The sequence below is a fragment of the Thalassiella azotivora genome (assembly GCF_054781695.1).
On record NZ_BAAGTX010000003.1, the window covers coordinates 1 to 57671 of the forward strand.

A 57671-nucleotide genomic window follows, 5' to 3' on the forward strand; every position below is an offset into this window, starting at 1 on the left:
CGGACACCGTGCGGCGCGAGCTCGACCCGGAGGCTGTCGCTGAGTCCCTCCACGGCGAACTTGGTGGCGTGGTACCAGGCGCCCAGCGGCTCGTAGTCGACCGGCCCGGCCAGCGGGCAGCCCGGCGCGCCGGGCACCGAGCAGACACGCCGGGCCCACCGCCAGCCACCCCCGCGCCGGTCCCTGCGGGCGCAGCGTCAGGGCGGCCCGTCGACGGGGTCGGTCCCCGTCGTCCGCAACGCCGACTCACCCGACCCGCTGACCCCGGAGCGGCTGCTGCGGCCGCGCCGCGACGTCCCGGAGTCCGGGTGGCGCCGCTGGGTCCACCTCCTGACCGGCGGTGCGGTCTCCCCCCGCGAGTCCGAGGCCACGGTGCTGCGCCGGGCGCTGGAGGGTCGCGCGTCGCGTCGGCTGTCCGGCGAGGCGCAGTTCGTCCCCGTGCTGACCCGCAAGGGCGGGACCGGCAAGACGACGGTCACCACCCTGCTCGGGATGACCCTGGCGACGCTGCGGGACGACCGGGTCGTCGCCCTCGACGCCAACCCCGACCGCGGCACCCTGGCGGAGCGGGTCCCCGACCGGACGCCGCACACCGTGCGGGACGTCGTCCACCACGCCCACCAGATCCGCACGTTCAACGACATGTCACGCCTGGTGACGCGCGACGCCAGCCGCCTGGACGTGCTGGCCTCGGACACCGACCCGGCGGTGGCCGAGGCGTTCGGCGAGGACGACTACAAGGCGGTCGCGGACGTCGTCGCCCGCCACTACTCCATCGTGCTCACCGACTGCGGGACGGGCATGGTGCACTCCGTCATGCGCGGGACGCTCGACCTCGCCGACTCGATCGTCCTGGTCTCGGGCACCAGCGTGGACGAGGCCCGGCTCGCGTCGGAGACGCTGACCTGGCTGGAGGCCCGCGGGTACGAGCACCTCGCCCGCGCGGCCGTCGTGGTGGTCAACTCGGCGAAGCCCCAGGCGCAGGTGCTGGACGAGGAGGAGCTGCTCGGGCACTTCCGCAACCGGTGCCGCGCGGTGGTCCGCATCCCCTACGACCCGCACCTCGCGGAGGGCGCGGCGGTGGACCTCAACCAGCTCAAGAACGAGACCCGCCTGGCAGCGCTGCACCTCGCGGCCAGCGTCGTCGACGGCCTGGGGGCGCCACGGCGCTGAGGAGACGAGCCGAGGTCCCGCAGGCGCCTCAGCCCACCGGCCCGGCAGCCACGACGGGCAGGCCGCGGGGCGGTCCCTGCTCGAGCAGACGCAGCAGAGCGCCCGTGTCCAGGTGCTCCTCGACCGCGTCCGCCACCGCGTCCAGCGCCTGCTCCCGGCGGTCGGCGAAGCCCGGCGCGCCGGGTCGCGGCCGCCACGCCGACCCCGCCTGCTGCGCGACCTCGACCAGCCAGGCGCGGCGGAAGGCGTCGCACTCGAGCGCCCCGTGCCAGGTCGTCCCCCACACCGGGCCCACCCGCACCCCGTCGAGGAACCGCTCCGTGGCCGCGTCCGTGCCGACCCTCTCCTCGGACGAAGGGTCCCCGACCGCGGGCACCTCGACGTCCGCCACGCCGTGGTGGATCTCGTACGCCCGCACGGGGTGACCGCGCCACCGCCCCTCGGGTCGGCCGAGCACCTTGTCGGCCCCGAACACCACCCGGGTGGGCAGCAGCCCGAGACCCGGGACCGTGCCGCGGCGGCTCTCGACGTCGTCGACCAGCTCGCGGGCCAGCGCCTGGTAGCCGCCGCAGATCCCGAGCACCGGCCGACCGGCCCCGGCGCGCTCGACCACCGCCGCGGCCACCCCCGTGCGTCGCGCCCAGTCCAGGTCGTCGACGGTCGCCCGCGACCCCGGCAGCACGACCAGGTCGGCCGCGGCGACCACGGCCGGGTCGGCGGTCAGCACCACCTCGACACCCGGCTCGGCCGCCAGCGCGTCGACGTCCGTGGCGTTGGACACCCGGGGGAAGCGGACGACGGCGACCCGCAGGCTGCCGGGGCCGGTGCCGTGCCGCCGCCCGGCCGACCAGCCACCGGCCGCGAGGGAGTCCTCGGAGTCGAGCCACACCCCGTCGAGCCACGGCAGCACGCCCAACACCGGCCGACCGGTCAGCGCCTCCAGGGTGCGCAGCCCCGGCCGCAGCAGGTCGACGTCACCGCGGAACTTGTTCACCACCCACCCGGCGAGCAGCGCCTGGTCGTCCGGCTCGAGGAGCGCCAGCGTCCCGTACATGGCGGCGAGCACGCCGCCGCGGTCGACGTCCCCGACGACCACGACCGGCAGCCCGGCCTGCCGGGCCAGGCCCATGTTCACGTAGTCGCCGGCGCGCAGGTTCGTCTCCGCGGGGCTGCCCGCCCCCTCGGCGACCACCACGTCGAAGCGCGACCGCAGGTCGGCGAGCGCCTCGTACGCGGCGGTGGCGAGCTCGCGCCGCGCGGTCGCCCACTCCCCCGCACGCAGCCGGCCGCTCGGCCGGCCGCGCAGGACGACGTGGCTGGTGCGGTCACCGCCCGGCTTGAGCAGCACGGGGTTCATCGCCGTCTCGGGCTCGACCCCGGCCGCGACGGCCTGCAGCCACTGCGCCCGGCCGATCTCCCCGTCGGCGCAGACCATCGAGTTGTTCGACATGTTCTGCGCCTTGAACGGGGCGACGCGGACGCCCGTCCGCGCCAGCCAGCGGCACAGCCCCGCCGTGACCAGGCTCTTGCCCGCGTCGGAGGTCGTGCCGGCGACGAGAAGGGCCCGGGCCCCGGCGCCGTCCGCTGCGCGCGCGGTGCGGGCGGGCGAGGCGTCCGGCACACCGACGGAGATGGTCGAGATCACGTCGTGGGGCTCCCGTACGGCTTTGACGCGGTCACGGGCCCGTGAGACCGTTCGACCGTCGACTCTGTGGTCAGGGGAAGCCGGTCGGAACCCGGCGCTGACCCGCAACCGTAGGCCGTCCCCGTCCCCCGCTCGCACGGGGTACCGGACCGGGCGGCGAGCCGGAGCACCTGCCCGTGAGTTGGCTCCACACGTCCGTCGAGGAACGCGGACCGGAGCCGGGCGGCTGACGTGCCTCCTCGCCCTGGTCCACCGCAGGAGGTCCCACCGTGAGTGCCCCGTCCCACCCCCGCCGCCGCGTGGTCCGCGGGCGCCGGCTCGTCCCCGCCCTCCTCGCAGCCGCCCTCGGCGGGGCCGCGCTCGCCGGCGGCGCCGCCCCGGCGGTCGCCGCCCCCGCCGGCGAGGGCTACCGCTTCTGGGGCTACTTCCAGCAGGACGGCGGCGAGTGGCAGTTCGCCCAGACCGGGCCCGACGCCTCCGTGCCCGCCGACGGCGCGGTCGAGGGGTGGCGGTTCGCCACCGCCGGTCTGGACGACACCCGGTACCCGCGGGCGACGCCCGGCTTCGAGGAGGTCTGCGGGGGCGTCGAGGCCGAGGACGGGTCGAAGCGCGTCGCCGTGGTGCTCGACTACGGCCGGGTCGCCGACGCCGACGGCGACGACGAGCCGCCCGCCGCCCGCGCGGACTGCGCGGTCGTGCCCGGTGACGCCACGGGCGCGGAGGTCGTCGCCACGGTCGCGCAGGTGCGCGCCGAGGGCGGCATGGTCTGCGGTGTCGACGGGTGGCCCGCCTCGGGGTGCGGTGAGCCGGTGAGCCCGCTGCCGGCCGCGGCGACGGAGCCCGACGAGCCGGTCGAGCTCGCCCTGCCCGGTGACGCCGCGACCGGTGACGCCACGGACGAGGAGACGACGTCCACGGACGACGCCGGCGACGCCGCGGGCGCCGACGCCGAGGAGGGCGGCGACGAGGCGTCGGACGGCTCGGGGTCGACGGTCACCTGGGTCGTCCTGGGGGTCGTGGCGCTGGTGGCCGTCGCGGTCGCCGTCGCGGTCGCCCGCCGCCGCGGCGCCGAGGACTGACGGACCCGACGTGCTCCGCCCGGTGGACCGGCCCGACCTGCCCCGCCTGCTGCACCCGGTGGCGTGGTGGCTGTGGGCCGTCTGCCTCGCGGCCGCCGCCAGCCGGACCACCAACCCCTTCCTCCTGCTGCTCGTCGTGGCCGTCGCCTTCGGTGTCGTGGTGGCGCGGCGCGAGGTCGGGGTCCCCTCCGTGCTCGGCGCGTTCCTCGCCGTCGGCGTGGTCGTCATCGGGCTGCGCGTCGTCGCCGAGTGCGTGCTCGGCAGCGGGATCGCCGGTCGCACCACCCTGCTGACCCTGCCCGAGCTGCGGCTGCCGGCCCCGCTCGAACGGGTCAGCGTCGGCGGCCGCGTGACGCTGGAGGCGGTGCTGGCCGCCGCGTACGAGGGCGCGCGCCTGGCCGCCGTCCTCGTCTGCGTCGGGGCGGCGAACACCCTGGCCAGCCCGCGGCGGCTGCTGCGGCACGTGCCGGCGACCCTGTACGAGATCGGGACGGCGGTCGTGGTGGCGCTCACCTACGCCCCCCAGCTCGTGCACGACGCGCGCCGCGTGCGCGCCGCCCGCCGGCTGCGCGGTCACACCGGCCGCAGCCCGCGCGAGCTCGGCCGGGTCGCCGTCCCCGTCCTGGAGGGCGCCCTGGAGCGGTCCCTGGAGCTGGCCGCGTCGATGGAGTCCCGGGGCTACGGGCGCAGCGTGTCGCGGTCGGGGAGCCGGCGCGCGACGGCCCTGACGCTGGTCGGTGTCGGCGGCGTGGTCGCCGGCGTCTACGGCCTGCTCGACGGCGGCTCGGCCCCGCTGCTCGGCCTGCCGCTCGTCCTGCTCGGGTCCGCGGCCGCCGCCGTGGCCCTGTGGACCGGGGCACGCCGCGACCCGCGCATCCGCTACCGGCCCGACCCGTGGGCGCTGCCCGAGTGGCTGGTCGTCGGCAGCGGCGCCACCGCCGTGGTGGCGATGGTCCTGCTCGCCCAGGCCGGGACGGCGGGCATCGTGCCCGTCACCTCCCCCGCCACGGTGCCGCACCCGCCGTGGCAGGCGGCCGCTGCGCTGCTGGTGCCTCTGCTCGCGGCCGTCGTCAGCCCCGAGCCGCCACGCCGCGCCGCGACCCGCCGTCCCTCCCGCACCGTCGGTCGCGACCCCGAGCCGGGACGTGCCGCCGTCCCCGGCCACCGCGCCGCCGGCGGTCCGGTCACGGACGGCGACCGCACCCCGCCCACCGCGCCGACCACCGGAGCCGCCGCGTGATCCGCTTCGAGGACGTCTCCGTCCGGTACGACGGCGCACCCCGGCCGACGCTGGCCGGCGTCGACCTGCACGTCGAGGAGGGTGAGCTCGCGCTGCTCGTCGGTCGCACCGGGTCGGGCAAGACCACCCTGCTCGGCTGCGTCAACGGCCTCGTCCCGCACTTCACCGGCGGCCGGCTCGCCGGCCGCGTCCTGGTCGACGGCCGCGACACCCGCACGCACCGGCCACGGGACCTCGCCGACGTCGTCGGCGTGGTGCGCCAGGACCCGGTCGCCGGGTTCGTCACCGACACCGTCGAGGAGGAGCTCGCCTACTCCCTGGAGGTGCTCGGCGTGGACGGCGGCGCCATGCGCCGCCGGGTCGAGGAGACCCTCGACGTCCTCGGCCTGGCCGACCAGCGCCACCGGACGCTGGCCTCGCTGTCCGGGGGCCAGCAGCAGCGGGTGGCCATCGGCTCGGTGCTGGTCGCCCACCCGCGGGTGCTGGTCCTGGACGAGCCGACGTCCGCCCTCGACCCGGTCGCGGCCGAGGACGTGCTGGGCACCCTGACCCGGCTGGTGCACGACCTCGGGCTGACCGTGCTGGTGGCCGAGCACCGGCTCGAGCGGGTCGTCCAGTACGTCGACCGGGTGGTGACCATCGAGGCCGGGACGGTGACCGCCGACGACCCCGCCCGGGCGATGCGGACCAGCCCGGTCACCCCGCCGGTCGTCGACCTCGGTCTCGCCGTGGGCTGGGACCCCCTCCCCCTGTCGGTGCGGGACGCCCGCCGCGCCGCGCGCGACCTGCGCGCCAGGCTCGAGGGCGTCGCGCCCCGCCCCGTGCACCCGGCCCGGGCGCGCGCCGCCACGGTGCTCGCCACCACCCAGGGCCTGGTGGTCCGCCGCGGCACGACGACCGCGCTGGGTGGCGTCGACACCTCCGTGCACGCCGGTGAGGTGGTGGCGCTGATGGGCCGCAACGGCGCCGGCAAGTCGACGCTCCTGGCCGCCCTCGCCGGGCAGCAGCGGCCCACCGGTGGCCGCGTCCTGCTCGACGGGTCCACCGTCCCCCACCGCACCCGCCCCGCGCGCCTGGTCCGGCAGGTCGGTCTGGTGCCGCAGGACCCGCGCCTGCTGCTGTACGCGGAGTCGGTGGCGCAGGAGTGCCGCGACGCCGACCGCGACCTGGGTGCCGCGCCGGGCACGGCCCGCGCGCTGCTCGCCGACCTCGCCCCGGACGTCGAGGACGGCACGCACCCCCGCGACCTGTCCGAGGGCCAGCGGCTGGCGCTCGCGGTGGCCGTGGTGATGGCGGGGGCGCCGCCGCTGCTGCTGCTCGACGAGCCGACCCGCGGCCTGGACTACGGCGCCAAGCGGCGGCTGGTCGGGCACCTTCGCCGGCTCGCCGACGCCGGGCACGGGGTCGTCCTGGCCACGCACGACGTCGAGCTCGCCGCCGAGGTCGCCGACCGCGCCGTCGTCCTGGCCGACGGGCAGGTCGTCGCCGACGGGGACGCCGCCACGGTCCTCGCCTCCTCCCCGGCGTTCGCACCGCAGGTGGCCAAGGTCATGCACCCCGCACCCTGGCTGACCGTCGCCCAGGTCAGCACCGCCCTCGGGACCGCGTCGTGAACGGCGTCGTGGGCCGCGTCGTGGGCCGCGTCGTGGGAAGGGCCGGGCCCGACCCCACGGCCCGCACCCCGGTCCTGAGGATGCGCGGTGCGTCGGCGGCCACCCTGGTGCTCGTCTCGGCCGTCGGGGTCGCCGCGTTCGGCTGGCCCTTCCTGCTCGGTCCGGGCTCCTCGCTGGAGCACCAGTCCGACGCGCCGTGGCTGTTCGTCGTCCTGGTCGCCCTGCTGGGCGCGGTCGTGACGGCCGAGCTGTCCTCCGGCGGGCTGGACGCGAAGACGGTCGCGCTGCTCGGGGTGCTCGCGTCCGTGGGCGGTGCCCTGCGGGTGCTGGGCGCCGGGACGGCGGGGATCGAGCCGATGTTCTTCCTGCTCGTCCTCGCCGGCCGCGTCCTCGGGCCGGCGGCCGGCTTCCTGCTCGGGGGGCTGACCCTGCTCGTGGGGGCGTTCCTCACCGGCGGCGTCGGGCCGTGGACGCCGTTCCAGATGCTCGCGGCCGGGTGGTTCACGCTCGGGGCCGCGCTGCTCCCGCGGGCCCGGGGACGGGTCGAGCTCGCGCTGCTCGCCGCCTACGGCTTCGTCGCCGGCCTGCTGTACGGCGGCGTGATGAACCTGTGGTTCTGGCCGTTCCTGGCGTCCGGCGCCGAGGGCACGCTGTTCGTCCCGGGCGACCCGGTGGGTGACAACCTCACCCGGTACGCCGCCTTCTACGTGGTGACCAGCCTGGCCTGGGACCTGCCGCGCGGCGTCAGCACCGCGCTGTTCTGCCTGCTCGCCGGGCGGCCCGTGCTGGCGACGCTGCGCCGCGGCCTGCGGCGGGCGAGCTTCGGTCCGGCCGAGGACGCCGGGCCCAGCGCCTCCTCGGCGGCGGCTGGGGCCGGCGGGACGACGACCGCCGCGGGAACGGCGGGGACGGCGCCGTGACCGAGGTCGTGCTCGTGGGCACCAGTGCCGCGGACGGCTGGCCGAACCCGTTCTGCCGGTGCGCGTCCTGCTGCGCCCACGACGCCCCCGGCCTGCGCCGGACCCCGACGGCGGCGCTCCTGGACGACGTCCTGCTGCTGGACTGCGGCACCGGGGTGCCCGCCGCCGCCCTCGCCGCGGGGCGGCCGCTGGACCGGCTGCGCGCGCTGCTCCTCACCCACGACCACCCCGACCACAGCGCCCCCATGGCGCTCCTGGCCCGTTCGTGGGTCCGCAGCGAACCGCTGCGGCTGGTCGGACCCGACGCCGTCCTGGACACGTGGCGGCCGTGGTGCGGGCCCGACGACCCGGTGCGCTTCACCCCGGTGAGCGCGGGCGACGTCCTGGACGTCGAGGGCTACCGGGTGCAGGTGCTGGAGGCCGACCACGACCAGCCCGCGGTCCTCTACGCGGTGGAGGCACCCGACGGCGCCCGGGTGCTGTACGCCACGGACACCGGGCCGCTGCCGGCGTCGGCGGTCGACGCGCTCGCCGCCTCCCCCGTCGACCTGGTGCTGCTCGAGGAGACCTTCGGCGACCGCACCGACCACGGGACGCGGCACCTCGACCTGGGCACGTTCCCTAGGGAGCTGGCGCGGCTGCGGCGGGCCGGGGCCCTGCGCGCGGGGGCAGGTGTCGTGGCCGTCCACCTGAGCCACCACAACCCGCCCGAGCCGCGGCTGACGCAGCGCCTGGCCGTCTGGGGGGCACGCCCCGGCCGCGACGGCGAGGTCCTCACCGTCCGCGCACCCGCAGGCGCCACGGAGCCCGTCCGCGGTGGGCGGCAGCCCGCGCGAGCGTCGCGACCGTCGCGACCGGCAGGGACGGGCGGGGACACGGCCGGGCTGCCGCGCCGGACCCTGGTGCTCGGTGGCGCCCGGTCCGGCAAGTCGACCGCGGCGGAGCGCCTGCTGGCCGCGTACGGGACCGTCACGTACGTGGCCACCGGCCACGTGCCGGGAGCCGACGGCACCGACGTCGACGCCGGCTGGGCGCAGCGCGTCGACCGGCACCGGGCACAGCGCCCCAGCGGCTGGCTCACCGTCGAGACGGCGGACGCGGCAGCGGCCCTGCGCGACGCCGACGGCCCCGTGCTGCTGGACTGCCTCGGCACGTGGCTGACGCGCGTGCTCGACGAGGCGGGCGCCTGGGACGACGCCCCGGGGTGGGCCCGGGCCGCGGACGACCGCGTCGCCGACCTGCTGGACGCCTGGCGGGCCGTCACCGGCCCGGTGGTCGCGGTGACGAACGAGGTGGGGTCGGGCGTGGTGCCGGCGACCGCCGCGGGCTCGCGGTTCCGCGACCACCTCGGCAGGCTCAACCAGCGCGTCGCCGACGCCTCGGAGCAGGTCCTGCTCGTCGTGGCCGGCCGGGCGCTCGACCTCGGCCGGCTGTCGGGCCCGACGGCACCCGGCGGCGGCCACCCGACGGCCACGCGGCAGGCCCCGTGAACGGCCCCCTGAACGGCCCGGTGGACGGCCCGGTGGACGGCCCGGTGAACGGCCCGGTGGACGCTCCGGCGGGCGGCGCCACGGGCCGCCCCGGGACCCGGCCGGCCCCCCTCCCTCGCACGGGACGGGGCGACGGGCTGCGGATGGCCTTCGGCACGCTCACGACGGTGCCCGTCCCGCCGCCGCGTCACGTCGACCGCCGCACCGCGGCCACCGCCATGCTGCTGGCGCCGCTCGCGGGCGCCGTCCTGGCCGTCGCCGCCGGTGCGGTCACCCTGGCCGGTGCGCTGCTGCCCGTCCCGCCGCTCGTCGTGGGGGTCGCGGTGGTCGCCGTGGTGGCCGTCACCTCCCGCGGCCTGCACCTGGACGGGCTCGCCGACACCGTCGACGGCCTGGGCGCGCTCGGGCCCGCCACCGACCGCGCACGCGCCCTGGAGGTGATGCGCCGAGGTGACGTCGGACCGTTCGGCGTCGTCGCGCTCGTCCTCGTCCTGCTCACCCAGGTCGCGTGCGTGAGCGCGCTGGTCCACGGACCGGACGCCGTCCGGGCCGCGACGGTGACGACCGCCGTGGTGGTGCTCGGCCGCGCGGTGCTCCCCCTCGTCTGCGCGGTCCCCTGGCGTCCCGCCCGCAGCAGCGGGCTGGGCGCGGTCGTCGCCGCGTCCGTGCCCCTGCCTGCGGCGCTGGCGGTCCTCGCGGTCACCGGCGCCGCGGTGGAGGGTCTGGGTCGGGTGGGCGGTGTCCAGTGGGCACTGCCTGCCGCGGCTCTGGCAGGCTGGACGGTGGCCGTCGCCCTCACCCACCGGGTGGTGCGGCGTCTCGGCGGGACCACCGGCGACGTCCTGGGGGCCGCCGTCGAGGCGGCCACGACGGTCGGCCTCGTCGTCGCGGTCGCGGTCGCCGGCTGAGGTTGGTGCAACAGGCGTCCGGTACGGACGCCGGGTGAGGAGGGCGGACGGTGAGGACGGAGGCGCTGGTGGCCCGCGCGGTCGCCCTGTGCGGTGAGCGACCGCGCACGCTGCTGGGGGTGTGCGGCGAGCCCGGGTCCGGCAAGAGCACGCTCGCCGAGCAGATCGTGCGACGGGCCGACGAGCTCACCGGTGAGCCCGGGTTCGCCGTCCTGGTCCCGATGGACGGGTTCCACCTCGCCGACGCGGAGCTGCGCCGGCTGGGGCTGCTCGGGCGCAAGGGGGCGCCGTCCACCTTCGACGCCGCCGGGTACGTCGCCCTCCTGCGGCGCCTCGCCGACCCGGTGGACGACGTCGTGTACGCGCCGGGGTTCGAGCGCACGCTGGAGCAGCCGCTGGCCGGCGCCCTGCCGGTGCCGCGCAGCACCCGTCTCGTCGTCACCGAGGGCAGCTACCTCCTGCTGGACGAGCCCGCGTGGCGACCCGTCGCGGCGCTGCTGGCCGAGGTGTGGTGCTGCGTGCTGCCCGCCGCCGAGCGCAGGGAGCGCCTCGTCGGCCGGCACGTCCGGTTCGGCCGGACACCCCAGGAGGCGCGCCGCTGGGTCGACGACGTCGACGAGCCCAACGCCGCGCTGGTCCGCGCGACGCTGGACCGCTGCCACCACGTGGTCGACGGCACCACCCTCTGAGTCGTCGTCCCGACCGGTCGAGTCGGCCGGTCGCGTCGGTGGCTCGACTCGACCGGGGGCGACGACGTCAGAAGTTGATCATGTGGCCGGCGAGGCCGTGCACGGCCTCCTTCACGGCCTCGCTCAGCGTCGGGTGGGCGTGCACGTTGCGGGCGACCTCGTGGACGGTCAGGTCCCACTGCTGCGCCAGCGTGAGCTCGGGGAGCAGCTCGGTGACGTCCGGGCCGATCATGTGCGCCCCGAGGATCTCGCCGTGCTCCGCGTCGCTGAGGACCTTCACGAAGCCGGTGGCGTCACCCAGCCCGTGGGCCTTGCCGTTGGCCGTGAACGGGAACTTCGCGACCTGGACGTCGAAGCCCTTCTCCCGGGCCTGCGCCTCGGTCCAGCCGAAGCTGGCGACCTGCGGCTGGCAGTACGTGGCCCGCGGGATCATCACGTAGTCGAGCTCCATCGTCTCGGCGCCGGCGATCGTCTCGGCCGCGACGATCCCCATCGACTCGGCGGTGTGCGCGAGCATGAGCTTGGCGGTGACGTCGCCGATGGCGAAGACGTGCGGGACGTTCGTCCGGCCCCGGCCGTCGATCGCGATGGCTCCCCGGTCGGTGAGCTCCACGCCCAGCTTCTCCAGGCCGTAACCCTCCGTGCGCGGCTGGAAGCCGATCGCCTGCATCACCTTGTCGACCTCGAGGACCTGCTGCTGGTCGTCCTTGGTGACGGTGACCTTGACCTTGTCGCCGCTGTCGTCGATGCCGTCGACGCGGGTCCCGAGCAGCGTCTTCACGCCGAGCTTCTTGTAGTGCTTGGCGAGCTCCTTGGAGACGTCCTCGTCCTCCAGGGGCAGCAGCCGGTCGAGGAACTCGACGATGGTGACGTCCACGCCGTAGTTCGCCATCACGTACGCGAACTCCACGCCGATCGCCCCCGCACCGGCGATGACGATGCTGCCGGGCAGCTGGTCGGTGAGGATCTGCTCCTCGTAGGTGACGACGCGCTCGCTCAGCGACGTCCCGGGGATGAGCCGCGTCGTCGCCCCGGGAGCCAGGATCGCGTGGTCGAAGGTGACCGTCTCGCTGCCGCCGTCCGACAGCGCCACCTCGATGGTGTGGTCGTCGGTGAACGTGCCCCAGCCGTTCAGCTCGGTGATGCCGTTCTTCTTCATCAGGTAGTGCACGCCCTTGACCCGGCCGTCGGCCACGGAGCGGCTGCGCTTGTGGGCCGCGCCGAAGTCGAAGCTCACCGAGCCGTCGACCTGGATCCCGAAGGTGCGGGCCTCCTTGGTCACGACGTGCGCGAGCTCGGCGTTGCGCAGCAGCGCCTTCGACGGGATGCACCCGACGTTGAGGCAGACACCCCCCCAGTACTTCTCCTCCACCACCGCGGCCTTGAGGCCGAGCTGGCTGGCGCGGATGGCGGCGACGTACCCACCGGGGCCGGCACCGAGGACGACGACGTCGAAGTGCGTGCTCACCCGGTGATCGTACGAGCGGGCGACCGGGGCGGCGAGACCGGCCGGTCCGCTCGGTGGGCGGCCACCGTCCCCGCACCCACCCGGACGGTCGTCACGGACCCGTTCGGCAGCTCGACCCACTCGACGTCGCGCGGTCCGCGACCGCCCAGCCACGCCAGGGCCACCCGCAGCGTGTCCCCGTGGCTGACGAGGACGACGTCGTGTCCCGGCGGGTCGGCGACGAGCTCGGCGAGCAGCCCGCCCACCCTGGAGTGGACGTCCGCCACGGACTCGCCGCCGCCCCAGCGGACCTCGCACACGTGGGCCCCGGGCGGCGTCGGCTCGGCGACCAGCTCGTCGGTGCACCGTCCCTGCAACGCGCCCAGGTGCTGCTCGCGCAGCCGCACGTCCTCGGCCACCGGCACACCGGTCGCGGCCGCGAGCACGTCCGCCGTCTGCCGGGCGCGCACGAGGTCGCTGCTCACCAGCACGTCGCAGCCGAGCCGGGCCACCTGCCCGGCCGCCCACCGCGCCTGCTCGACCCCGCGCTCGGTCAGCGGGACGTGCGGGGTCTGCCCCTGGAGCCGGCGCTCGGCGTTCCAGGTGCTCTCGCCGTGCCTCACCAGGTGCAGGCGCACCTCGCGCACGCCCGCAGCCCGCCTGACTGCCCCGACCGCCCTCAGTCCTCGCGGACCTGGACCTGCACGAACGGCGGCCTGACCACCCGGCAGCGCAGCGCGCGGCCGCGCACGTCCACGGTCACCTCGTCACCCTCGGCCACCGAGCGGTCCAGCAGCGCCAGGGCGACGCCCTGCCGCAGGGTCGGCGAGAACGTCCCCGACGTCGTCCGGCCGACGTCGGTGCCGTCGGAGCCACGCACGGTCAGGCCCTCGCGCGGCACGCCCCGGTCCAGCGCCAGCAGCCCCCAGGCCAGACGGTGCGCACCACGCTCGCGCTCGGCGGCCAGGACCTCGCGGCCCCAGAAGGCGGGCTTGCGCCAGCCCACCGCCCACCCCACCCGTGCCTGCACCGGGGTGATGTCGGGTCCGAGCTCGTGGCCGTGCAGCGCGTAGCCCATCTCGGTGCGCAGCGTGTCCCGCGCCCCGAGGCCGCACGGCAGCCCGCCGAGGTCGGTCACGGCGGCCAGCGCCGCGTCCCACAGCTCCCCCGTGTCGTCCCAGCGGGGCAGCAGCTCGTAGCCGCGCTCGCCCGTGTACCCGGTGCGGCAGACCACCAGGGGCGTGCCGCGCCACGTGGTCTCGACGAAGCTCATGTAGTCGTGCCCGGCCGGCAGGCCCAGGGCGTCCATCACCTCGTCGGCCAGGGGCCCCTGCACGGCCAGCACCCCGTACGCGGTGTGCTCGTCGGTCACCTCGACGCCCTGCGGCGCGGCGGCCGCCAGCCGACGCACCACCTCGGCGGTGTTCGCGGCGTTGGGCACCAGCAGGAGCTCGCTGTCCGAGCGCAGGTAGACGATCAGGTCGTCGACGACGCCGCCGGTCCCGTCGTCGCAGCACAGGGTGTACTGCGCCTTGCCGGGGGCGATCCGACCCAGGTCGTTGGTGAGCGTGGCACCCACCAGGTCGGCGGCGCCTGGCCCGCGGACCAGGGCCTTGCCCAGGTGGCTGACGTCGAACAGGCCGACGCGCTCGCGCACCGCGGCGTGCTCCGCCAGCACGCCACCACCGGGGTACTCCACCGGCATCGTCCAGCCGCCGAAGTCGGCGGTCCGGGCACCGGCCCGCTCGTGCCGGTCGTGCAGGGGGCCGCGCCGCGGCGCGTCGTCCCCCCGGGTCCCCCCGCTGCCCTCGCCGCCGTCGGTGCCGTCGGCGGCGGTGCGGTCGGTGTCGTCACGTCCCAGGTCGTCAGCCACGGGCCGAACCTACCGGCCCACCGGCACCCCACCCCACCCGTGCCGGGCACCCGGTGCAACCAGTGCGACCCGGCCCCGCACCGCGGGCGCCGGGCACCAGCGCGACCGGCGCGACCGGGACCCCGCACCGCGCGGCTAGCATGCTGCGGCGGCAGCCGGCGACCGCCGGCGCCCCGCACCCGACGACGACGTCAGACGACGAGGAGACCCCTTGGCCACGCTGAACCTGACCGGCAAGGACGTGAAGGGCCTGAAGGCCGACGCGGTGGTGGTCGCCGTGGCCGCCGCCGAGGGCCGCTCCGGCGCCCCGCGCCTGGTCGGTGCCGAGGGCCTGCCCGGCGCCCTGCGCACCTCGCTGTCCTCCGCGCTGACCGCCCTCGGGGTGACGGGCCGGGCCGACGAGGTGCGGCGCGTGCCCTCCGCGAGCCAGGTCGCCGCCCCGGTCGTGGTCCTCACCGGGCTGGGCCGCACGGGACGGTCGGGTCCCACGCCTGAGGCGCTGCGCCGGGCCGCGGGCGCCGCCGTCCGCGAGCTCGCCGGGACCCGGTCGGTGGCCCTGGCCCTGCCGGCCGGGGACGTCGAGCAGGCGACGGCCGTGGCGGAGGGCGCGCTGCTCGGCGCCTACTCCTACACCGCGTACAAGAAGCGCTCCGGCACGGAGCGCTCCGCCCCCGTGGATCAGCTGCACCTCGTCACCGACAAGGCGCGGGACAAGGCCCTGAAGGCCGCCGTGGCCCGGGCCCACGTGCTGGCCGAGGCCGTCGCCGGCGCGCGCGACCTGGTGAACTGCCCGCCGGCGGACCTGTACCCGGCCACCTTCGCGACCGCGGCGGTCGAGCAGGCCAAGCCGCTGCCGGTCAAGGTCAGCGTCCTGGACGAGAAGGCGCTGGCGAAGGGCGGGTACGGCGGGCTGGTCGGGGTGGGCCAGGGCTCCTCGCGGCCCCCGCGGCTCGTGAAGCTCGTGTACGCCCCCCGCGGCGCCCGACGCCACGTCGCGCTGGTGGGCAAGGGCATCACGTTCGACTCCGGCGGCATCTCGATCAAGCCGGCCGCGGGCATGGAGACGATGAAGTCCGACATGGCCGGCGCCGCCGCCGTGCTGCAGACCGTCCTGGCCGCCGCCCGCCTGGAGCTGCCGGTCCGGCTGACCGCCTACCTGTGCCTGGCCGAGAACATGCCGTCCGGGACGGCGCAGCGCCCCTCCGACGTCATCACCATCTACGGCGGGCGCACGGTGGAGGTGCTCAACACCGACGCCGAGGGCCGGCTCGTCATGGCCGACGGGATCGTCGCGGCGAGCGAGGAGGACCCCGACGTCATCATCGACGTCGCCACCCTGACCGGCGCGCAGGTGGTCGCCCTCGGCAACCGGGTCTCCGCCGTCATGGGCGAGGACGCCCTGCGCGACCGCGTCCGCGACGCCGCGGACGCGGCCGGCGAGCAGTTCTGGCCGATGCCGCTGCCCGACGAGCTGCGCGGGCCGCTGGACTCCGCCGTGGCCGACATCGCCAACATCGGCGACCGGATGGGCGGCATGCTCTCGGCCGGGATCTTCCTGCGCGAGTTCGTCGGCCGCCGCGGTGGCGCCGACGCGCCCGAGGACGCCGAGCGCATCCCGTGGGCGCACCTGGACATCGCCGGGCCGGCGTTCAACGACGGCTCCCCGCACGGCTACACCGGCAAGGGCGGCACCGGCGTCGCGGTCCGCACGCTGGTGCGGCTGCTGGAGGACCTGGACTGAGGGCCGTCGGACGGGGCGGCGTCCGGCTCAGCCGGTCGTCGTCCCGTCCCCGGACCCGCCACGCGCCCGCTCGGCCTTCCGCTCCGCCTTGAGGCGGGCGTTGTACTCGCGCATCGACGACGGGTAGCCGCTGAGGTTCACGTCGTACACGGGGACGCCCTCCTTGCGCGCGAAGGCGCGCGCACGGTCGGGGTCCGGCACCGGCCGGCGGGTCCACTCGCCGTCCTTGGCGACCAGCAGCAGCGTCGTCGGCGTGACGGTGGTGGCCGGCTCGATGAACGCCTCGACCTCGACGCGGGTGCGGGCGAACTCCTCCAGGTGGGCGCGGTGCCGGCCGCCCTGCGCGCCGGCGTCCGGGCTCGTCGGGGCGACCGACGCGCTCCCGGACCGCTTGCGGAACCTGTCGAACAGCCCCATCGCACCGCCTCTCGTCTCGTCCCCGCGCCCGCGGCCCGTCAGGGCGCTCGACGGGCGCACCCGTCGCAACGCCCGCGCGGGCCCGACGGTTCCCGTCCGCCCTGCACCGTCCCCGCCCGGCTCGCACGACGTCGTCGACTCCGGTGACGGGCCACGGAACCGTACCCCGCGCCCGCCGGGCGGGCCCCGCGCCCGGCGCGCCGTCCGGTGCCTCGGTGTGAGCACGCGCGTGCTTAGTGCCAGGATGGGCGCTCGTAGGTCACCCCTCGCGCGAAGGAGCGTCATCCGTGGCAGACACCGCCGACGGACAGGTCCACGACATCGTCATCCTCGGTGGCGGCAGCGGCGGGTACGCCTGCGCCTTCCGCGCCGCCCAGCTGGGCCTGTCGGTGCTCCTGGTGGAGAAGGACAAGCTCGGCGGGACCTGCCTGCACCGCGGCTGCATCCCCACCAAGGCCCTCCTGCACGCCGCGGAGGTGGCCGACTCCACGCGCGAGAGCCAGACCTTCGGGGTCAAGGCGTCCTTCGACGGCATCGACATGAGCGGCGTGAACTCCTACAAGGACGGCGTCGTCTCCCGCCTGCACAAGGGTCTGCAGGGCCTGGCGAAGGCCCACAAGGTGACGCTCGTCGAGGGCGAGGGCCGGCTCGTGGCGAAGGACGCCGTCGAGGTGGACGGCACCACCTACCGGGGTCGCCACGTCGTCCTGGCCACCGGGTCGTACGCTCGGTCGCTGCCGGGCCTGGACGTCGGCGGGCGCGTCATGACCAGCGACCAGGCGCTGCAGCTGGACTGGGTGCCCGAGAAGGTCGTCGTGCTGGGCGGTGGCGTCATCGGCGTCGAGTTCGCCAGCGTCTACCGCTCGTTCGGATCCGAGGTCACCGTCGTCGAGGCGCTCCCCCGGCTCGTCCCCGCCGAGGACGAGGCGTGCAGCAAGGCCCTCGAGCGGGCCTTCCGCAAGCGCAAGATCGCCGTCAAGACCGGGGCCCGCTTCTCCGGCGTCGAGCAGACGGAGGGCGGTGTCCGCGTCTCGCTGGAGTCCGGCGAGACGCTGGACGCCGACGTCCTGCTCGTGGCCGTCGGCCGCGGTCCCGTCACCGCCGGCCTGGGCTACGAGGAGAACGGCATCACCCTCGACCGCGGCTTCGTCACCACGGACGAGCGGTTGCGGACGGGCGTGGACGGCGTCTACGCGGTCGGCGACATCGTGCCGGGCCTGCAGCTGGCCCACCGCGGCTTCGCCCAGGGGGTCTTCGTGGCCGAGGAGATCGCCGGGTTGGACCCCGCACCCGTCGTCGAGTCGGGCATCCCCCGGGTCACCTACTGCGACCCGGAGGTCGCCTCCGTCGGCCTCACCGAGGCCCAGGCCAAGGAGACGTACGGCGACGACGCCGTGGAGTCCTACGAGTACAACCTCGGCGGCAACGGCAAGAGCCAGATCCTGACCACCGCCGGCTTCGTCAAGCTCGTCCGGCAGAAGGACGGCCCCGTCGTCGGCGTGCACGCCGTCGGCTCGCGGATGGGGGAGCAGATCGGGGAGGCCCAGCTCATCGTCAACTGGGAGGCCTACCCCGAGGAGGTCGCCCAGCTCGTCCACGCCCACCCCACCCAGAACGAGGCACTCGGCGAGGCCCACCTGGCCCTGGCCGGCAAGCCGCTGCACGCGCACGGCTGAACCCACCGCAACGCCGGCCGACAGGCCGCACGACCGTCCGCACCGTCGGACACGGAACGGAGAGCACATGGCCGACGTGGAGATGCCCGCCCTGGGCGAGAGCGTCACCGAGGGCACCGTCACCCGGTGGCTCAAGCAGGTGGGTGACACCGTCGAGGTCGACGAGCCGCTGCTGGAGGTGTCCACCGACAAGGTCGACACCGAGATCCCCTCCCCCGTCGCGGGGACGCTGCAGGAGATCCTCGTCGAGGAGGACGAGACCGTCGAGGTCGGCGCGAAGCTGGCGGTCGTGGGCGACGGCGCGCCGTCCGAGGGCTCCGGTGGTGGTGGCCAGGACGCGTCCCAGGAGGGCGGCGACGCGTCCGGTGGTGACGAGTCCGCCGGCGAGGAGCGGTCGACCGAGGACGCGGCGCAGCAGGCCGACGAGCCGCAGCAGGCCCAGCAGCCGCAGGAGACCGAGTCCGGCGGCTCCTCCGACGAGGGGCGCGAGGCGTCCGGCGGGTCGCAGGAGCAGTCCTCCGGCGGCTCCGGCGGTCAGGGTGGCTCCGGCGGTGACGGTGGCTCGGGCGCCGGGACGCCCGTGACGATGCCGGCGCTCGGCGAGAGCGTCACCGAGGGCACCGTCACGCGCTGGCTCAAGCAGGAGGGCGACACCGTCGAGGTCGACGAGCCGCTGCTCGAGGTGTCCACCGACAAGGTCGACACCGAGATCCCCTCCCCCGTCGCCGGCACGATCCAGAAGATCCTCGTCTCCGAGGACGAGACCGTCGAGGTCGGCGCCGAGCTGGCCGTCGTGGGCAGCGGGTCCGGCGGAGGCGGCGAGCCGAAGCAGGAGGCGCCGAAGGAGGCCCCGAAGCAGGAGGCCGCCGAGCAGGACGAGCCCCGGCAGGAGGAGCCGAAGCAGGAGGAGCCCGAGCAGGAGGAGCCCAAGCAGGAGGCCCCCAAGCAGGAGGCCCCCAAGCAGGACGCCCCCAAGCAGGACGCCCCCAAGCAGGACGCCCCCAAGCAGGACGCCCCCAAGCAGGACGCCCCCAAGCAGGAGTCGGCCAAGCCGTCGGGCGACTCGCCGAGCTACGTCACCCCGCTCGTCCGCAAGCTCGCCGCCGAGCACGACGTCGACCTGTCGACGCTGTCGGGCACCGGGGTCGGTGGGCGGATCCGCAAGCAGGACGTCCTCGAGGCGGCAGCCCGGAAGAAGGAGGAGGCCGCGGCACCGGCTGAGCAGCCGGCGGCGCAGGCCCCCGCGGCACGCCCCTCGGCTGCCCCCGACGTCGCGGCCAAGCGCGGCACGACGGAGAAGATGTCCCGGCTGCGCAAGGTCATCGCGAGCCGCATGGTGGAGTCGCTGCAGGTCTCCGCGCAGCTCACCACCGTCGTCGAGGTCGACGTCACGAAGATCGCCCGGCTCCGCGCCCGGGCCAAGGCCGACTTCGAGGCACGCGAGGGCGTCAGGCTGTCGTTCCTGCCCTTCTTCGCGCTGGCGACGGTGGAGGCGCTGAAGGCCTTCCCGGTGGTGAACGCCAGCATCGACGGTGACGAGGTCGTCTACCACGGCCAGGAGAACCTCGGTGTGGCGGTCGACACGGATCGTGGCCTGCTGGTTCCGGTGATCAAGGACGCCGGCGACCTCAACATCGCCGGTCTCGCCCGCAAGATCGCCGACCTGGCGGCCCGGACGCGCGACAACAAGGTGACCCCGGACGAGCTCGGCGGGGGGACCTTCACCCTCACCAACACGGGCAGCCGCGGTGCGCTGTTCGACACCCCGATCATCAACCAGCCGCAGGTCGGCATCCTGGGCACCGGGGCCGTGGTCAAGCGCCCGGTCGTGGTGACGGACGCCGACGGCGGGGAGACGATCGCGATCCGCTCGATGGCCTACCTGGCGCTGTCCTACGACCACCGCCTCGTCGACGGTGCGGACGCCGCCCGCTTCCTCACCGCCGTCAAGGAGCGGCTCGAGGAGGGCGCGTTCGACGTCTGAGGACGTCTCGTCCGCGACGGCCGCACCCTCGGGGGTGCGGCCGTCGTGCCGTCCGGCTCGTGTCGTGGTGAGGTGTGCGGATGAGGATCGTGGTCAGCGGCGCGTCCGGGTTCGTCGGTGGACCGCTGGTGGAGGCCCTGCGCCGCGACGGGCACGACGTCGTCCGGCTGGTGCGCCGCCCGGAGCGTGCCGACGACGAGGTCCGCTGGGACCCCGCGAAGGGCCTGCTCGACCCGTCCCGCCTGGCCGGCGTCGACGCGGCCGTCAACCTGTCCGGCGCGGGCGTCGGGGACCGTCGGTGGACGCCCGCGTACCGGGCGGTGATCCGCGACTCCCGGGTGGACAGCACGCGCACGCTCGCCACCGCCCTGGCGTCTCTCGACGACCCACCGCGGGTGCTGGTGAACGCGTCGGCGATCGGCTTCTACGGTGACCGCGGCGAGGAGGTGCTGACCGAGCGCTCGGCACCCGGCGACGGGTTCCTGGCGGACGTGGTGCGCGACTGGGAGCAGGCCAGCGGTCCCGCACGCGACGCCGGCATCCGCGTCCCGCTGCTGCGGATCGGGCTCGTCATGGGCCCGGGGGGCGGGGCGTTCGCGCCGCTGCTGCGGGCGATCCGTCTCGGCGGTGGCGGCCCGCTGGCCGGTGGGCGGATGTGGTGGAGCTGGGTGACGCTGGAGGACGTCCTGGGCGCCGTCCGGTTCGTGCTGCGTGAGCCGGTGGACGGTCCCGTGAACGTCACCGGCCCCGAGCCGGCCCGCAACGCCGAGGTCATCCGCGCGCTCGCGGCCGCCATGCACCGGCCCGCCGTGCTGCCGGTCCCCCGCGTCGCCCTGCGGACCGTCCTCGGCGGTTTCGCCGACGACGTCGTCTCCAGCCAGCGGGTCGTCCCCCAGGTGCTCCTCGACGCGGGCTTCTCGTTCCGGCACCGCACCCTCGCCGACGCGGTGCGCTGGCTCGTCGAGGACGCGCCCGACCGCTGACGCCGACGGGGCCTACCCGACGGAGCGGACCACCCACCGCCCGTCGAGGCGGACCAGCGTCAGGCGCGAGGTGACGACGGTGCCCTCGGCGACCTCCTGGACGACGGCCCCGTCGGCCCGCACCTGCCGGTGCGGCCCGGTCACCACGTCCGCCGTCACGACGGCCACGGCCCCCTCGTCCGGCGACTGCTCGGCACCGACCGGTTCGACGACCTCCGCTCGCCGCACCTCGAACACGAGGTCCTGCAGGACGAGGCCGTCCGCGGTCAGCCCTGCGAGCAGCGCCGCGTCCTGCTCCGCCGCCGGCGCACCGGGCTCGTTGGCCGCCCGCAGCGGGACGTCACTGCCCGTGGACAGCGCCAGGGCCCGCAGGTCCGCGAGGACCTGGACCGCCCCGGCCGGGTCGGCCTGGGAGAGTCCCTCGGCCAGGGCCGCCGTCCGGGCTGCCACGTCCTCGCCGGCCGCCTGCTCGAGGGCCGCGTCCTGCCCGTCCCCGTGCTCGGGAGCGCCGCTCGTCGCGCCCGGTGCCGCGACCGCCGGCCCGTCGCCGCCGGGCCCACGGCCGACCCCCAGCAGCACCGCGGCCGCCAGCACCGCCGCCGTCACCGCCGCGGCGGCGAGGCCCACCAGCAGCGGCCGCAGCCACCGACGTCGCCGGGGTACCGCAGGGACCTCCTCCTGGGCCTGCGCGGCGTCCAGGCGCAGCCGGTGGGTGACGACGTCCGCGGCAGCCGCCAGGGGGTCGGTCGGCACCAGCCGCACGGGGGCCGCGGGGGCCGCGTCGTACACCGCGACCGACAGCTCCGCCGCCGTCGGGCGCCGAGAGCGCCGGACGTCGAGGCCGCTCTCGACGACGGCTGCGAGCTCGGCAGGGGTGCCTGGGGCCACCGGGCCGAGCGGGGTGCGGGCACCGGCCGGCTGGGGCGCGCGACCGGTGAGGGCGAACCAGCCGACCGCGCACAGCCCGAACACGTCGCCTGCCGGCGCCGGCGGCGTCGTGGGCCCCGTGACGGCGTCGACGAAACCGGGCGTGCCGTGGCGCTCACCTCGCTCGTCCACGCCGAGCAACGAGGCCACGCCGAGGTCGGCCAGCAGCGGCCGCCCGTCGGCGGCGAACAGGACGTTGCCCGGCGAGACGTCACCGTGGACCAGCCCCCTGGCGTGCAGGTCCGCCAGCGCGCCGGCCAACGGGCTGAGGACCGTGACGACCTCCCCCGGGTCCAGCGGGCCGCGGGCGGCGACCAGGGCGGCCAGGCTCCCGCCGGGCGCGTGCTCCAGGACCAGCACGACGCCGTCGTCCCCCGAGCGCACGACGGACTCCACCCGGAGCACGTGGCGGTGCTCGATGCGACGCAGCAGCATCGCCTCACGCAGGGCCCGCGCCTGGGCGGCCTCCCCCACGCGCAGGGCCTTCAGGGCGACCCGGCGCCCGCTCTGCTCGTGCACGGCCGCCCAGACCTCGCCCTGACCTCCGAAGCCGAGGAGCCGTCCGGTCCGGTACCCCGGCACGGCCGGGGGCCGGCCGCGGGCGGTGCTGGGCGCGGTCACGGCGGACATCCAAGCGCACGGCGCGCGCCCACCGCCGCGTCCCGTCCACAGGCACTGGCAGGATGCGCGGGTGAGCAGCACGAGCGACCGCCCACCCACCGTCGTCGCGACGTCCGGCGGGTACCGGCGCGGGCAGCGCGTCGCCGTCGAGTTCGGGCCCCTGGTCCGGCACTGCGTCGACCTGTCCGGCGCCGGGGGGCGGCCCCGCGTGACGCTGCTGGGGACCGCGGGCGGGGACCAGGAGCGCTGGTCGCTGTGGGGGCTGGAGGCGGGCCGGGTCGCCGGGTGGGAGATCACCCCGCTGCACCTGTTCCCGATGCCGAACGTCGAGGACGTGCGCGCGACCGTCCTCGGCAGCGACGTCGTGTGGGTCGGCGGTGGCTCCGTGGCCAACCTCCTCGCGGTCTGGCGGGTGCACGGCCTGGACGACGTGCTGCGGGAGGCGTGGGACGCGGGGGTGGTCCTCGGCGGGGTGTCGGCCGGGTCGATCTGCTGGTTCGTCGGCGGGACGACGGACTCCTTCGGTCCGCAGCTGCGGCCGGTGACCGACGCCCTCGGGCTGCTGCCGTACGGCAACGGCGTGCACTACGACTCCGAGCCGGGCCGCCGCCCCCTGGTGCACCGGCTCGTCGCCGACGGCACGCTGCCGCAGACCCACTGCACTGACGACGGCGTGGGGCTGGTGTACCGCGGCACCGAGCTGGTGGACGCGGTCACGGAGGTACCGGGCAGCGCGGCGTACGTGGTCCGACGTGAGCACGGAGACGACGGCGACCTGGCGGTCGAGGAGCGCCTGGAGCCTCGTCTGCTCGCCGGCTGACGTCCCCCGGCGGCACGCGCCGAGTCGGGCCGCCGACCTGAGCCGGCGACCGGCCTCAGTCGGTCGGCGTCACCTGCGGGACGGCGACGACCTCGCCGGTGCGGGCGCTGGTCCGGGCCGCGTCGACGACGGCCAGCACGTGCACGGCGTCCGCCGGGTCGACGGGCCAGCGGCCCTGCCCGCCCAGGGCCCCGGCGACGTCCCGGTAGAAGTCGGCGTGCTCGACGTCCGGGCGGTCCACGGGTTCCCGGTCGTCCCCGACCACCCGCCAGCCGCAGTGCTCCTCACTGGCGTCGAGCAGGTCGCTGAACGCCGTCGGCTCCGCCTCGAAGCTGGTGACGACGTACGCGGCGTGGGTGCCCAGCACCCTGGTGCGCGGTCCGGGAGCCGCCGCCAGGGACAGCGCCCCGAGGTGGCTGCGGACGCCGCTGGCGTGGGTGCAGGCGAGGAAGGCGTCGTCCTCGGCGGTCGTGGTGCGCGCGGCCACCTCGGCGTACACGCGCGTGACGGGCCCGAACAGGTCGACCGCGGCGTCCACCAGGTGGGTGTGCAGGTCGAGCAGGATCCCGCCGCCCGCGGCCGCGTCGGCGTTCTCGCGCCAGCGGTCCTTGGGCACGGGCCGCCAGCGCTCCCAGCGCCGTTCGAAGCGGAACACCTCGCCGAGGGAGCCCTCGGCCAGCAGGCGCCTGAGCACGACGTGCTCGGCGTCCCACCGGCGGTTCTGGAAGACCGTGAGGGCGACGCCCTCGGAGCGCGACACCTCGACGACCTCCGCCGCCGCGGCGGCCGTGGTGGCCAGCGGCTTGTCGACGACGACCGGCAGGCCCGCTCGCAGGCACCTGACGGCCTGCTCGGCGTGCACACCGCTCGGCGAGGCCAGGACGACGACGTCCACGTCGCGCCGCAGCACCGTCTCGAGGTCGTCGACCACCTCCGCGTCGGGCAGCTCACTGACCGCCGCGGCCCGCCGGCCGGGGTCGCGCGTCGCGACGACGGCGACCTCCAGGCCCGCCCGGCGCAGCAGCGGGGCGTGGATGCCCCGACCGGCGTCGCCGTAGCCGACGAGACCCACCCGGGCGGGGATCACCGCCGCTCCCCCGCGGTCACGACCTCCTGCGTGCTCCCGCGCGCGCCGTCGGGATCCGACGCGCGACGAGCCAGGCGCGACGGCCACCACACGCGGCGGCCCAGGTCGTACGACAGCGCCGGGACGAGCAGCGAGCGCACGACGAACGTGTCGAGCAGGACGCCGAAGGCGACGATGAAGGCGATCTGGAGCAGGAACACCAGGGGCAGCGTCACGAGGGCGGAGAACGTGGCGGCCAGGACGATGCCGGCGCTGGTGATCACCCCGCCGGTGACGGCGAGCCCGACGAGGACCCCCGGGCGGGTGCCGCGGTTCACGGACTCCTCGCGCACCCGGGTCATCAGGAAGATCGAGTAGTCGATGCCGAGGGCGACGAGGAAGACGAAGCCGAACAGCGGCACGGTCGGGTCGCCGCCGGGCAGGTCGAGGACCTCGTTGAAGACGATCGCGGACACACCGATCGTCGCGGCGAACGACAGCACGTTCGCCAGCACGAGCAGGACCGGAGCGACCACGGAACGCAGCAGCAGCACCAGGACGACGAGGACGACGGCCAGGATGGACGGGACGATCAGCTGCAGGTCCCGGTTGCTGGCCTCGCGCACGTCGAGGTTGCTGGCCGTGCTCCCGCCGACGAGCACCTCGTCCGAGACGTCGTCGAGCCGCTCCCGCAGGTCGGCGACGACCCGCTCGGCGGCGGGGCTACCGGCGTCCTCCTCCAGGACCGCCTCGATCCGCACGAGCCCGTCGACGACGAGGGGCTCCGGGTCGGCGCCGGCACCACCCGGAGCAGCGGCACCCGGTCCCCCGGCACCGGGGCCACCAGCACCGGGGCCACCGACACCGGGCGGGGGCGCGGCCGCGGTGAACGAGGCGCTGGCCACGCCGTCGGCCCCCCGGGTGGCCTCCAGCGCCTCCTCGGCGAGCTCCTCGGGGGCCAGGACGAGCGCCGGGCTACCCGCACCGCCGGGGAAGTGCTCGTCGATGACCTCCTGGCCGACGACGGACTCCTGCTCCTCGCGGAAGACCTCGGTCTGCGCCAGCCCGTCGGCCTCGAAGGTCGGCGCGAACGCCGACAGCCCGAGCAGGGCGGCGACGGTCACGCCCCACACGACGCGCGGGCGCCCGCCGACGAGCCGGGCGACGCGGCCCCACAGCCCCGTGCCGTCCACGGCGTCGCTGGCCCGCACGCCGTCGGTCCCCGGCACCCGGGGCCAGAACAGCCAGCGTCCCGACGCCGGCCGGGCGTACCAGGCGAGCCGGTCACCCGGAGCGGCCCCGGCCAGGGCACGCCGGCGCAGCACCGCCAGCACCAGGGCGGTGACGAGGACGGCCCCGAGCGCCACCAGCGCGCCGGTGGGGCCGGCGACGAACGCGCCGACCCCGGCGAGGACACCGCCGAGCACGAGCAGCAGGACGATGACGGGCCACAGCAGCAGCACGGGCAGGAACGTCATCACCGACAGCATGGCCGCGACGATCCCGATGGCCCCCACGGGACCCAGGCCCCGGGTGGAGGCCAGGTCCGCCAGCAGCAGGCACAGCAGCCCGAGCACCACGGTCGAGCCGCTGGCCGCGACCGGCTCGAGGGTGGCGCGCCAGGCGACCTTCATCGCCTGGTACTTCGACTCGTGGTCGTGCAGCTCCTCGCGGTAGCGGGCCACGAGCAGCAGGGCGTAGTCGGTCGCGGCGCCGACGACGAGGATGAACAGGATCCCCTGGCTCTGGCCGCTGAGGTCGATGGTGCCGGCGTCGGCCAGCGGGTAGATCACGCCGCCCGCGGCGGCGAGCGCGAACAGCGACGACATCAGCGCGGCGAACGGCAGCACCGGGCTGCGGTAGACGAGCAGCAGGATGACGAAGACGACCGCGAGGGTGACCTGCAGCAGCCTGCCGTCGATCCCGGCGAAGGCGTTGACGAGGTCCGCGAGGACACCGCCGGGTCCGGCCAGGTAGGGGTCGAGCCCGTCGCCGGCGACCTCCTCGGCGAGGCCGTCCCTGATGGCCTCGCCGACGCCGAAAACGACGGACTCGCCGTCGGGCAGGTTGCGCTCGGCCTCCTGGGCGTCCAGACCGATGACCGCGAGCACGGCCTCGCCGTCCTCGCTGGGCACGACGGGAACGGGCTGGTCGGCGAGGTAGTCGCCGACCGTCAGGTCCGCGTTCTCCTCGCCGGGCAGCGGCAGGTCGCCCAACCCGTCGACGAACTCCTGGACGGCGGCCAGGTCGCCCTCCTGCAGGCCGCCGGAGCGCTCGACCACGAGGAAGTAGGGCAGCGTCTCGTCCTCGGTGAACCCGGCGGACAGCTCGCTGACGCGGGTCGACTCCGCGGAGTCCGGCAGGAAGGACGCGTTGTCGTTGCGCTGCACCTCGGACAGCCGGCCGACGAGCGGACCGCCCACTCCGGCGACGGAGAGCCAGGTGAGCAGGACGAGGACGAGGGCGACGCTGCGGGCGACCGCCCTGCGTGTCCGCCCCCCGCCGGTGCGTGACGCCGGGGCGCCCTCGTGCTCACGCTGCGCCGTGCGGCTGCTCATGGTTCTCCCGGGTGCTTCGGCCGCCGGCCGGGGTCGTGCCGGCTGCGGTTGCTCGTAGGCTTCTCGCTGAGGACTTCCGGCGGGGGCCGGGCCGCGGATGCGTTCCGGCGGCACTTTCCTCAGCCTGCTGAGTATCTTGTGCACGACGGGTCCGGGCCGCAACCCGGCGTTCGTCGGGCGACCGGTCACGACGAGGAGCGGAGCACGCCACGTCCCAGGACACCACCCCGGCCCGCGGGGCGCAGCCCGGTGACGACCCCCTCGAGCAGTGGCCGACGGGGCGCCTGCTGTCGACCGCCGCGCGGCTCGTGGAGCACGCGTGGGACGCCCACCTCGCCCGGTGGGACCTCAACCACGCGAGCTTCGCCGTCCTGCACCTGCTCGAGCACGAGCCGATGACCCAGCGACAGCTCGCCGGGCGCACCCAGGTCCAGGAGCAGACGATGAGCCGCCTGGTGGAGCGGCTGGCCCGGACGGGCTACGTGCTGCGCACCCGCAGCGAGGCCGACCGGCGCAAGGTGCTGGTGTCGCTGACCCCGGCGGGCCGCAGCGCACGCGCCGAGGCCGAGGGCGACCACCGCGGTGACGTCGAGGTCGGCTTCCGGGACGCCCTGGGAGCCGACGGCACCCGCGACCTGCGCGAGCAGCTCGTCACCCTGGTGCGCAGGCTGTCCGAGCAGCGGTGGTCGTGACCGGACGGCGCGACCACGGCGTAGCCTGCAGGGGCCGGTGACGGCACGTCCTGCCCACGACCCGAGGAGCGCTGGTGGAGTTCGTCGAGCTGGGCTTCGCCCCGGACACGGTCGCGTACGCCGACGGGTGGGAGCGGCAGCGCGCCGTCCACGCCGAGGTGGCCGCCGGTTCCCGTCCGGACACCGTGCTCCTGCTGGAGCACACGGCGGTGTACACGGCGGGCAAGCGGACCGAGCCGCACGAGCGGCCGTCCGACGGGACGCCGGTGGTCGACGTCGACCGCGGCGGCAAGATCACCTGGCACGGCCCCGGCCAGCTCGTCGGCTACCCGGTGCTGCGGCTGTCCGACCCGGTGGACGTGGTCGCGTACGTGCGCCGCCTGGAGCAGGCCCTGATCGACGTGTGCGCGGACCTCGGCGTCCGCACCGGCCGGGTGGAGGGCCGCAGCGGGGTCTGGGTGCCGGCCGACGACCGAGGCCGGGAGCGCAAGGTCGCGGCGATCGGCATCCGCGTCGCCCAGGGCGTGACCATGCACGGCTTCGCCCTCAACTGCGACTGCGACCTGGCCGCCTTCGCCCGGATCGTGCCCTGCGGCATCCCCGACGCCGACGTGACGTCGCTGTCCGCCGAGCTCGGGCGCCCGGTGCGGGTGGCCGACGTGCTCGGGTCCGTGCGCGAGCACCTGGCCGCGACCCTGCCGGAACCGGCCCGACCGGCCGCCGCGGTGGGCACCGCCTGAGTCGTCCGCGGGTCAGACCTGCGGCGCCACCCGCGACGCGACCAGCTCGAGGTGGTCGAGGTCGTCCAGGTCGAGCACCTGCAGGTACACCCGGTCGGCACCGAGCGCGGCGTAGCGGCCGATCTTGTCGGCCACCTCGTCGGGGGTGCCCGCCAGGTGGTTGCTCCGCAGCTCCTCGACGTCGCGGCCGATCGCCTCCGCCCGCTGCCGCACCTGCGCGTCGTCCGCGCCGCAGACGACCGCGAGCGCCACGGAGAACGTCATGGACGCCGCGTCGCGGCCGGCGTCCGCGCACGCCGCGCGCACCCGCTCGAAGAGCTCGCCCGTCGTGTCCAGGGAGGTGAAGGAGGCGTTGTACTCGGTGGCGTGGCGTGCTGCGATCCGGGGGGTGCGGCGCTTGCCGGTGCCGCCGACGACCAGCGGCACGCGCTCCTGGGCGGGCTTGGGCAGCGCCGGGGAGTCGACGAGCCGGTAGTGCTCGCCCTCGTAGGAGAACGACTCACCCTGCGGCGTCCCCCACAGCCCGGTGACGACGTCCAGCTGCTCCTCGAAGCGGTCGAACCGCTCCCCCAGCGACGGGAAGGGGATCCCGTACGCCTCGTGCTCCCGCTCGAACCAGCCGGTGCCCAGGCCCAGCTCGACCCGGCCACCGGACATCTGGTCGACCTGCGCGACCTGGATCGCCAGGACGCCGGGGTGGCGGAACGTCGCGGAGGACACGAGGGTGCCGAGCCGGATCCTCGAGGTCTCCCGCGCCAGGCCGGCCAGCGTCGTCCAGGCGTCGGTGGGCCCCGGCAGGCCGTCCCCCGAGCCCATCGCGAGGTAGTGGTCGGAGCGGAAGAACGCGTCGAAGCCCAGCTCCTCGGTGGCCCGCGCGACGCGCAGGAGCGTGTCGTAGGAGGCGCCCTGCTGCGGCTCGGTGAAGATCCTCAGGTCCATGGCCCGACCCTACGGTCGCGGAATGGCCGGGGCACGCGAGGGCTTACGCTGACCGGACGAGTACGGACCTACTCGACCTGACCTGCTCGACCCGACCTGCTCGACCCGACCCGAGGGAGTCGCGTGACCATCGCGCCTGAGGGACGTCGGCTGCTGCGCGTGGAGGCGCGCAACGCGCAGACGCCCATCGAGAAGAAGCCCGAGTGGATCAAGACCCGCGCCCGGATGGGCCCGGAGTACACCGGCCTGAAGTCGCTGGTGAAGCGCGAGGGGCTGCACACGGTGTGCGAGGAGGCCGGCTGCCCCAACATCTTCGAGTGCTGGGAGGACCGCGAGGCCACCTTCCTCATCGGGGGCGAGCAGTGCTCGCGGCGCTGCGACTTCTGCCAGATCGACACCGGGCGCCCCTCGCCCCTCGACCGGGACGAGCCGCGTCGGGTCGCGGAGTCCGTCCAGGCGATGGGCCTGCGCTACGCCACGGTCACCGGCGTCGCCCGGGACGACCTGCCCGACCAGGGCGCGTGGCTGTACGCCGAGACGGTGCGCCAGGTCCACGACCTGAACCCGGGCACCGGGGTGGAGATCCTCGTCCCGGACTTCAACGGGGTCCCCGAGCTCGTCGGCCAGGTGCTGGACGCCCGGCCCGAGGTCTTCGCCCACAACGTCGAGACCGTGCCGCGGATCTTCAAGCGGATCCGCCCCGCCTTCCGGTACGAGCGCTCGCTCGACGTCATCACGATGGGCCGCGACGCCGGCCTGGTGACGAAGTCGAACCTCATCCTGGGCATGGGCGAGACGATCGACGAGGTCGTCGAGGCGCTGCGCGACCTGCACCAGGCGGGGACCGACCTGGTCACCATCACCCAGTACCTGCGGCCCTCCCCGCGGCACCACCCCGTCGAGCGGTGGGTGCGCCCGGAGGAGTTCGTCGCGCTCAGCGAGGAGGCGGAGCGGATCGGCTTCGCCGGGGTGATGAGCGGGCCGCTGGTGCGCTCGTCGTACCGCGCGGGCCGGCTGTGGGCGCAGGCGAAGCGCCGTCGCGGCGAGGAGCTGCCGGAGGCGCTGGCGCACCTGGCCGAGCAGACCCCCGCCAGCCAGGAGGCCAGCAGCCTGCTGGCTCGCTGAGCCGTCCGGCTCGTGGTCGCCGGGGTGCGCCGGGCGGCGTGCAGGGGCACGCTCGCGAGCCCGTATCCTCGACACCCATGGCCCGCACCGCACCTCCCGCCTCCCCCGACGAGACCCCCGCACCCCGTCGGGGGCTGCTGAGGCGCCGCAAGCGCGCCGGCTCCGGCGGCGGGCGGATGGCGCAGGTCCGGGCCGTCTTCCGGATGACCCGCCAGGCCGACCCGGCGGTCGTGTGGTGGATGCTCCTGGCGTTCGCGGGGATCCTCGCGGTCGCGCTCGGCATCGGTCTGCTCACCGGGCACCCGATCTACGCCACCGTGCTCGGCCTGCCGATGGCGGTGCTCGCGGCGATGTTCATCCTGGCCCGTCGCGCCGAGCGCGCCGCCTACCTGCAGATCGAGGGCCAGCCGGGCGCCGCCGGTGCGGGTCTGCGCGTGCTGCGCCGCGGGTGGACGGTCCCCGAGGAGCCCGTCGCGATCGACCCGCGGACGCAGGACACCGTCTTCCGCGCCGTCGGCCGTCCGGGGGTGGTGCTCGTGTCGGACGGTCCGCCGCACCGGGTGTCCAAGCTGTTGGAGAAGGAGCGCAAGCGGGTCGCGCGGGTCCTGCCGGGTGTGCCGGTGCACCTCATCCAGTCCGGTCAGGCCGAGGGCCAGGTGCCGCTGCGACGGCTCGGTCGCACGGTGATGAAGCTCAAGCCCACCCTGACGAAGGCCGAGGTCGCCGAGGTCAACCGGCGCCTGAAGGCGCTCGGTGGCATGCGCCCGCCGATCCCGCAGGGCATCGACCCGCTGCGGGTGCGGCCGGACCGCAAGGCCCAGCGCGGTCGCTGAGCGCCGCGACGTCCGGGACGTTTCACCTGGTGCTCACCTGGTGTCACCTGGACGCAACACGCCGGGGGTTCGCTGGTCCCACCTCCCCCGGTCGGGGGCGGACGGCGGCAGCGCGGAGGTCACGGTGAACGTGCTGGACGTGGGAGCGGGCAACCCGCTGGCGGTGCTCCTGGTGGCGTGCGACGAGGCGATGGCGCGGCGCGCGGCCGGCAACGCGGCCGCCGCGCTGGCCGCGGAGCGCGCCCGCCGGCTGCGGTGGCAGGACGAGGAGCGCACGCTCACCCTGCGAGGTCGGGCCCGGGGCCGGGAACCGCTGGGGACTGCGGCGGCGCCCTCGCAGGCGCCGCGCTCCCCGGCGCCGCGACCCCGGGTCAGCGCCTGACGAGGACCGTGCGGGCGAGCTGGTCGTGCAGGCCCCGCTGGTCGGAGTCCCACACCAGCGCCGGCAGGGCCAGGCAGAGCAGGAAGCTGCGGGCCACCGCGCGCACGGGCGGTGGTGCACCCTCGCCGATGCCGACGACCTGCACCCCCACGAGCCGGTGCCCGACCGACGTCCCGGTCGTGGCGGTCAGCACGGCGTGCAGCAGCCCGAACACGGCGAGGGTCGCCCACGGGTCGCCCCCCGCGAAACCGTGGGACACCGCGAGCGCGAGGGCCCAGTCGACCGCGACGCCGACGAGCCGGCGTCCGACCCTGGCCACCGACCCCGGGCCGCGCTCGGGCAGGCCGAGCCGCTCACCGGGGTAGCTGCTGGGTGCGCGTCCGACAGGCACCCAGGGAGGCTACCCACGGCCCCGGAGGGGGCCGCCGCCAGGTGCACCGGACCCGGCCCGGCCCAGACGGTGCGTAACATCCGGGAAACACTCGGGACACTGCCGGGAAACCCCGCCTGCCTACCGTCGTCCACGCACCGGGCACCCACGCCCCACCGAGGAGGATTGATGTTCAAGGACTCCGACGAGGTCCTGCGGTACCTCAAGGACAACGACGTGAAGTTCGTCGACGTGCGGTTCTGCGACCTGCCGGGCGTGATGCAGCACTTCAACGTGCCGGCGTCCGGGTTCGACGAGAACGCGTTCACCGAGGGCCAGATGTTCGACGGGTCGTCGATCCGCGGCTTCCAGGCCATCCACGAGTCCGACATGAAGCTGGTGCCCGACCCCACCACCGCGTTCGTCGACCCGTTCCGGGCCGAGAAGACCCTGGTGATGAACTTCTCCATCGTCGACCCGTTCACCGACGAGCCGTACAGCCGCGACCCGCGCAACATCGCCGCTAAGGCCGAGGCGTACCTGCGGGGCACGGGCATCGCGGACACCGCGTACTTCGGTGCCGAGGCCGAGTTCTACGTCTTCGACGACGTCCGCTTCGAGACGAAGCAGAACGCCGGCTACTACTTCATCGACTCGGTCGAGGGCGCGTGGAACACCGGCCGCGCCGAGGAGGGCGGCAACCGCGGCTACAAGACCCGGTACAAGGGCGGGTACTTCCCCGTGCCGCCGGTCGACCACTTCGCCGACATCCGCGACCGGATGACGCTGACGCTGGAGCAGGTCGGTCTGCAGGTCGAGCGGGCGCACCACGAGGTGGGCACCGCCGGCCAGCAGGAGATCAACTACCGGTTCTCCACGCTCCAGCACGCCGCCGACCAGGTGATGCTCTTCAAGTACGTCATCAAGAACGTCGCGTGGGACGAGGGCAAGACCGCCACGTTCATGCCGAAGCCGCTGTTCGGTGACAACGGCTCGGGCATGCACTCCCACCAGTCGCTGTGGAAGGACGGCGAGCCGCTGTTCTTCGACGAGCGCGGCTACGGCGGGCTGTCCGACATGGCGCGCTGGTACATCGGCGGCCTGCTCAAGCACGCCCCGTCCCTGCTGGCGTTCACGAACCCGACGGTGAACTCCTACCACCGCCTGGTCCCCGGCTACGAGGCGCCGGTGAACCTCGTGTACTCGGCGCGCAACCGGTCGGCGTGCGTGCGCATCCCGATCACCGGCAACTCGCCGAAGGCCAAGCGGATCGAGTTCCGCGTGCCGGACCCGTCGTCGAACCCGTACCTGGCGTTCTCCGCGATGCTCATGGCCGGCATCGACGGCATCCGCAACCGGATCGAGCCGCCGGAGCCGGTGGACAAGGACCTGTACGAGCTGCCGCCGGAGGAGCACGCGGCCATCGAGCAGGTCCCCGGCTCGCTGCCGGCCGTCCTCGACGCGCTCGAGGCCGACCACGACTACCTCACCGAGGGCGACGTCTTCACCCCGGACCTCATCGAGACGTGGATCGAGTGGAAGCGCGTCAACGAGGTCGACCCGATCCGGCTGCGCCCCCACCCGCACGAGTTCGAGCTGTACTTCGACATCTAGTCCCGGGTGGGTGACGCCCACCTGCCAGGTCCCTGAGAACGGCCCCTGACCTGCGAAGACACCGTCCGACGTCTTCCAGCGTCAGGGGTCGTTCTCGTCCTCGTGCAGCCCCAGCACCGCGAACCGGGCCGGTCGCGCGAGCGACCGGCCCGGCGAGCGGCTGACAGCCTCAGATCGTCTGGCAGCTCGACGCGGTGGACTCACCACGAAGCCGGGCGCCGAGGAACTCCATGGCGCGCGGGTAGAACTCGAACGCGCCGCCCACGTGGCCGGGGACCACCCCCTTGGCGAAGCCCACGTCGGCACCCTGACCACACCATCGCTGGGCCGTTCCCAGCCCTGCCGCGAAGGGGATCGCGTCGTCGGTGGCGGAGTGGTACACGAACGTCGGCACCGCCGGCTTCCGACCATCGCCGATGAGCTGCTCGCCGATGATGCCGGCGAACTCCGGCCTGCGAAGCACCTGCGGCAGGGGCGATCCGTCGGCCGTGAGCGTCGACGTCCGGATGAACCCGTGGTCCAGGATCGTCTCGATCACGCACTCGTCCCGGACCTCTGCCATCAACGCGCGACCTCTGTCGTTGAGGTACGGGTCGAAGTCCACGCCGTAGCTGCCCTCGGACACCCCCAGTACCGCGTAGGCCATGAACCCGACCGTGAGCGTCCCGTCCAGCTTGTCGGCGGTGGCCAGCAGATCGCCTGGCACGCCGCCGGCCGCCACTCCCACGAGCGACAGCTCGGGCGCGTACGTCGGGGCGAGCTCGGCCGCGGCCGCCGCTGCCCCACCTCCCTGCGAGTAGCCCATGATGGCGACCGGCGTCGTAGCGGTGATCCCCGACCCGGGTACGGCGATGGCCGCGCGCACGGAGTCCAGGACGGCACGCCCTTGGACCTCACGGCTCATGAAGGTGTGGAGGCCGGGAGTGCCCAGGCCCTGGTAGTCGGTCACCACCACTGCGTAGCCCTTGGACAACAGACCGGCGATGAAGACGTTCTCGTACTCCAGGCCACTGCCGTCGGACAGCCGCGAGGGAGCGCAGGTGTCACCCAGACCCTGGGTACCGACTGCGTAGGCGACCAGCGGACGGGGACCGGCGCCGTTCCACGCCTGGTTGGGCACGACCAGCTGGCCCGTGACGGCGATCTGCTCGTCGTTGCGGTCGCTCGAGGTGTACATCAGGCGGGTGACCGTGGCGTCGACCGGCACCACCTTGAGCGGCGTCACCCAGAACTGCGACGGTTCCGTGCGCACGAGCTCGCCCATGCCCGCAGGGAGCTGTGCCGGTGGGGTGTAGAACGCATCGCCGGTGGCGTCGTCGCCGCAGACGAGTCGAGCGTCAGCCCAGTCCGCGTGGTCGTGGTCGCTCCCGTCCCCGGTGTTGTCGACCAGCAGGTCGAGCCGTTGAGCGCCTGCCGTCACCGCCGAGATGGACCTGGTGGCCGTCCCCTTGAGCATCTTGCCGGTGTCGGCCACCTCCACCCCGTCTGCGAAGACCCTGAACCGCACCGATCCCAGCCAGCCCTGCGAGTCATCCACCCCGACCTTCGCCGTGAACGCCGAGCACCGTCCTCCGAGGTGGTAGCTCACCAAGGAGCCGGCGTGGACACCCAGGCCCTTCGCGTAGGTCACACCGTTGAGCCGCTGCTTCGGTCCGTCTCCCGCCGCCTGCTCACCGTTGGCCGTGTCTCGTTCAACGGGCCCCCACCCGTTGGCCGGAGGGAGCAGGAACGGCCAGTCGCTGGCGAAGACAGAGGACGTGGGCGGAGCCGGCAGGTCGAGCGAGGGTGCCGTGCCATCCCCCGAGCACCGGAACTTCGCGCTCGCCCAGTCGGCGTGGTCCTTGGCGATGCCGCCTTCGGCCTGGGACACCAGCAGGTCAACCGTCTGGGCACCGTCGATGCTGGCGTACAGGGTGACGGGGTCCATCGCACCCGTGAGCGTCTTGGTCTGGGCCACCTGGACGCCGTCGGCGACGACCGAGAAGATGACGCTGCCGGCACTGCCGACCTCGTCGTCGATCCCGACCTCGGCCTGGAAGACCTCGCAGTCGCCTCCCAGGTCGAAACGGATCGCGGAGTCCGCGTGGACTCCGAGGCCCTTGCTGTGGTTCTTGCCGTCGATCTCCAGGATGCGTCCGTCACCGGCGCCCTGCTCGCCGACCGAGCGGTCGCGTTCGACGGGACCCCAGCCGTTGGTCGCGGAGACGAAGGGCAGGTCCGAGGCCCAGACCTCACCCACGAGGTCCGCGGCCGTCGCCGGGGCCGGGCTCAGCGGGACGAAGGTCCCCGCCAACGACAGCGCGAGCACGGCGAGCGCCGTCTTCCGATGCGGTACGTGCATGTGTCCCTCTCACGTGGGCCGACGCGCCAGCAGGATGGGATCTGCCGGTCACGATGAGTGGCGCAGACAGTCCGGTGAGGCTCGTCACACAGGACGTCGTGCGTGACCGACGGTATTGAGGCGTCACCCACACGGATGCACACCGTTCGCACAAGGCTTGCTCGCCGCGTTGTCATCGAGATGACAACTGAGCCACACGCGTGGAGGACGTGCTCACATCGTCACGCGCTGGGAGAGCTCCGGCCGCCGGGCAGGCGTTCCCGTGCGCGTGATGGCGAAGCCGAAGGCGGTGGCCAGCGGGTACATCGCGATGCTGTAGACGGCTGCGGGGATCGGACCGCGGCGCTGCCCAGGACACTGAGGGCGATGGTGAGCGCCACCGTCGTGTTGTGGATCCCCACCTCCATGGCGCTCGCGACGGCCTGTCCACGACCGAGCCGGAACAGCCGGGCTCCGGTGTAGCCGAGGGCCAGGCTCGCCAGGCAGAAGATCGCGACCAGGGCGCCGACCTCGCGCAGGTAGCCGTCGAGGTTCTCCCGCTCCCCCAGGATCGCGCCGAGGGAGACCGCGGCGAGGACGACGATGGAGAAGACCCGAACGGGTCGGTCCGCTCGCACCGCGAAGGCTTCCGAGCGCTGCCGCACCACCATGCCGATCCCGACGGGCACCAGGACGATCGCGACGACCTGCACGACCTTCCCGAACTGGAGCCCGAGTGCGTCTCCGGCGTCGAAGAAGTCGATCGCGAGGTTGGTGATGACGGGGATGGTCAGGGCAGCCAGCACCGAGTTGATCGCGGTGAGGGTGACGTTGAGCGCCACGTCGCCTCGGAAGAGGTGGCTGAACAGGTTCGCGGTGGTGCCTCCGGGTGAAGCAGCCAGCAGCATCACGCCGACAGCGACGAGGGGATCGACCTGGAACGCCAGCACGAGTCCGAACGCCAGGGCGGGCAGCACGATGACTTGCAGGGACAGCGCGACGACCACCGCCCTCGGCCGACGCGCCACCCGGCGAAAGTCCTCCGGGACCAGGGACAGGCCCAGCCCGAACATGATGATGGCCAGTGCCACCGGGAGCCCGACGGCGATCAGGGCCGAGTCGTTCACGGTTCCTCCAAGGTTCGTGAGCCAGGTGCCACGTTGGGCCCTCCGTCAGGCCACAGTCATCCGGCGCAGCCACAAACCTCTCGCGAAGACTTGTCATCCCGATGACAAACCGGCCCCTCTCGACATCGCGGAGGATGGTGGCCATGACAGCGCCCCACGCCGACATGCCGCGCCTTCTCGGCCCCCTGCCGCCGACCGTCGCGCAGCGACTGCGTGAGGCGGAGGGCGTCCTGCTCGAACACGTGCTGGAGGCCGCCCGGGCTTCGTCGGAGACCCAAGGTCGCCCCCTGGGAGGCGCGGCCGGGCGAGGAGTCCGGACCGGCGTGCGAGCCGCGGTCGACGAGTTCCTGGACCTCGTCGCCGACCCCGAGCACGATCTCGGCCCGGCACGCGAGGTGTTTCGACAGCTCGGCCGGGAGGAGTTCCGCGACGGCCGGTTCATCGACGCGCTTCGGTCCACCCTGGGTGCCGGCACGCAGGCGATCTGGACCGTCCTGGTGGACCTCGGGAAGGCGCAGGAGATCGAGCCGGACCATCTCCATGTCCTCGCCGGCGCCCTGTTCCCCTTCCTCGACCAGCTCGCCGCCGCGGCAGCGGAGGGCTACCTCGAGGAGCAGGAGCACACCTCCATCGACTTCGGGATGACCCGACGACGCTGCGTGCTGACCCTGATCCAGTCAGCCCACGTCGACGAGAACGCCCAGCGGAAAGCCGCCGAGGCGGCTCGCTGGCAGCTCCCGGACAGGGCCGGGGTCCTGCTCGTGGAGGGCACCGACGCAGACCGGCTGGCACGCATGATCGGCGCGGGCAGCATCGGTGCCACGCACGAGGACACCGCCGTCGTGGTCGTTCCAGAAGCCGACGCGGCCGGTCGCATCACGCACCTGCAACGAGTGGTCACCGGACGCCGCGCCGCGCTCGGGTCCACGGTTCCGCTGTCGCTGGCCCGGGAGTCGTACCGCCAAGCCGTCCGCGCCCTTCGGCTGCTCGACAACGGCGCCATCGAAGCCACTGGACTCGTGGTCTGCACGGACCACCTGCTCACCCTCGTCCTCGGCTGGGAGGAGGGACTGACCGACCGCTTCGCCGAGCTGGCCCTCGACCCCCTGCAGCAGGTCCCGCAGGGGCATCGCCGCACCCTCGAGGACACGCTGCTCACCTGGCTCCAGCACCAAGGGCGCGTCGTCCCCACGGCAGAGTCCCTTCACGCCCATCCGCAGACGATCCGCTACCGCCTCCGTCAGCTGCGGACCCTGTTCGGCGACGCCTTGGAAGACCCGGACGGACGGTACCGGCTGGAGACGGCGCTCCGCTGGCGGCTCTTGTCACGGCGGTGACAACCCAGGACGGCGTTCTTGTGGCGAGAGGGCATCCGCGTGGACACATCCACTACCTAGCGTCGTCCCATGATCGGAGCTTCGCAGCCGCCCGCACCGGCCGCACCCGTCGAGACGGCCGGTAACCGACCGGTTGAGGGCCACGGTGGAGACCACGCGGTCGCAGTGGCCGCATCCCACGGCGTGGACACGATGTTCACCCTCTCCGGCGCGCACGTGTTCCCCATGTACGACGGGGCCGTCAACGCCGACCCCGCCATGCGGCTGCTCGACGTCCGCCACGAGGCGAGCGCGGTGTTCGCGGCCGAGGCGGTCGGCAAGCTGACCCGCAGGCCCGGCCTGGCGGTCCTGACCGCCGGACCGGGCGTGACCAACGGCGTCAGCGCCATCACGCAGGCCCAGTTCTCCGGCGCTCCGCTCGTCGTGGTCGGCGGCCGCGCCCCGCAGGAGCGCCGGGGAACCGGCGCTCTCCAGGAGCTCGACCACCAGCCCCTCCTGCAGCTCGTGGCCAAGCTGGCCCGCACCCTGCCTGACGCCGGCGGCATCGCGAGCGGGGTGGACGAAGCGTTCCGTGCTGCCGGCGCGCCGCACCGGGGTCCGGCCTTCCTCGACATCCCCATGGACCAGCTCTTCGCCCGCTCGACCGTGGCCCGACCCGTCCCCTCGCAGCCCGTGCCGAGCGTTCCCGACCTTGACGCGGTCGCTGCGATCGCCGCCCTGCTGGGCCAGGCCCACCGCCCGGTGCTGGTCCTCGGCTCCGACGTGTGGATGGACGGCGCGGAAGAGGCCGCCCTGAGGCTCGTCGAGGACATCGGCATCCCAGCCGTGACCAACGGCATGGGACGAGGCGTGGTGCCCGGCGGGCACCCGCTGCACGTCACCAAGGCACGAAAGGCGGCACTGGGCACCTGCGACCTCGCGATCGTGATCGGGACTCCCCTGGACTTCCGCCTCGGCTACGGGGTCTTCGGCACGAACGACGGCTCCCCGCCGGCCACGGTGGTCCACATCGCCGACAGCCAGGCGCAGCTGTCGACGCACGCGGACCTCGCAGGCTCGGCGCACGGCGACCTGAGCATGGCGATCGAGGGCCTCCACGCCGCGCTCGAGCGCCAGCGGCGCAAGCCGGACTGGAGCGCCTGGGTGTCCGAGCTCCGGTCCGCCGTCGCGGCTGCGGTCCAGCGTGACGACGCGCTGCTGCGCGCCGAGGCCGACCCGATCCACCCTGCGCGCATCTACGGCGAGCTGCTCCCCCGGCTCGCCGACGACGCGGTCGTGATCGGTGACGGTGGCGACTTCGTCTCCTTCGCCGGCAAGTACGTCGAACCCAGGCACCCAGGCTGCTGGCTCGACCCCGGCCCCTTCGGCTGCCTGGGCGCCGGACTCGGCGCAGCCATCGGCGCGTCGGTGGCGCGACCTTCCTCGCAGGTCGTCCTGCTGCTCGGCGACGGAGCCTCCGGCATGTCGCTGATGGACGTCGACACCCTCGTCCGGCACAACCTGCCGGTGGTGATGGTCATGGGAAACAACTCCGCCTGGGGGCTGGAGAAGCAGCCGATGCAGATGCTCTACGGCTACGACGTCGCCGCGGACCTCGCGCCGCAGACACCGTACGACGAGGTGGTCACGGCGCTCGGCGGCGGCGGCGAGACCGTCACGGACCCCACCCGGATCGGAGCCGCCCTCGACAGGGCGTTCGCGGCGCGGACGCCGTACCTGGTCAACGTGATCACCGATGTCAACCAGCCCTACCCGCGCACCACCTTCGGGATCTGATCTCACCGCCCCCAGCCGCTGGCCACGCCCGCACACGACCGCAACCAAGGAGCTTCATGCACGCCGACGCCATCGTCGTAGGAGCCGGACTGGCCGGACTCGTCGCAGCCGCCGAGCTCGCCGACGCCGGCAAGAAGGTGCTGCTGCTCGACCAGGAGCCCGAACAGTCCCTCGGCGGCCAGGCGTTCTGGTCACTCGGTGGCCTGTTCCTCGTGGACAGCCCCGAGCAACGACGGATGGGCGTCAGGGACTCGCTCGAGCTGGCCACCCAGGACTGGTTCGGCTCCGCCCAGTTCGACCGCCCCGAGGACCACTGGCCCCGGCGATGGGCAGAGGCCTACCTGGAGTTCGCCGCCGGCGAGAAGCGCTCCTGGCTGCGGCAGATGGGCCACCGGCTCTTTCCCGTCGTCGGCTGGGCCGAGCGCGGCGACGGCCGCGCTGACGGCCACGGCAACTCCGTGCCCCGGTTCCACCTCACCTGGGGCACCGGCCCCGGCGTGGTCGCACCGTTCGAGCGGCGCGTCCGCGAGCACGCCGAGAACGGGCGCGTGGTGTTCGCGTTCCGCCACCGGGTCGACGCCCTCGTCACCCAGGATGGTGCGGTCACAGGAGTCCGCGGGGCGGTCCTCGAGCCGTCCCAGGTCGGGCGCGGCAAAGCGTCCTCCCGCGTCGAGGTCGGCGAGTTCGAGTACTCCGCGCAGGCGGTGCTGGTGACCTCGGGCGGCATCGGCGGTGATCACGAGCTCGTTCGCAAGGCCTGGCCGGCCCGTCTCGGCGAGCCGCCGAAGCGGATGGTCGCCGGTGTCCCGGCGCACGTCGACGGCCGGATGCTGGAGATCACCGCTGCGGCCGGCGGCGCGATCATCAACCCCGACCGGATGTGGCACTACACCGAGGGGCTGCGCAACTGGGACCCGATCTGGGACAACCACGGCATCCGGATCCTGCCCGGGCCCTCGTCGATGTGGCTCGACGCGGAAGGCAACCGGCTGCCGGCGCCGTACTTCCCCGGGTTCGACACCCTCGGCACCCTCAGGCACCTGATGAGCACCGGCTACGACTACTCGTGGTTCGTGCTCACCCGGAAGATCATCGAGAAGGAGTTCGCCCTCTCCGGGTCCGAGCAGAACCCCGACCTCACCGGCAAGGACCTCAAGCTCCTGCTGTCCCGGGTCAAGGCCGGCGCTCCCGGCCCGGTCGAGGCCCTCACGCAGCACGGTGAGGACTTCGTCGTCGCCGACACCCTCCCCGAGCTGGTGGCCGGGATGAACCGGCTCACCGAGCAACCCCTCGTCGACGCCGTGAAGCTGCAGCACCTGATCGAGGCACGCGACCGCGAGGTCGACAACGCCTTCACCAAGGACGCCCAGGTCACCGCCATCCGCGGCGCCCGCACGTACCGCGGCGACAGGCTCATCCGGGTCGCCACCCCGCACAAGCTGCTCGACCCGGCTGCCGGGCCGCTGATCGCGGTTCGGCTCAACATCCTCACCCGCAAGACCCTCGGCGGCCTGCACACCGACCTCGACGGCAGCGTGCTCGACGCCACGGGCCGGCCGGTGCCTGGGTTGTACGCCGCCGGCGAGGTCAGCGGCTTCGGCGGCGGCGGGATGCACGGCTACAACGCCCTCGAGGGCACCTTCCTCGGAGGATGCCTCTTCTCCGGCCGCACCGCGGGCCGCGCCGCCGCGAGGCGGGTCGACTGAGGTCGTGCGGGACGACGCCCCACTCGCTCATCGAGCTGAGCCGGGCGCCGCGCGGAGGCCCCCTCAGGGAGCCACGTCCTCATGGAGCCAGCTGCGGGCCTCGGTCACCACGCCGGACCGGTCGACCGAGCCCGCGTCACCGCCCGCGCGAGGCCACCACGGTGCACCGGCCCGTGACCGGGGACCAGCACGTCGGCGTCCAGGTCGGAGAGGAGGTCGAGGGACGTGACCGCCTGCGCCGGGTCGTGGTGGAACACCGACGGCAGCACCTGCGGGCCGTTCCACGGCGAGGTGGGGTGGGCGGTGCCGACGGCGTCGCCCGCGACCAGCACGCCGGCGTCGGGCAGGTGGTAGCAGGTGTGGCCCGTGGTGTGGCCGGGCACCTCGACAGCCACCGGACGGCCGGGCAGGTCGAGCGGCACGCCCACGGGGACCGCCTCGGCATCTGGCACCCCGGCCCTGCTCAGCGCGCCGACGCGCACGATCTGTAGCGACCAGGTGAGCACCCCCGGCCGGTGGGCGTGCCGTAGCAGTCCGCCGGCCGACGCCTGCTCCAGCCGCTCCCGGCGGACGTGCCCGACCTCGCGCGGGGACGTCAGCACCGGGACGCCGGGGACACGGCACCGCAACGCCGGGATGCCCCCCACGTGGTCGACGTGCGCGTGCGTCACCAGGACGGCGACCACCTGGTCCGGCCGGCAGCCCACCGTCGCGAGCGACGCCGCGAGCCGGCGGCTGTCCCCGGGGTAGCCCGCGTCGACGAGGGTGACGTCGGCACCGTCGCGCAGGATCACCCAGTTGACCAGGGGCGTGCGTGCGACGTGCACCCCGGGCGCCACCTCGGTCACCTCGAGCCCGCTCACTCCGCTCGTTCCGCTCATCCCGTCCGTCCCGTTCCGCTCATCCCGCTCATCCCGTCCGTCCCGTCACCGCGTCCGCCGACGCGCCTCGGCCAGCCGGTGCGCGCACGTCGCGACCACGAGGTGCTCGTGGCCCGCCGGGTCGTCCAGCGGGCGCCCGAGCAGCGCCTCCGCGCGGGCGAGCCGCTGGTACAGCGACTGGCGCTGCAGGTGCAGGACGCGGGCGGTGCGGGTCGCGCTGCACCCGTGCCGCAGGTGCACCGTCACGGTGCGCACCAGGTCGCTGCCGTGCGCCCGGTCCCAGTCGACGAGCGGTCCGAGGGCGTCGTCGACGAGCCGCTGCAGGGACGCCGGCTCGGTGCCCGCCAGCAGCGTCGCCAGCGCCAGGTCCCGGGTCAGCGCCGGGCTCTGCCCGAGCAGGTTCGCGGTGGGCAGGGCGGCGTGCGCCTCCTGCACCGACCGCGCGGCGTCCGCCGGCGCGACGGCCGGACCCACCGTCACGACGCAGCGTGCGTCCACGACCACCCGGGCGACGCGGGTGGCGACGTCGGGGGTGCCGTCGTGGGGTACGGCCGCTGCCAGGCCGAGCACCTCGCCGCGCACCCGGTGGGCGACGAGGTCGACGCCGTGGGCCGGCCCCTCGCGACGCCACGCGGCGACCACCGCGTCGGGGTCGGGCGACGTGGCCGCGAGCCCCACGACCGCCGCACCGCGGGCCGGGTGCAGCCCCGCCAGCCCGGCCCGGACCAGCACCTCGCGCTCGACCGTCAGCGCACCGGACAGCAGGTCCGCCAGGAACGGCGCCACCAGGTCCGACGGCCCACCGGCCCCCTCCCGCCCCAGCACCAGCGCCGCGGCGCCCGCGAGGCGCGGCGCCGCAAGGTCCAGGGTCCTGGGGTCGGTGGCGCACGGGCCGAGCAGCACCGCGCCCCACTCGACGTCCCACACGCGCACCGGGGCCCGGGCTGCGGGCCGACGCAGCAGCCGGTCGGTGTCCCGCTCCCCCGCCACCCCGGCCACGGCGACGACCTGCTGCGCCCGCGTCACCAGCGCCACGGGCGCTCCCAGCTGCCGGGCTGCGCACTCCACCAGCGCCGACGTCCCACCCCCGGCCGCCAGGGCCGTGTGGACCTGCCCGACCAGCGCATCGACCGCCCGCAACCGCCGCCCGTCGGCGTCGAGCACCGCGCTGTTGGCCTCCTCGCAGATCCGCACGAACGGGACGACGTCCTGCAGCTCGAGCAGCGGCAGTCCCTGACGACGCGCCTCGTCGGAGACCTCCTCCGGCAGCGTCGCCAGGGACCGGCCGAGCTCGAGCGCCACCGCGGCCACACCACGCGCGGCGAGGTCGCGTACCCAGTGCCGGCGCGCTCCGGCGTCCGCGCCGGCGAGCCCGAGGCCGGTGGTGAGCAGCAGGTCGCCCTCGGACAGCAGCGGTCCGATCTCGTAGATCTCGCTGGAGTGCACCCACCGCACACGGCGCCGCGGTGACCGCACGGGGGTCACGGCGCGCGGCCTCGCCTCGCGCACCGACGGCAGGTCGAGGAACTCCTGAAGGGTGAGTGACACGGTGCCTCCCGTCCTCGACGCGGGTCCTCCGCGCCCGACAGACCGTCCGCAGCCGGTCGCTCGACTGCTGACGGTCCGAGCATTGCCGACGGTGGTGCGCCAGGACCAGCCTTCCGGCAACCCGATCGGGTCACGAGCCGGCCCGCCGCCCCGCGGCGGACCGAGGACGGGAGGCGCAGTGAGCAACGAGACGCACCGGACGCCGGTGCCTCTGGACGACGCGACGGCGCGGCGCTGGCTGGAGGTGGCTCTCGAGGAGGCTCGCCGCGGCGCTGCTGCCGGCGGGGTCCCGATCGGCGCGGCGCTGTTCGCCGCCGACGGGACGCTGCTCGGCCGGGGCCACAACCGGAGGGTGCAGGACGACGACCCGTCCGTGCACGCGGAGACCGCGGCCTTCCGCGCCGCCGGCCGGCAGCCCCACTACCGCGGGACGACGATGGTGACCACGCTGTCGCCCTGCTGGTACTGCAGCGGCCTGGTCCGTCAGTTCGGCATCGGCCGGCTGGTCGTCGGGGAGGCGACCACGTTCAGCGGGGGACACGACTGGCTCGCCGAGCACGGCGTCGACGTCGTCGTCCTGGACGACGAGCGCTGCCGGGCGCTCATGGACGAGTTCGTCGCCGCGCGGCCCGACGTCTGGTTCGAGGACATCGGCGTCCCCGTCGACAGCGGCACCCGCGACAGCACCGACCAGCCCCCCACCCCGACCTCACCCCAGGAGGTTCGCTGATGTCCGTCCTCAACCGGGCCGAGAAGGCCACCGCGAAGCAGCTCGTCGACCCCGACTACCCGATCACGCCCGTCCCGCGGCACGCCCGGCGCTCGCTGTTCTCGCTGTCGGTCGTGCTGCTCGGCTTCACGTTCTTCACGCCCACGATGCTCGCCGGCGCGCAGATCGCCCCGGCCTTCGACGCGTGGTCGCTGCTGTGGGTGCTGCTGCTCGGCAGCGCCGTCCTCGGCGTCTACGTCGGTGCCATCGGCGGGATCGGCGCCCGCACCGGCCTGACGACGGTGATGATGTGCCGGTACGCCCTGGGCACCAAGGGGTCCAAGCTGTCGTCCCTTCTGCTCGGCGGCACGCAGGTCGGGTGGTACGGGGTCACCGTCGCGACCCTGGCCTCCCTGACGATGAGCGCCATGGGCTGGGAGGGCGACGGCCTGCTGACGCTCCTCATGGTCGCCGGCGGCGCGGTCATGGGCGTCACCGCGTACTTCGGCTACCGCGGCATGTACGCGCTGTCGGTGGTGTCGGTCCCGATGCTGCTCGTCCTCGCCGCCTGGGTGACGTGGCGCTCCCTGGACGAGGTCGGCGGCTGGTCGGGTCTGGCCGCCATCGAGCCGACCGGGTCGATGACCCTCGCCGTGGCCGTCACCGTCGTGGTCGGCACGTTCGCGTCCGGCGGGACGCAGGCCCCGAACTGGACGCGGTTCGCCCGCACGCCGCTGTCCGGGTTCTGGGCCTGCCTGGTCGCCTTCCTCGTCGGCGAGATGCTCATGCTCGGTTTCGGGGCCGTCGGTGCACTCGCGTTCGGCGAGGGCGACTTCGTCCTGGTCCTGTACCAGCTCGGCCTCGTCGGGTGGGGCCTGGTCTTCCTCGTCCTGAACCTGTGGACGACGAACGACAACACGGCCTACAACTTCGGGGTCGCCGGCGCCGAGATCGCGGACTCGCACAGCAAGAAGCCCTTCGTCGTCGGCGGCGTCGTCATCGGCACCCTGCTCGCCGTGACCGGCATCTACGACAACCTCATCGAGTACCTCGTCTGGCTCGGCATCCTCATCCCACCGCTCGGCGGCGTCGTCATCGGCGACTGGCTCGCCCGCTGGCGCGGCGGGATGGCGCTCGAGCCGTCCCAGCTCCCCGCGGTGGAGTGGCGCAACGTCGGCGCGTACGTCGTGGCCGCGCTCGCCGCCTGGTGGTCCAACGAGGCGGGCTGGTTCATCCCCCCGGTGGTCGGGGTCGTCGTCGCGGTCGTCGCCGTCGTCGCGCTGCAGGCCCGCCGGGCCGTCCCCCAGCCGACGCGGCCGCACACGGAGCAGGCGGACACCGCGCGCTGACCGCCACCGCAGCCGACAGGCACCGCCCGCGGTCCCCGGCGCACCGGGGACCGCGGGCGTGCTCGTCCACCCGGCGGGATGAGTAGCACCACTCACGACGCGCGTCCGGGCGTCCGCCATGCTCACCGTCGTGCCCGACCAGCCGACCCCCCACCAGCCGACCCCCGACCGCCGCGACGTCCACGCGACCGCCCCTCACGCGACCGCCGTCCCACCGGGGCCGGCCCCGCGTCCGCGGCTCGCCGACCGCACGCGGTGCCCCTCCTGCGGCGCGCCGCTCGCGGGGCCGGTCTGCGGCTCGTGCCGGGTCGACCTGCGGGGGGCCACCGCCGTGGCGCTCTGGCAGGCGTCCCTCACCGCCGACCGCGCCCTCGACGAGCGCGACCGGCTGGTCGCCGCACTGCGCAGCGAACGCGACCTCGCCCAGGCCCGCGGGCCCGCCCCGGTCGCGGCCCGCGCGACCGGCCCCGGCACGCTCGCTGCCTCTCCCCCACCACCACCCCCGCCGCCGGCTCCGGCGCCGACGCGTCCGGCGCGACGCGGTCTCGGCGTGCAGACGCTCCTCGTCGGGCTCGGGGCGCTGCTCCTCGCCGTCGCAGCCGTCGTCTTCCTCGCCTTCTCCTGGGACCTCATCGGGCTCGTCGGCCGCTCGGTGGTCGTCGCCGTCACCACCGCCGGGGTCCTCGCCGGCGCCGTGCTGGCCCGGCGCTCCGGGCTGACCGCGACGGCGGAGGCGGTGGCAGCGGTCGGCGCCGTGCTGGTGCTGCTCGACGCCGCCGCCGTCCGGGCGACCGGCCTGGCGGGCACCGGCGTCCCCGTGACCGGCTACGCCGCCCTGTCGGCGCTGGGCTGCGGTGTCGTCCTCGGCTCGTTCGGCGTCCTGACCCGGCTGCGCACCCCGGTCTCCGCGGCTGCCGCGCTGCTGCCCCTGGCGCCCGTCCTGGGCGGTGCGCAGGTGGCCGTCGACACCTCCAGCGACCGGACGGCGGCGAGCGCGCTGGCCGCCGGCCTGCTGGTCGCCGCCCTCGTCTCCCCCGTCGCGGACGGCTCCGCGCAGGGCCCCGCCGCGCGTGGCTCGTCACCGGGCACCGCGTTCGCCCCGGAGCGCGGCGCGCTGCGCGTGCTCGCGGGCGTCGCGACCGTCCTGGCGCTGCTGGCGTCGCTCGGCCTCGCGCTCGCGGGCGCGGGCTGGCACGCCGGCGCCGTGGCCCTCGGCGCCGTCCTGGTGGCGGTCGCCCACGGGACGGTGCGACGGCTCACGGGGTCGGGTGGCCGCACCGCCACGGTCGCCTGGTGGGCGACCGCGGGTGGCGGCACCGCCTGGGCCGCCGCGGCCTCCTCGGCGGACGCCGTCGCGACCGCCTGGGCCCCGCTGACGCTCGTCGCCGCCGCAACAGCCGTGGTGCTGCCGCTCGCGGGACTGTCCCGCGCCCTGCCCAGCCGGGACGAGGACGGCGCCCGGCGCGCCGGACCCCTCCGGCCCGCCGCCGCCGGAGCGCTCGGCACCCTGCTCGGCGTCAGCCTGCCCGCCCTCGTCCTGACGGCCCTGCACGCGGTGCACGGTGCCTCCCTGGCGGTGGTGCCGTGGTCGACCGGGTGGTGGACGGCCACCGGGGCAGCCGCCCCGCTGCCGCTGGACGACGTGTCCGCCGCCTCCCGCGCGGCCGGCCTGCTCGGCGTCCTGGTGACCTGCGGCGCCACCGCCGCCGCAGCCGCCGTCGGCCCGTTCCGCCGGCTCGGCCCCGTGGTGGCGGCCACCGCCGCTGGTGCGCTCGCCGTGGCCGTGCCGTGGCAGCCCTGGGCCCCGCTCGGCGCGGCCGTCGCGGTGCAGCTGCTGCTCGCCGTCACCGCCGTCGTGGTGGGTCTGCGGTCGCGACGCCGCGTCGTCACCGTCCTACTCGTCACGGCGGGCTGCGTCGCGCTCGGCGTCGCCGTGCTCGCCGCCTGGGCGTCGCAGTGGCTGTCGGTGCCGGTGACCGTGGTCGCCCTGCTCGCGCTCCTCGCGGCCCGCCGTCCCGTCCCCTGGCTGTCGCCACTGCTGCTGTCCTCCGCCTCGGCCGCGGCCATGGTGTGCGCCGGAGCCGTCGGCCGCTGGGCCGGCCTCGACCTCGCCGACGGCGTGGTGGCCGGTGCGGCGGCGGGGGCGCTCGTCGTCGCGGTCGGCGTCCTGCCCCGGTTGACCTCGCCGGAGCGGGTGACGCTGGTCGTCACCGGCAGCCTGCCCCTGCTCGCGACGGCGGCCGTCACCACCGTCGGCGTGGACACCGAGCCCCGCCCACAGCTCCTCGTCGGCCTGGCCGTGGCCGCCGCGACCCTGCTGAGCACCGCCGGGTCTCGCGCGCGCAGCAGCGCGGTACCCGCCGCAGCCGCGCTACCGCCGCTGGGGGCGTGGTGGGTCGTCGTCCTGTCCTGGCTCTGGTCCCCGCTGCCCGCGGAGCTCGCCGCGGCGGGGGTGGTGCTGCTCGCGGCGGTCGCCGCCACGACGCTCGGGCACGGACGGCGCGCGCGGGACCTCGACGACCCGCGACGGCGCGCGCTGGAGGCCGGTGCGACGGTGACAGCCGTCCTGCTCCTGCTCGCGCTGGCGGCCGGGTCGGCCGCGGACGCCTGGCCGCCGCTGCTCGTGCTCACCGTGGCCGCCGCCGCCACCGCCGTCTCGCCGCGGCGGCGTCCCGTGCGCTGGGTCGCGCTGGCGCTGGGGACGCTCACGTGGTGGACCCGGCTGTCCGTCGACGACATCACGGCCGTGGAGCCGTACACCGTGCCGACGGCGTTCGCGCTGCTCGGGCTGGCCGCCTGGGACGTCCACCGCGGACGGCGGCTGCTCGGGCCGGCGGCGCTGGTCGCGACGGCCCTGCTGGTGGCGCCCACGACGCTCAGCGCCGTCACCGGGACCCCGTGGCGGCCCGCCGCGCTCCTGGTCGTCGCCACCGCCCTGGCGGCGGCCGCCTCGCGGCCGCGACCGGCGCACGGCTGGCCCGCGGACGCCGCGGTGCTGGCCGCAGGCGCCTCGCTGCTCGCGCTGGCCGGACCGGTGGTGCGCGCCCTCGTCGTCGCGGCCCAGCCGGTGACGCTGCGCGGCGACCTCACCGCCGGAGCCGCCGGCGAGGTCGGCGCCGGGGCGGGCTGGGCCGCCTGGACGGGCGACTGGTCGGTGCCGGAGACGTGGTCCCTGCCGGCGGCGCTCGTCCTCGTGCCCGCGCTGGGCGCACTGCTCCGTGGACCGGCGGTGCGGTGGCCGGTGCCGGCCCACGCCCCCGCCCTGGCGGTGCTGCTGGTCGCGGCCGTCCCCACCCTGCTGGTGGTCGCCACGTCGCCGGCGACCACCGCGACCGACGACGTGGTGTCGGCGGCCCGCTGCCTCGCCGTGCTCGGCGCCGCGGCCGCCCTGGCCGTGGCGGCGAGGACCACGGCGGCCGCGGCAGGCCCGCTGGTCGTGGCGGGCGGCGCGGTCCTGGTCGGCCTCGTCGACGACGTGGCCGGCCCGGTGGAGCTGCTCACCACCGTGCTCGCGCTGACCGTGCTCGTCGTCGGTGTGCAGCGGTGGCGGGCGGGCCAGGACACGTCGTCCTGGCCGTGGCTGGGCTCCGGCTGCGCCCTGCTCCTGGTCCCGGCGCTGCTGGCCTCGTTCGCCGACGCGCACCCCGTGCGCGTCGGGCTGCTGGCGCTGGCCGGTGCCGTCGTCGTCGCCGCCGGGGCCGCGCGGCGCCTGCAGGCCCCGGTCGTCGTCGGGGCGGTCGTGCTCGCCGTGCACGGCGTGGTGCAGCTCGGGCCGTGGGTGGTCGAGGTGTACTCGGGCCTGCCGCGCTGGGTCGGGCTCGGGCTGGCCGGCCTCGTCCTGCTCGCGCTCGGGGCGCGCTACGAGCAGCGGGTCCGCGACGTCTCGGCGCTCGCGGTGCGGGTCCGGGACATGCGCTGAGCGGCCGTCAGGCCGGCGGCGCGTGCGCGTCGTCCGCCGGCTCCTCGAGGACCGAGCGCACGTCGTCCAGGACCGTCTTGAGGGCGGCGAGGCGGCGGACGTCCGTCCCGCGGACGACCGCCTCGGGGACGTCCGCGGCCCGCTCCCGCAGCCCCTCGCCGCGCTCGGTCAGCCGCACGTCGACCACCCGCTCGTCGGCGGCGCGCCGGCGTCGCTCCACCAGCCCCGCGGACTCCAGCCGGCGGACCAGCGGTGACAGCGTCCCGTAGTCCATCCCGAGCACGTCGCTGAGCTCCCGCACCGACCGCTGGCCGTGCTCCCACAGCACCAGCATCACCAGGTACTGGGGGTAGGTGAGGCCGAGGTCGGCCAGCAGGGGCCGGTACCGGGCGGTCATCGCGCGAGCCGCGGCGTACAGGGAGAAGCAGACCTGGTCGTCCAGGCGCAGCCTGCGGTCCGTCGCGTCCACCACGCCCCCGATCCTAGGCGCAGCGCCGGTCCGCGGCCGGGGCACGAATACCCAACGCCCACGATCTCATCGTGTACGTTGCTTCCATGACGCAGACGCAGACGCAGTCCCCGGCGCAGGACGCCACCGAGACCACCGCGACGGCTCAGCCGGCCTCGCTGACGCCGCTGTACACGACGACCGCGGTCGCCACCGGCGACGGTCGCGGCGGTGCCGTCCGGCTCGCCGACGGCAGCCTCGGCCTGGACCTGGCGGTGCCGACCGAGCTCGGCGGACCCGGCGGCGGCCCGAACCCCGAGCAGCTGTTCGCGATGGGTTACGCCGCCTGCTTCCACAGCGCCCTCAAGCTCGTCGCGGGCAAGGCCGGGGTGGCGACCACGGACTCCGCGGTGGTCGGGCACGTCGGCATCGGCCGGGCCGGTGCGGGCTTCGGCCTCAGCGTCCAGCTCGAGGTCGAGCTGCCGGACGTCGACGAGGCCACCGCCCGGCAGCTCCTCGACGCCGCGCACGCGGTCTGCCCGTACTCCGCGGCGACCCGCGGCAACATCCCGGTGACGGTCACCCTGGCCTGACCATGGCCGGGTCAACCCTTGAGGACCTGCACCGCACGGTCGCGCAACGTCGTGGCGATCGACACCCACGCGCTTCCCTGCCCACCCCGCAGCCCCTCCAGCCCGGGCTGCGGGGTGAGGACGTTGCCCTCACCGCCGGCCCGTTCGCGGGGGTCCTGCGCGGCGACGGCGAACAGCGGTCCCACCAGCGCGTCGAACAGCCACGGCAACGCCGTGAAGCCGACCTCCGTCAGCAGGCTCGTCGGGCCCACGCGCACGTGCCGCCGGGGCCGGTCGAGCGCCCGGACCGCCTCCGCGGCCACCCGCTCGGGTGAGGAGACCGGCGGCGGGGGCCGGCCCACCACGCCCAGCACGTTGGCGGCCTGCCGGTAGATGGGCGTGTCCACCCCACCGGGTGCGAGGTGGGTCACGCCGACCCCCGGTACGTCCCGGTTCTCCACCTGCACCTGGCGCGCGAGCCCCCGGACCGCCCACTTCGTGGTGACGTACGCGCCCATCCCGGGCGCCACGATCGACCCGAGCAGGGACCCGACGAGGACGACCGAACCCCGCCGCTGCTCGCGCAGGACGGGCAGCACGTGCCGGACGACGGTGACGCTGCCCAGCACGTTCGTGCGGTGCACCCTCTCCAGCACGTGCGGGGGCACGTCCTCGACCCGTCCGTAGGCCACGACCCCCGCCGCGTGCACGACCCCGTCGAGCCGGCCGTGCTCGGCGACGACCTCGCGGACGGCTCTCCGCACCGCGTCGTCGTCGGCGACGTCGGCGACGACGACGTGCACGGACGCCGCCCCGGCGTCCGTGCACGCGCGTCGCACCTCCGTCAGCGGCCCGGCAGCCCGGGACAGCAGCACGACGTGGTCACCGCGCCCGGCCAGCCGCAGCGCCGTGGCACGTCCGATCCCGCTGCCCGCACCGGTGACGAGCACGACCGCGGGTCGCCGGGTCACGGGCTGAGGACGACCTTGATGCACCCGTCCTGCTTCTTCTGGAAGACGTCGTACGCGTGCGGCGCCTCGGCCAGCGGCAGTCGGTGCGTCGCCAGGCTCTCCAGCCCCAGCGGGTCACCGTCGGCCGTGACCGCCGGCATGATGTCGTCGATCCAGCGCTTGACGTGGCACTGGCCCATCCGGATCTGGATGCCGCGGTCGAACATCTCCATCATCGGCAGCGGGTCGACCTCGCCGCCGTAGACGCCGCTGACCGACACGGTTCCCCCGCGGCGGACGGCCTTGAACGCGGTGCGCAGCGCGTGCAGCCGGTCGATCGCGACCTTGTCCATCATCGGCTTGGCGAGCGCGTCCGGGAGCATCCCGACGACCTTGTGGGCGGCCTTGGCGACCGGTGAGCCGTGCGCCTCCATGCCCACGGCCTCGAGCACGCCGTCCGGTCCTCGACCCGACGTCATGGCGAGCAGCTCCTCGGCCACGTCGCCCACCTGGCTCATGTCGACCGTCTCGACGCCCCACCGCTTGGCCAGCTCGAGCCGCTCGGGCACCAGGTCGACGCCGATCACCCGCTCGATGCCCATGTGCCGGGCGACCCGGCACGCGAGCTGGCCCACCGGCCCCAGACCGAGGACAGCCAGCGTGCCGCCCTTCTCCACGTCGGCGTAGACGACGCCCTGCCACGCGGTCGGCAGGATGTCGGACAGGTACAGCACCCGCTCGTCCGGCAGCCCGTCCGGCACCTTGATCGGGCCGAAGTGCGCCTGCGGGACCCGCAGGTACTCGGCCTGCCCGCCCGGGACGGAGCCGTACAGCTCGGTGTAGCCGAACAACGACGCGCCCTTGCCGTGCTCGCGGACCTGGGTCGTCTCGCACTGGGCGAACAGCCCCCGGCTGCACATCCAGCAGCTGCCGCAGGAGATGTTGAACGGGATGACGACCCGGTCGCCGGCCTTGACGTGGGTGACCTCCGAGCCGACCTCCTCGACGACTCCCATCGTCTCGTGGCCGAGCACCGAACCGGGCTCGATGAACGGGCCGAGCGGCTCGTAGAGGTGCAGGTCGGAGCCGCAGATCGCGGTGCTCGTCACGCGGATCACCGCGTCGGTGGGCTGCTCGATGCGCGGGTCCGGGACCTCCCGGACCTGGACGTCCTTGGTTCCCTGCCAGGTGAGTGCCTTCATCCCGCCATCGTGGGCGAGATGCCCGGATCGCGCGCGGCGGCGAGTGGCCGGGAGCGCGCCGGCTCCTCGCCGCTCACTCGTAGAAGACGCGCTCCACCACGGCCCGGGCCCGCCGCGAACGGCGCAGGTGGTCCTCCTCCAGCTCGGCCACGGCGGCCGGGTCGTAGCCGAGCAGCCGGGCCACGCCGTCCTTGTCCCGCGGCTCGGCGGGCAGCACGTCCGACGGCCGCCCCCGCCACAGGGCCACGGCGTTGCGCAGCCGCGACGCCTCGGTCCACGCCGCGAGGAGCTCCTCGCCGTCCTCGGCGTCCAGCAGCCCCGCCGTCACCGCCGCGCGCAGCGCCCGGGTCGTGGACGTCGTCCGCAGCGCCTCGTGCTCCGCGCCGTGCCGCAGCTGCAGCAGCTGCACCGTCCACTCGACGTCCGCGAGGCCGCCCGGGCCGAGCTTGACGTGCCGCCGCGCGTCCACGCCGCGGGGCAGCCGCTCGGACTCCACCCGGGCCTTGACCCGCCTCACCTCACGCACCTGGTCGGGCGGCAGGCCACCGTCCGGGTAGCGGATCGGGTCGACGAGCTCGACGAACCGGCGACCGAGCTCCTCGTCCCCCGCGACCGGCTCGGCGCGCAGCAGCGCCTGCGCCTCCCAGACGAGGGACCACCGGGCGTAGTACTCGGCGTAGGAGGCCAGCGACCGGACCACCGGGCCGTTGCGGCCCTCCGGTCGCAGCGTCGTGTCCAGGTCGAGCGCCGGCTCGGACCCGGTGGCGCGCAACAGCTTCTGCAGCTCGGTGACGACCGCGGTGGCGGCCTCGGCCGCCTCCGCCTCGCCGGCGTCACCCAGCGGCTCGTGCACGAGCAGGACGTCGGCGTCCGACCCGTAGCTCAGCTCGCCGCCGCCGAGGCGGCCCATGCCGATCACCGCCAGCCGCACCGGCAGGTCCCGGCCCGTGCGCTCCTGCACCGCCCGGGTCACGGCCTCCAGGGCACCGTCGAGGGTCGCCGCGGTGACGTCGGTCAACGCGGCACCGGCCTCCGCGACGTCGAGCAGCCCGGACAGGTCGGCGACGGCGGTCCGGAGCACCTCGCGCCGGCGCAGGGCCCGGGCCGCGGTCACCGCGTCCGCCGGCTCCCCGCGGCGGCGCACCGCCGCGCGCACCTCCGAGCGCAGGGCCTCGCGACCCAGGGGCGCGAGCGCGGAGTCGTCCCCCAGCCAGCGGACGGACTCCGGCGCCCGCTCCATGAGGTCCGCGGCCAGCCGGCTCGAGGACAGCACGTGCGCCATCCGCTCCGCCGCCGCGCCGGAGTCCCGCAGCAGCTTGAGGTACCAGTGGGTGCTGCCCAGCTCGTCCGACACCTTGCGGAACGCGAGCAGCCCGGCGTCCGGGTCGGCGCCGTCCCCGAACCAGCCGAGCAGGACCGGCAGCAGCTGGCGCTGGATGGCCGCCCGCCGCGACACGCCCTCCGTCAGAGCGCCCAGGTGCCGCATCGCGCCCGCCGGGTCGCGGTAGCCCAGGGCGGCCAACCGGGCGCGCGCGGCGTCCGGGGACAGCCGCACCTCGGCGGTGGACAGCTGCGCGACGGCCGCCAGCAGCGGCCGGTAGAACAGCCGCTCGTGCAGGCGCCGCACGGTCCGCTGGGTCTCCCGCCAGCGTCGCTCGAGCTCGGCGCGGTCCCCGGCACGGGCGGAGCGCGCGAGCCGGCGCAGGTCCTCCTCCGCGGTGGGGACGACGTGCGTGCGCCGCATCCGGTAGAGCTGGATGCGGTGCTCCAGGACCCGCAGGAACCGGTACGCGGTGTCCAGCCGGCCCGCGTCGTCGCGTCCCACGTAACCGTGCGCGGACAGCGCCTCGAGCGCGGTGAGCGTGTTGCCCGAGCGGATCCGCTCGTCCGCACGGCCGTGCACGAGCTGCAGCAGCTGGACGCTGAACTCGACGTCGCGCAGTCCGCCGGGACCGAGCTTGAGCTGGCGCTCGGCCTCGCGGGTGGGCACGTGGGCCTCCACCCGACGCCGCATCGCCTGCACGTCCTCGACGAAGTGGTCGCGCTCGGCCGCGGTCCACACCATCGGGCGCAGCGCGTCGAGGTAGGCACGGCCGAGGTCGCGGTCGCCGGCGACCGGGCGCGCCTTGAGCAGCGCCTGGAACTCCCACGTCTTGGCCCAGCGCTCGTAGTAGGCGACGTGGCTGGCGAGGGTGCGCACCAGGGGGCCGTCCTTGCCCTCGGGGCGCAGCCCGGCGTCCACCGGCCACAGGCTGCCCTCGGTGGTCGCGGCCGAGCAGGTCCGGGCCAGCGCCGCGGCCAGGCGCGCCCCGACCTCGGTGGCCTCCTCCTCGTCGTGGCCGTCGGCCGGCTCGGCGACGTAGACGACGTCGACGTCGGAGACGTAGTTCAGCTCGCGCCCCCCGCACTTGCCCATCGCCACGACCGCGAGGCGGCACGCGGCTCCCCCGTCCGGCTGCTCGGCGCGCGCCACCGCCAGCGCCGCCTCGAGGGCGGCACCCGCCAGGTCCGCCAGGCACCGGCTGACGTCGTCGAGCACCACGAGCGGGTCCGGCCGCGTCAGGTCGTGCGCGGCCACCGCCAGGAGCCGGCGCCGGTATGCCACCCGTAGGCGGTTCTGCGCGGCCTCGCCGCCCTCGCGGGCGACCGGTCCGACCGAGCCCTCCCCCGCCCCGACCGCGGCGAGGAGCTCGTCGCGGACCTGGTCGGCGGTGGCCGGCAGGCCGTCGTCCACCGCGACCCAGTGCTCCGGGTGCCGGCTCAGGTGGTCGGCGAGGGCGGCCGAGCTGCCCAGGACGGCGAGCAGCCGGTCCCGCGCCGGCCCACCGGCCAGCAGGACGGCGTGCAGGCGCCCCGGTTCGGCCGGCGACTCGTCCGGCACCTGCTGGTGCACCGACTCCAGCAGGCGCAGCAGACCGAGCAGGGCCAGGTCGGGGTCCGGCGTCTCCCCCAGCGCGCGCAGCAGCCCGTCGTCGAAGACCTCCTCCAACGGGTCGACCAGACCGGCCAGGGCGGGGTCGGCGAGCAGCTGCTGGGCGCGGCGGGGGTCGGCGAAACCGAGCCGGGCCATCCGGGTGGTCGCGGTCTGCGGTGCCCGCCCTCTCATCGCGCCCAGCCCCTCGTCACGCCCAGCCCCCTCATGACGCCCGCCCCTCGCGCCGGCGCACCCGGTGGGCGTGCACGACGGCGGCGAACGCCGACGCGTGCCGGGCCGCGACGTCGGCCAGGTGGGCCTCCGCTGCGTCGAAGTCCGCCAGCACCCCCGCGACCGTCAGACCCTGCTCCGCGAGGTCCGCGGCGTCCCCGGCCATCCAGTCGGCGAAGGTCGGCCGGTCGGCCTCCGGGTGGTACTGCGCCCCCCAGGCCCGCTCCCCGACCCGCACCAGCTGGTGCGGGTACCGGTCGGTGGACGCAAGCACCTCGGCGTCCGGCGGCAGGCCGGTGATCGCGTCGTGGTGACCCTGGGGCGCGGGGAACGTCTCGGGCAGCGCGGCCGCCAGCGCGTCGGCGCCCGTCCCGGCCAGCCGGTGGACGGTCGTGACGCCGAGCTCGGGGCCGTCGGGTCCGCGCTCCACGCGACCACCCGTGGCCAGCGCGAGCAGCTGCGCGCCGAGGCAGAGGCCGAGCACCGGGGTGCCGTCGTCCACGCCGGCGGCGAGCAGGGCCCGCACGGCGGGCAGCCAGGGTGCGCGGTCGTCCTCCCAGGCGGCCATGGTGCCGCCGAGCACGACCAGCCCGTCCCACCCGTCCGCCGTGGCGGGCACCGGGTCACCCCGGTCGGGGCGCAGGACCGTCGGCGCCAGTCCGGGGAGGTCGGCGAACCGCCCTGGCGGGACCCGGTCCTCGTGCTGCACGACGAGGACCCTCGGCGCGCCACCGGGACCCGTGCTCACGCGGACCTGCTCACGAGGACCCGGCCTTCAGCCACTCGGTGAACGAGGGACCCCGCAGCCGGGCGCCGTCCTCCGGCAGGTTGCCGCCCGCGCGGAAGGCGCGCGACGCGCGTCCGGGGACCGGCAGCGCCAGAACCCTCGTCCGGCGCCGACCGGCGGCGAGCCGGGCGGCGTCCGCGAGCGGGAGCCGCTGCGGTCCGGCGAGGTCGGGGACGCGGCCCCGCGGCCCGGACCGCACGATCCCGGCGAGCTCGTCGACGACGACGCCGAGGTCCACCGGCTGCGCGGCCCACCCGCGCGGGACCGCGACGACGGAGCCCGCGCGCACGGTGGTGACCAGCCGGTGGACGAACTCGTGGAACTGCGCGG

General features: G+C 75.3%; 45 protein-coding genes and 2 pseudogenes (1 of these 47 running past the window's edge). 26 read left to right on the forward strand and 21 right to left on the reverse strand.

The genetic code is table 11. The annotated features are described in order from the left end of the window. Nucleotides 1–95, reverse strand: a pseudogene (locus tag ACYVQV_RS02760) (oxidoreductase); the annotation flags it as partial. A gap of 277 nt (nt 96–372) precedes the next feature. Here ACYVQV_RS02760 and ACYVQV_RS02765 point away from each other — a divergent pair. Next, nucleotides 373–1173: a MinD/ParA family ATP-binding protein gene (locus ACYVQV_RS02765; RefSeq protein ID WP_461021738.1), complete on the forward strand. Its 801-nt coding sequence runs from the start codon at nt 373–375 to the stop codon at nt 1171–1173. 28 nt (nt 1174–1201) lie between these two features. Here ACYVQV_RS02765 and ACYVQV_RS02770 read toward each other — a convergent pair whose 3' ends face one another. Continuing rightward, a complete protein-coding gene (locus tag ACYVQV_RS02770) occupies nt 1202–2794 on the reverse strand; it encodes a cobyric acid synthase (protein WP_461021921.1) in 1593 nt (530 codons plus the stop codon). A gap of 293 nt (nt 2795–3087) precedes the next feature. On the opposite strand from ACYVQV_RS02770, the gene ACYVQV_RS02775 reads away from it, so the two are divergent. The 7 genes from ACYVQV_RS02775 to ACYVQV_RS02805 all read left to right on the forward strand — a co-directional run bounded on the left by ACYVQV_RS02775 (nt 3088) and on the right by ACYVQV_RS02805 (nt 10757). Continuing rightward, the gene (locus ACYVQV_RS02775; RefSeq protein WP_461021739.1) at nt 3088–3897 is read left to right on the forward strand and encodes an SCO2322 family protein; all 810 of its coding nucleotides are present in this window, start codon (nt 3088–3090) and stop codon (nt 3895–3897) included. A 10-nt stretch (nt 3898–3907) separates the two neighbouring features. Continuing rightward, nucleotides 3908–5137 carry an energy-coupling factor transporter transmembrane component T gene (locus ACYVQV_RS02780; RefSeq protein WP_461021740.1) on the forward strand — a complete coding sequence of 410 codons (1230 nt, stop codon included), beginning with the start codon at nt 3908–3910 and terminating at the stop codon, nt 5135–5137. After that, complete coding sequence (locus ACYVQV_RS02785; RefSeq protein WP_461021741.1) at nt 5134–6750, forward strand: ABC transporter ATP-binding protein; 1617 nt, start codon at nt 5134–5136, stop codon at nt 6748–6750. Before ACYVQV_RS02780 ends, ACYVQV_RS02785 begins: the two co-directional genes overlap by 4 nt. An 80-nt stretch (nt 6751–6830) precedes the next feature. Then, a complete protein-coding gene (locus tag ACYVQV_RS02790; RefSeq protein WP_461021922.1) occupies nt 6831–7670 on the forward strand; it encodes an ECF transporter S component in 840 nt (279 codons plus the stop codon). Then, nucleotides 7667–9160 carry a bifunctional adenosylcobinamide kinase/adenosylcobinamide-phosphate guanylyltransferase gene (locus tag ACYVQV_RS02795; protein ID WP_461021742.1) on the forward strand — a complete coding sequence of 498 codons (1494 nt, stop codon included), beginning with the start codon at nt 7667–7669 and terminating at the stop codon, nt 9158–9160. Before ACYVQV_RS02790 ends, ACYVQV_RS02795 begins: the two co-directional genes overlap by 4 nt. Then, the gene (locus ACYVQV_RS02800) at nt 9157–10068 is read left to right on the forward strand and encodes an adenosylcobinamide-GDP ribazoletransferase (RefSeq protein ID WP_461021743.1); all 912 of its coding nucleotides are present in this window, start codon (nt 9157–9159) and stop codon (nt 10066–10068) included. Before ACYVQV_RS02795 ends, ACYVQV_RS02800 begins: the two co-directional genes overlap by 4 nt. A gap of 50 nt (nt 10069–10118) precedes the next feature. Continuing rightward, nucleotides 10119–10757: a nucleoside/nucleotide kinase family protein gene (locus ACYVQV_RS02805; RefSeq protein WP_461021744.1), complete on the forward strand. Its 639-nt coding sequence runs from the start codon at nt 10119–10121 to the stop codon at nt 10755–10757. A 67-nt stretch (nt 10758–10824) separates the two neighbouring features. Here the strand turns inward: ACYVQV_RS02805 and lpdA (ACYVQV_RS02810) are convergent, their stop codons facing one another. The 3 genes from lpdA (ACYVQV_RS02810) to gcvT are packed head-to-tail and all read right to left on the reverse strand — an operon-like array spanning nt 10825 to nt 13966. Continuing rightward, complete coding sequence (gene lpdA / locus ACYVQV_RS02810) at nt 10825–12225, reverse strand: dihydrolipoyl dehydrogenase (RefSeq protein ID WP_461021745.1); 1401 nt, start codon at nt 12223–12225, stop codon at nt 10825–10827. Then, entirely contained in the window at nt 12222–12851 is a 630-nt protein-coding gene (locus ACYVQV_RS02815; protein WP_461021746.1) for a histidine phosphatase family protein, read from the reverse strand. The genes lpdA (ACYVQV_RS02810) and ACYVQV_RS02815 overlap by 4 nt, the downstream gene beginning before the upstream one ends. 32 nt (nt 12852–12883) lie before the next feature. Further along, complete coding sequence (gene gcvT, locus ACYVQV_RS02820; protein ID WP_461021923.1) at nt 12884–13966, reverse strand: glycine cleavage system aminomethyltransferase GcvT; 1083 nt, start codon at nt 13964–13966, stop codon at nt 12884–12886. A 322-nt stretch (nt 13967–14288) separates the two neighbouring features. Here gcvT and ACYVQV_RS02825 point away from each other — a divergent pair, with 322 nt between their 5' ends. Then, the gene (locus ACYVQV_RS02825) at nt 14289–15818 is read left to right on the forward strand and encodes a leucyl aminopeptidase (protein ID WP_461021747.1); all 1530 of its coding nucleotides are present in this window, start codon (nt 14289–14291) and stop codon (nt 15816–15818) included. A 27-nt stretch (nt 15819–15845) separates the two neighbouring features. Here ACYVQV_RS02825 and ACYVQV_RS02830 read toward each other — a convergent pair whose 3' ends face one another. Further along, on the reverse strand, nt 15846–16235 hold the full coding sequence (locus ACYVQV_RS02830; RefSeq protein ID WP_461021748.1) for an oxidoreductase: 390 nt from the start codon (nt 16233–16235) through the stop codon (nt 15846–15848). A 287-nt stretch (nt 16236–16522) separates the two neighbouring features. Between ACYVQV_RS02830 and lpdA (ACYVQV_RS02835) the strand changes: the two genes are divergently transcribed. From lpdA (ACYVQV_RS02835) to ACYVQV_RS02845, 3 genes are all read left to right on the forward strand, one after another. After that, on the forward strand, nt 16523–17911 hold the full coding sequence (lpdA, locus tag ACYVQV_RS02835) for a dihydrolipoyl dehydrogenase (protein ID WP_461021749.1): 1389 nt from the start codon (nt 16523–16525) through the stop codon (nt 17909–17911). Between the two features lie 67 nt (nt 17912–17978). After that, the gene (sucB, locus tag ACYVQV_RS02840) at nt 17979–19895 is read left to right on the forward strand and encodes a 2-oxoglutarate dehydrogenase, E2 component, dihydrolipoamide succinyltransferase (protein ID WP_461021750.1); all 1917 of its coding nucleotides are present in this window, start codon (nt 17979–17981) and stop codon (nt 19893–19895) included. Nucleotides 19896–19975: 80 nt separating this feature from the next. Further along, a complete protein-coding gene (locus ACYVQV_RS02845; RefSeq protein WP_461021751.1) occupies nt 19976–20878 on the forward strand; it encodes a TIGR01777 family oxidoreductase in 903 nt (300 codons plus the stop codon). A 12-nt stretch (nt 20879–20890) separates the two neighbouring features. Here ACYVQV_RS02845 and ACYVQV_RS02850 read toward each other — a convergent pair whose 3' ends face one another. Continuing rightward, entirely contained in the window at nt 20891–22426 is a 1536-nt protein-coding gene (locus ACYVQV_RS02850; RefSeq protein WP_461021752.1) for a protein kinase domain-containing protein, read from the reverse strand. Between the two features lie 70 nt (nt 22427–22496). Here ACYVQV_RS02850 and ACYVQV_RS02855 point away from each other — a divergent pair, with 70 nt between their 5' ends. Beyond that, a complete protein-coding gene (locus tag ACYVQV_RS02855; protein ID WP_461021753.1) occupies nt 22497–23246 on the forward strand; it encodes a Type 1 glutamine amidotransferase-like domain-containing protein in 750 nt (249 codons plus the stop codon). 55 nt (nt 23247–23301) lie between these two features. Here the strand turns inward: ACYVQV_RS02855 and ACYVQV_RS02860 are convergent, their stop codons facing one another. Together ACYVQV_RS02860 and ACYVQV_RS02865 are read right to left on the reverse strand one after the other, a co-directional pair. Continuing rightward, nucleotides 23302–24333 carry a Gfo/Idh/MocA family protein gene (locus tag ACYVQV_RS02860; protein WP_461021754.1) on the reverse strand — a complete coding sequence of 344 codons (1032 nt, stop codon included), beginning with the start codon at nt 24331–24333 and terminating at the stop codon, nt 23302–23304. Further along, nucleotides 24330–26870: an MMPL family transporter gene (locus tag ACYVQV_RS02865; protein ID WP_461021755.1), complete on the reverse strand. Its 2541-nt coding sequence runs from the start codon at nt 26868–26870 to the stop codon at nt 24330–24332. The genes ACYVQV_RS02860 and ACYVQV_RS02865 overlap by 4 nt, the downstream gene beginning before the upstream one ends. 308 nt (nt 26871–27178) lie before the next feature. Between ACYVQV_RS02865 and ACYVQV_RS02870 the strand changes: the two genes are divergently transcribed. After that, entirely contained in the window at nt 27179–27562 is a 384-nt protein-coding gene (locus tag ACYVQV_RS02870) for a MarR family winged helix-turn-helix transcriptional regulator (RefSeq protein WP_461021756.1), read from the forward strand. A 74-nt stretch (nt 27563–27636) separates the two neighbouring features. Then, on the forward strand, nt 27637–28302 hold the full coding sequence (lipB, locus tag ACYVQV_RS02875) for a lipoyl(octanoyl) transferase LipB (protein WP_461021757.1): 666 nt from the start codon (nt 27637–27639) through the stop codon (nt 28300–28302). A gap of 12 nt (nt 28303–28314) precedes the next feature. Here the strand turns inward: lipB and ACYVQV_RS02880 are convergent, their stop codons facing one another. Continuing rightward, nucleotides 28315–29241: an LLM class F420-dependent oxidoreductase gene (locus tag ACYVQV_RS02880; RefSeq protein WP_461021758.1), complete on the reverse strand. Its 927-nt coding sequence runs from the start codon at nt 29239–29241 to the stop codon at nt 28315–28317. A 123-nt stretch (nt 29242–29364) separates the two neighbouring features. Between ACYVQV_RS02880 and lipA the strand changes: the two genes are divergently transcribed. The 3 genes from lipA (at nt 29365) to ACYVQV_RS02895 (ending at nt 31581) form a co-directional block, all read left to right on the forward strand. Continuing rightward, nucleotides 29365–30366 carry a lipoyl synthase gene (gene lipA / locus ACYVQV_RS02885; protein WP_461021759.1) on the forward strand — a complete coding sequence of 334 codons (1002 nt, stop codon included), beginning with the start codon at nt 29365–29367 and terminating at the stop codon, nt 30364–30366. 77 nt (nt 30367–30443) lie between these two features. Next, nucleotides 30444–31199: a DUF4191 domain-containing protein gene (locus tag ACYVQV_RS02890; protein ID WP_461021760.1), complete on the forward strand. Its 756-nt coding sequence runs from the start codon at nt 30444–30446 to the stop codon at nt 31197–31199. Between the two features lie 124 nt (nt 31200–31323). Beyond that, nucleotides 31324–31581: a hypothetical protein gene (locus ACYVQV_RS02895; protein ID WP_461021761.1), complete on the forward strand. Its 258-nt coding sequence runs from the start codon at nt 31324–31326 to the stop codon at nt 31579–31581. On the opposite strand, the gene ACYVQV_RS02900 is transcribed toward ACYVQV_RS02895, so the two are convergent. Then, nucleotides 31571–31972, reverse strand: coding sequence for an RDD family protein (locus tag ACYVQV_RS02900; protein WP_461021762.1), 402 nt, complete (start codon nt 31970–31972; stop codon nt 31571–31573). The two genes, ACYVQV_RS02895 and ACYVQV_RS02900, sit on opposite strands and share 11 nt — an antisense overlap. A 168-nt stretch (nt 31973–32140) precedes the next feature. Between ACYVQV_RS02900 and glnA the strand changes: the two genes are divergently transcribed. After that, complete coding sequence (gene glnA, locus ACYVQV_RS02905; RefSeq protein ID WP_461021763.1) at nt 32141–33565, forward strand: type I glutamate--ammonia ligase; 1425 nt, start codon at nt 32141–32143, stop codon at nt 33563–33565. Between the two features lie 169 nt (nt 33566–33734). Here the strand turns inward: glnA and ACYVQV_RS02910 are convergent, their stop codons facing one another. Together ACYVQV_RS02910 and ACYVQV_RS02915 are read right to left on the reverse strand one after the other, a co-directional pair. Continuing rightward, a complete protein-coding gene (locus tag ACYVQV_RS02910; RefSeq protein ID WP_461021764.1) occupies nt 33735–35906 on the reverse strand; it encodes an NPCBM/NEW2 domain-containing protein in 2172 nt (723 codons plus the stop codon). A 213-nt stretch (nt 35907–36119) separates the two neighbouring features. Next, nucleotides 36120–37012 (reverse strand): annotated as a pseudogene (locus tag ACYVQV_RS02915) (bile acid:sodium symporter family protein). A 143-nt stretch (nt 37013–37155) separates the two neighbouring features. Between ACYVQV_RS02915 and ACYVQV_RS02920 the strand changes: the two are divergent. The 3 genes from ACYVQV_RS02920 to ACYVQV_RS02930 all read left to right on the forward strand — a co-directional run bounded on the left by ACYVQV_RS02920 (nt 37156) and on the right by ACYVQV_RS02930 (nt 41831). Beyond that, a complete protein-coding gene (locus ACYVQV_RS02920; RefSeq protein ID WP_461021765.1) occupies nt 37156–38349 on the forward strand; it encodes a PucR family transcriptional regulator in 1194 nt (397 codons plus the stop codon). 165 nt (nt 38350–38514) lie between these two features. Continuing rightward, nucleotides 38515–40125, forward strand: a complete 1611-nt coding sequence (locus tag ACYVQV_RS02925; RefSeq protein WP_461021766.1) for an acetolactate synthase — start codon at nt 38515–38517, stop codon at nt 40123–40125. Between the two features lie 56 nt (nt 40126–40181). Continuing rightward, nucleotides 40182–41831 carry an FAD-binding dehydrogenase gene (locus ACYVQV_RS02930; protein ID WP_461021767.1) on the forward strand — a complete coding sequence of 550 codons (1650 nt, stop codon included), beginning with the start codon at nt 40182–40184 and terminating at the stop codon, nt 41829–41831. A gap of 104 nt (nt 41832–41935) precedes the next feature. Here the strand turns inward: ACYVQV_RS02930 and ACYVQV_RS02935 are convergent, their stop codons facing one another. After that, a complete protein-coding gene (locus ACYVQV_RS02935; protein ID WP_461021768.1) occupies nt 41936–42712 on the reverse strand; it encodes an MBL fold metallo-hydrolase in 777 nt (258 codons plus the stop codon). A gap of 45 nt (nt 42713–42757) precedes the next feature. Next, nucleotides 42758–44260 (reverse strand): helix-turn-helix domain-containing protein, encoded by a 1503-nt coding sequence (locus ACYVQV_RS02940; RefSeq protein ID WP_461021769.1) that lies wholly within the window; start codon nt 44258–44260, stop codon nt 42758–42760. Nucleotides 44261–44471: 211 nt separating this feature from the next. Here ACYVQV_RS02940 and ACYVQV_RS02945 point away from each other — a divergent pair, with 211 nt between their 5' ends. The 3 genes from ACYVQV_RS02945 (at nt 44472) to ACYVQV_RS02955 (ending at nt 50237) form a co-directional block, all read left to right on the forward strand. Then, nucleotides 44472–44990: a nucleoside deaminase gene (locus tag ACYVQV_RS02945; RefSeq protein WP_461021924.1), complete on the forward strand. Its 519-nt coding sequence runs from the start codon at nt 44472–44474 to the stop codon at nt 44988–44990. After that, on the forward strand, nt 44990–46318 hold the full coding sequence (gene codB, locus ACYVQV_RS02950) for a cytosine permease (RefSeq protein WP_461021770.1): 1329 nt from the start codon (nt 44990–44992) through the stop codon (nt 46316–46318). The genes ACYVQV_RS02945 and codB overlap by 1 nt, the downstream gene beginning before the upstream one ends. 130 nt (nt 46319–46448) lie before the next feature. Next, the gene (locus ACYVQV_RS02955; RefSeq protein ID WP_461021771.1) at nt 46449–50237 is read left to right on the forward strand and encodes an SCO7613 C-terminal domain-containing membrane protein; all 3789 of its coding nucleotides are present in this window, start codon (nt 46449–46451) and stop codon (nt 50235–50237) included. A 7-nt stretch (nt 50238–50244) separates the two neighbouring features. Here the strand turns inward: ACYVQV_RS02955 and ACYVQV_RS02960 are convergent, their stop codons facing one another. Beyond that, entirely contained in the window at nt 50245–50709 is a 465-nt protein-coding gene (locus ACYVQV_RS02960; RefSeq protein ID WP_461021772.1) for a MarR family winged helix-turn-helix transcriptional regulator, read from the reverse strand. 155 nt (nt 50710–50864) lie between these two features. Between ACYVQV_RS02960 and ACYVQV_RS02965 the strand changes: the two genes are divergently transcribed. Continuing rightward, nucleotides 50865–51278, forward strand: coding sequence for an organic hydroperoxide resistance protein (locus tag ACYVQV_RS02965; RefSeq protein ID WP_461021925.1), 414 nt, complete (start codon nt 50865–50867; stop codon nt 51276–51278). Between the two features lie 11 nt (nt 51279–51289). Here ACYVQV_RS02965 and ACYVQV_RS02970 read toward each other — a convergent pair whose 3' ends face one another. The 5 genes from ACYVQV_RS02970 to ACYVQV_RS02990 form a co-directional block, all read right to left on the reverse strand. Next, entirely contained in the window at nt 51290–52228 is a 939-nt protein-coding gene (locus ACYVQV_RS02970; protein WP_461021773.1) for an SDR family NAD(P)-dependent oxidoreductase, read from the reverse strand. Further along, nucleotides 52225–53409, reverse strand: coding sequence for a zinc-dependent alcohol dehydrogenase (locus tag ACYVQV_RS02975; RefSeq protein WP_461021774.1), 1185 nt, complete (start codon nt 53407–53409; stop codon nt 52225–52227). Before ACYVQV_RS02975 ends, ACYVQV_RS02970 begins: the two co-directional genes overlap by 4 nt. Nucleotides 53410–53482: 73 nt before the next feature. After that, nucleotides 53483–56515, reverse strand: coding sequence for a bifunctional [glutamine synthetase] adenylyltransferase/[glutamine synthetase]-adenylyl-L-tyrosine phosphorylase (locus ACYVQV_RS02980; protein WP_461021775.1), 3033 nt, complete (start codon nt 56513–56515; stop codon nt 53483–53485). Nucleotides 56516–56546: 31 nt separating this feature from the next. Continuing rightward, the gene (locus tag ACYVQV_RS02985; RefSeq protein WP_461021776.1) at nt 56547–57302 is read right to left on the reverse strand and encodes a type 1 glutamine amidotransferase; all 756 of its coding nucleotides are present in this window, start codon (nt 57300–57302) and stop codon (nt 56547–56549) included. 10 nt (nt 57303–57312) lie between these two features. Beyond that, a protein-coding gene (locus tag ACYVQV_RS02990; protein ID WP_461021777.1) for an SDR family oxidoreductase crosses the window boundary here: on the reverse strand, nt 57313–57671 show its 3' portion. Its footprint extends 397 nt past the window's final position; 359 of the gene's 756 nt are visible here — the last part of the coding sequence; its start codon lies beyond the right edge, outside the window; its stop codon occupies nt 57313–57315.

Excerpts from the sequence above, each read along its gene's own strand:
- ACYVQV_RS02790 (WP_461021922.1), top strand. The coding sequence starts at position 6,831 with ATGCGCGGTGCGTCGGCGGCCACCCTGGTGCTCGTCTCGGCCGTCGGG.
- ACYVQV_RS02830 (WP_461021748.1), bottom strand. The coding sequence starts at position 16,235 with ATGGGGCTGTTCGACAGGTTCCGCAAGCGGTCCGGGAGCGCGTCGGTC.
- sucB (WP_461021750.1), top strand. The coding sequence starts at position 17,979 with ATGGCCGACGTGGAGATGCCCGCCCTGGGCGAGAGCGTCACCGAGGGC.
- ACYVQV_RS02845 (WP_461021751.1), top strand. The coding sequence starts at position 19,976 with ATGAGGATCGTGGTCAGCGGCGCGTCCGGGTTCGTCGGTGGACCGCTG.
- ACYVQV_RS02865 (WP_461021755.1), bottom strand. The coding sequence starts at position 26,870 with ATGAGCAGCCGCACGGCGCAGCGTGAGCACGAGGGCGCCCCGGCGTCA.
- ACYVQV_RS02880 (WP_461021758.1), bottom strand. The coding sequence starts at position 29,241 with ATGGACCTGAGGATCTTCACCGAGCCGCAGCAGGGCGCCTCCTACGAC.
- ACYVQV_RS02890 (WP_461021760.1), top strand. The coding sequence starts at position 30,444 with ATGGCCCGCACCGCACCTCCCGCCTCCCCCGACGAGACCCCCGCACCC.
- glnA (WP_461021763.1), top strand. The coding sequence starts at position 32,141 with ATGTTCAAGGACTCCGACGAGGTCCTGCGGTACCTCAAGGACAACGAC.
- ACYVQV_RS02910 (WP_461021764.1), bottom strand. The coding sequence starts at position 35,906 with ATGCACGTACCGCATCGGAAGACGGCGCTCGCCGTGCTCGCGCTGTCG.
- ACYVQV_RS02920 (WP_461021765.1), top strand. The coding sequence starts at position 37,156 with ATGACAGCGCCCCACGCCGACATGCCGCGCCTTCTCGGCCCCCTGCCG.
- ACYVQV_RS02930 (WP_461021767.1), top strand. The coding sequence starts at position 40,182 with ATGCACGCCGACGCCATCGTCGTAGGAGCCGGACTGGCCGGACTCGTC.
- ACYVQV_RS02935 (WP_461021768.1), bottom strand. The coding sequence starts at position 42,712 with ATGAGCGGAACGAGCGGAGTGAGCGGGCTCGAGGTGACCGAGGTGGCG.
- codB (WP_461021770.1), top strand. The coding sequence starts at position 44,990 with ATGTCCGTCCTCAACCGGGCCGAGAAGGCCACCGCGAAGCAGCTCGTC.
- ACYVQV_RS02975 (WP_461021774.1), bottom strand. The coding sequence starts at position 53,409 with ATGAAGGCACTCACCTGGCAGGGAACCAAGGACGTCCAGGTCCGGGAG.
- ACYVQV_RS02980 (WP_461021775.1), bottom strand. The coding sequence starts at position 56,515 with ATGAGAGGGCGGGCACCGCAGACCGCGACCACCCGGATGGCCCGGCTC.